Raw genomic sequence first — 57,671 nt, forward strand, 5'->3', positions numbered from 1 at the left:
GAGGGTGGCGCCGGCGACGCGGGTGTGCGGATCTGGCTCACCCACGTCAGCGGCCTCGAACCCGACGTCGCGCAGCACTGGCGCGAGCGGCTCGCCGACTACGGCATCACGCCGCTGTTCGACCAGCTCGACGCGGCCACCCCGCGCGTGGAGGCGTCGGCGACCGAGATCACCGACCGTCAGGGCTGGGTGATGACGGTCGGCGCGCTCAAGACCCGCGCCGCTCGTCACGGCTACCGGCCGGCGGCCGCCGAGGACGGCGGCTGGGTCGGCAGCGTGGTCAAGGACGTCGGGGCGTGGCAGGTCGCCGTCGAGATCACGGGGACCTACCCGGGCCAGGAGGTGGGGGAGAGCCTGGCGATCACGCGGCTCGTCCTCACCCGCGGCGGGCGCGACGAGGCCCTCCGCGACGTTCCGCCGGTGCTGCTCGCCGTCGCGTACAACGACTACCTCGCGATCGCCGACGGCGGCGCGTTCGACCCCGAGTGGGCCAAGCGGACGGGATTCTGACGATGACGACACAGCCTCCGGCGGGTGCGCAGCCTCCGGCGACGGTCCGGCAGTCGGCCGAGGAGCGGTGGGCCGACGAGCTCGTCGCCCTCGACGCCTGGGACGCCGCGCGCGGGAACGCCGTCCCGCCCGGCTGGCGGCGCTCACCGCGGGCGGTGCGCGCGTTCGTCGTCGGGGCGCCCGATCTCGGGGTGAGCCGGAAGTACCTCGGCAACGACCCGCTCGTCGACCGCGCGATCGTCACGCTGCTGGGCCGCCAGGGCCTCATGCTCGTCGGTGATCCCGGGACGGCGAAGTCGATGCTCTCCGAGCTGCTCGCCGCCGCGATCAGCGGGACGTCGAACCTCACGATCCAGGGCACGGCCGGCACCACCGAGGACCACATCCGCTACTCGTGGAACTACTCGCTGCTGCTGGCCGAGGGTCCGACGGCACGGGCTCTCGTCCCCTCCCCGATCCACTCCGGGCTCGCCACCGGCCGGGTGGTCCGGTTCGAGGAGCTCACGCGGTGCGCGCCGGAGATCCAGGACGTGCTCGTCTCGGTCCTGTCGGAGAAGGCGCTGATGGTGCCCGAGATGGGCGCCGACGTCCGGGTCTCCGCGGCCCCCGGCTTCAACCTCATCGCGACCGCGAACCTGCGCGACCGCGGCGTGAACGAGATGTCGGCGGCCCTCAAGCGACGGTTCAACTTCGAGACGGTCCACCCGATCGCCGACCGGCAGCAGGAGATCGAGGTCATCGAGCGGCAGGTCGCCGTCGAGATCGGCGAGGCGGCCCCGCCGCCCTCGCGCGACGTGATCGACCTGCTCGTCACCGCCTTCCGCGAGCTCCGCACCGGCCGCACGGAGCAGGGCGTCGCGATCGTCGCGCCCGAGACCGTGATGTCGACGGCGGAGGCCGTGAACGTCGCCGTCTCCAGCGTCATGGAGGCGCGGTACTTCGGTGACGGGCGCGTCACGCCGACGCACCTGGCGCGTCAGCTCACCGGCGTCGCGCTCAAGGACTCCGCCGAGGACCGCACGCGGCTGCGCGCCTACCTCGACTCCGTGGTCCGTGACCGGGCCCGTCGATCGCCCGCGTGGCAGGAGTTCCACACCGCGGCGCGCGACATCTGGTGACCGCGTGAGCGACGGTGCCGGTCAGGGCGACGCCGACGCCCGGCTCGACCGCGCCCGCGCGGCCCGGCAGCGGCTGGCCGACGGCGGGATCCACCTCGCCGGGATCCGGCACCACAGCCCGCGGTGCGCCCGGGCGGTCGGGCGGCTCATCGAGGAGGTGCGGCCCGCCGTCGTGCTCATCGAGGGGCCGGACGACCTCGACCCCCTGCTGCCGGCGCTCGCGCACCCGGACACGGTGCCCCCCGTCGCGCTGCTGACGCTGCGGGGCGAGGGTGCGGGCGCCGTCAGCGCGCTCTACCCGCTCGCGTCGTTCTCACCCGAGTGGGTGGCGGTGCGGACGGCGAGCGCCCTGGGCGTGCCGGTGCACCTCGTGGACCTGCCGTGGTCGGGGCGCGCGGGGGAGGCGGACGAGGTCGAGCCGGGTCCCGGGGGCGAGGGAGGCGCGGACGAGGGGCGGCCCGACGACGTCGCGCTCCTGCGCCGCACGCTGCAGTCCGAGCGGTACTTCGCACACAGCCGCACGCTCGCCGAGCTCGCCCGGCGGTTCGGGTGCCGCGACCACGACGAGCTGTGGGAGCACCTGTTCGAGATCGCTCGCGACCCGGGCGGCGAGGCAGCACCCGGGTCGCACGCCGTCGTCCTCGACGACGTGTTCGTCTGGGCGGCGCTCTCGCGCCTGGACTACGAGGTGGAGGTCCTCGCGGCCGAGGGGTCGCTCGCGCGCGAGCACCGCATGCTCGAGCACGTCGAGCGGTGGCGCGGGCAGGTGGACGGTCCGATCGTCGTCGTGACCGGCGCGTTCCACACGCTCGCGCTCGTCGAGGCGCTCGCCGATCTGCCCGGCGGGGAGCTCGTGCGGACGGCGAGAACCGGGACCGCTCGGCCCCGGGCTGCCGGGACCGAGCCCGGGTGGCTCATCCGCTACACGCTCGACCAGCTCGACGGCCTGCGTGGCTACGGCGCGGGCATGCCATCGCCGGGCTTCCACCAGCGGGTGTGGGACGCGGCGGACCCGGGCGTCGTCGCGCGCGACGTGCTGCTTGACCTCGCGGCGGATGCCAACGCGTCGGGGCAGCTCGACCGCATCGGCACCGCGTCCCTGACGCAGGCGGTGCTGCAGGCCGAGCGGCTGGCGGACCTGCGCGAGCACGCCTGGCCGGGGCGGACGGACGTGCTCGACGCCGTCGTCTCGTGCCTGACGCAAGGAGAGGTGCCGCCCGCGCTGCGCGAGTCGCTCGGGCGGGTGCTCGGCGGGACGAGGCTCGGCGAGCTGCCGTCGGACCTGCCGCAGCCGCCGCTCGTCGCGGCGGCGCGACGGCGTGCGGAGCAGCTGCGGTTCGTCGTCGCCGACGCACAGCCCCGCACCACGAGTCTCGACGTCTACCGGCAGCCCGGGGCGCGGTCGCGGTCGCGCTACCTCGCGCTGATGACGCTGCTCGGGACCGGGTTCGCGCGGCTGCTGTCCGGGCCGCGGTACGCGAGCGGGACCGACGTGCACCTGCTGCGGGAGACGTGGGAGTACGCGTGGACGCCGGGCGTCGAGACCCGGCTGGTCGGCCTGATCGAGCTGGGTTCGACCCCGGAGGAGGCGGCGACGGCGCTGCTCGCCCGCCGGGCCGACGCGCTCACCGCGGCGGACTCCCCGCCGTCGCCCCGCGAGCTCGCCGCACTGGTGACCGACGCCGCGCAGGCCGGGCTCGCCGCGCTCGTCCCGCCGCTGCTGGCCCGGGTGCGCGAGGCGATGGAGACGACGGCGGACCTCGGGGCGCTCGCGGACGCGGGGGCCGTGCTGCTGCGGGCGTGGAGCGCGCGCGAGCACCTCGACCTCGGGGACTCGGCCGGCGCGCTGCTCGGCGTGATCGACGAGGCGCTGCTCGGGTCCGGTCACCGGCTCGCGCTGCTCGGCTCGTGCGCGCCGGAGGAGGAGGCGGCGGCGATCGGGGCCGTCGTCGGGGTCCGGCGCCTCGTGCTGGAGCGGGGTCGGGCCGACGGGTCGACGCGTGCGGCCGAGGCGGTGCTGCCGACGCTGACGCGGATGCGCGACGACGTCGACACCGCGGCCGGGGTGCGCGGTGCGCTGCTCGCCCTGGCCGTCACGGACGGTGAGCTGCCCGACGCCGAGCTGGCCTCCGCCGTCGGGACGGCCCTCGCCCCGGGGGCGGATCCGGGGGTCGGCGTGCGGCTGCTCGAGGGCGTGATGACGGTGGCGCCCGAGCTCGTGGTGCGCGACCGCGGGCTGCTCGGGGTGCTCGACCGGCGGCTCGGCAGCCTCGAGGACGAGCAGTTCCTCACGCTGCTGCCCGACCTGCGGCGCTCGTTCGCACGCCTGCGCCCGATCGACACCGACCGGCTCGCGCGGCACGTCGCCGAGGCGACCGGGGTGCGCGTCGAAGAGCTGGCGGCGCGCCTGGAGACGAGCGAGGCCGACCTCGCGCTGGGGACGGCCGTGGACGCCGAGGTGCGCGCGAGCCTCGTCGACGACGCGCTGCTCGCGTGGGCCGGGGGTGAGGGGCGTGGCTGAGATCCCCGACGGCGACGGGCTGACCGACCTCGAGCGCGCGCGGCGGTGGCGGCTCGTGCTCGGCCGCTACTCGCGCGAGCAGCTCGGCGGGGCCGGGCTGAGCGGGAGCGAGACGCAGGTCGACCAGCTGCTGGGGCGCCTCTACGACGACACGTACGACCGCCGGGGTCACCGCGGCGGACAGGGGCGGGCGCGCGGGCGCAGCGGCAGCGGTGGGAGTGACGACCCGGCGTCGCTGACCGCGGTGACGTGGCTCGCCCGCTCGCGCGAGCTGTTCCCGGCCGCCACCTTCGATCGGCTGCAGGCGCGCGCCGTCGGGGCGTTCGGGCTGGACGAGATGCTCAAGGATCCCGCGACGGCGTCCTCGCTCACCCCGAGCGCCGAGCTCGGCGCGGCCCTGCTGACGATGCGCGGCACGCTCTCGCGCGACCTCGAGGGGCAGCTGCGCGAGGTGATCGGGCGCGTGGTCGAGGACATCCTCAGCCGGATCCGGTTCGCCTTCGCCCAGGCCGTGCGGGGGAGGCGGGACCGGTTCTCCGCCTCGCCGATCGCCGTCGCGAGCAACTTCGACTGGCGCCGCACCATCGCCGCCAACCTCCGCAACGTCGACCCCGAGACCGGACGGATGACGATCGACCGGCCGCGGTTCCACTCCGCGACCCGGCGCACGTGGGAGTGGGACGTCATCATCTGCATCGACCAGAGCGGGTCGATGGCGTCCTCGGTGCTGCACAGCGCGGTGTGCGCGAGCATCCTCGCGTCGCTGCCCGGCGTGAGCGTGAAGATCGTGCTGTTCTCGACGTCGGTGGTCGACGTCAGCCACCTCGCCTCCGACCCCGTCGAGCTGCTGATGACGGCGCAGCTCGGCGGTGGGACGGACATCGCCAGGGCCCTGGCCTACTGCGAGTCGCTCGTGACGCGGCCCCGGCACACCGTCGTCGCGCTGCTGTCCGACTTCGAGGAGGGCGGATCGGTGACGCACCTGCTCGGGACCGTCGCGAGGCTGCACGCCTCGGGGGTCACGCTGCTCGGGATGGCGGCGCTCGACGAGGCGGCGGAGGGTGTCTACGACACGGCGATGGCGCGGCGGCTGGCCGACCGGGGGATGGACGTCGCGGCGTTCACGCCGGAGCAGTTCGGGCAGTGGCTCGGGGAGGTGCTGGGGTGAGCGGGGCTGGGGGCGTGGGGTTGCCGGCGTGGGCGGGGACCTATCGCGGGTACGACGACGTCGCGCTCACCGCGGCGGCCAGCGCCGGCCTCGTGAAGCGCGCACGGGGGCTGCTGGTGTCGGCGCCGCCCGCCTGGGTGTCGGCAGGCGAGCGCGACGGCGTCGTGCTCGCCCACAAGCAGGAGGTGCGGCTCGACGCCTCGGGTCCGGCGGCAGCGCGGTGCGCGTGTCCCGCGGCGGGGGTGTGCGTGCACATCGTGCTGGCGTGCCTGTTCGTGCACGAGGGGGTCGCGGGTGGCGCGGGTGGCATGGAGGTGGGCGCGGAGGTGCGCGCCGAGGTGGGGGCGGAGGTGGGCGCCGAGGTGTGCGAGGGGCCCGCGGCGGCCGAGCCCGTCCCCGAACCTGTCTCGGGTCCGTCCGCGCTCGACGACCTCGCCACCCTCGTCCCCGACCACGCGATCCGGCGGTCGGGCGTCGTGGCGGGCCGCGCCGTCGCGAACCGGCTCGCCCGGATCTCGGGGGCGAGCGCCGGCGCCGAGACCGTGGTCGAGGCGCACCGGATCGTCGTGACCTGGGACGGGACCGCCGTCGTGATCGTCGCCGGCGCCGGGTGGGACGGGATCCTGGTGCCGTCCGGCGTCGCCCACCAGCGGGCCGCGGAGCTGCGGCTCGAGGGGGTCGTGCGGGCCCGGCGGGCGCTCGGGCTCGGGTGGGAGTGGCCGGAGGGCCTGCTCCGGCCCGACGGCACCGGAGCGCTGACCGATGACGAGCGTGCGTTCCTCGAGTCCGTCCGGTCGGTCCTGACGGGGGCGCTGGTGACCGGCGTCGCGCGGTTGGACGCCACCGTGCCGCTGCGCGTCGAGGCGACGGTGACGGCGGCGCGGGCGCACCACCTGCCGGAGCTGGCGCGGGCGCTCGCACGGGTGAGCGAGGCGATGAGGCAGGTCGTGGCCGGGTCCGACGCCGTGACGGACGCCGACGTGGTCGGTGCCGTCGCGCGAGCGTGGGCCTTCACGCGGGCCCTCGAGGCGGCCGACGGCGAGGGGCTGGCGGGACTGCGCGGGCGGGCGCGAGAGGTCGACGACGCCGACGACGTGCGCATCCAGCCCGTCGGCGCGTGGACGTGGCAGGCCGCGAGCGGGGCGCGCGGGGCGACGGTGGCGTTCCTGACGTCGTCGGGCGGCGAGGCCGTGCACCAGTCGGTGGCGGGTCGCGCGCGGAGCCAGGACCCGACGTTCCGGGTGGAGTCGGCGGCGATCTGGGGGGTCGCGGTGACGAACCTGCTCGACCGGACCTGGACGCTGCAGGGTGCGCGGTTCGGTCAGGGGGCGGAGGTCAGCTCGAGCGATCGGACGCAGGCGGTGCCGGGTGGCGCGCCCGATGCGGCGTGGCTCGCCGACGCGGGAGTCGATCGGTGGGCGGAGCTGCCGCCGCGGCGGGCGCCCCGGCTGCTGGACGAGGGTGGCGGTCTCTCGCTGCTGCGCCCGACGTCGGTGGGGCGGCTGCGGCTCGACGAGGTTGACCAGGAGCTGGTGTGGCCGCTCGTGGACGCCGACGGCGCCGAGCTCGAGGTACGACTCGGGGTGCTCGGCGGGGGCTGGGCCGCGGCCGACAACCTGACCCGGCTGGCCGAGTCGGTGGGGTCGGCAGGGCTTCGCCTGACCCACGTGCTGGTGCGGCGGGGTGCCGGGGCGCCCGTGCCGCTGAGCGTTGTCGTCGTGCGATCGAGCGGGGATGTCGAGGTGCGATCCTTCACGCTCGGGTGGCCGCAGCCGCGGGTGGCCCGGGGGCTGCTGGGTGGATTCGGGGGACTCCGAAAGGCGCTCGAGGCGTTGCGAGCCCGGGTCGAGCGGCGGCCGGAGGAGGTCCGCGAGGCCACCGTTCCGCCCGTGGCGCTGCTGTGCGAGCGGGTCCGGGAGGCATGCGTCGACGTCGCGGTGTCGGGGCGGCAGGTGCTGGGCGAGGCTGAGGGGGAGCGTGCACGGCTCCTGGCGCGGCGGTGCGGCGACGTCGGACTCACCGCGCTGGCCGGGGCGCTCGCCCGATGGGCTGATGCAGGGACGAGTGCTGCCGAACCCGAGGCGCTGCTGCGGGTGCTGCTGCTGGCGGAGCGCGCGAGCGTGGTGGCCGCCGGGGAGGCGTGAGCGGGAGGCGTGACCGGGAGGCGTGACCGGGAGTGGCGGGCTCCGTCGTGCGTCACACGGCTCAGGTCAGCCGATGGTGCGAGGTCCGTCGAGAGATCGGCGCCGCGGGGTGTCGATGAGGTGGGTGTCGCCTGCTGGGGGTCGGTGGTAGGTGTGGCCGGTGGGGGTGGTCCAGATGGTGGAGCCGTCGGGGGTGATGCGGTAGCTGTGGCCGTGGTGGGTCTTGAGTCGGTGGTGGTGGCGGCAGAGGGGGCGGAGGTTGGGTGCGTCGGTAGGTCCGGTGGGCCATTCGACGGCGTGGTCGTTGTCGCAGGCGGTTGAGGCGACGGTGCAGGCGGGGGCGATGCAGGTGGGGTGGAGCGCGCGGACGAGGCGGTCGAGCTCGGCGCCGGGGCGGTAGTTGGGTGTGGCGAGGTGGGGTGCGGGGTTGAAGGAGGGTGGCCAGTAGCGCGACGTGTCCTCGCCGGGTGCCGAGGCGGTGGTCGTCGTGGTCGGCGTGGCGTCGTCGTCGGGCTCGGTGTTCGTGGTGTCGACGGGGTGGTGGGTCGCGCGGGTCATGCCGCCTCCGCGCTCGCGCTGGGTCTCGCGTTCGCGGTCTGCTTGTTGGGTGATGTCGGCGAGGGCGGTGGTGATGGTGAGCCAGCGGGGTGGGTTGGTGGCGAGGAGTCGGGCGGTGGTGGGGTCCAGGGGGGCGAAGCCGAGGAGTTCGGGGACGTCGATGCCGGTGCGGCAGGTTTCGGGGGCTTCGTAGGTTTCGAACCGCCACCCCGACTCGTTCGTGGTGAGGGCGAGGTCGTCCTGCCACGGGTGGACGGGGTCGATGTGGTCGGCGTCGGGCTCGGTGAGGTGCTCGGGGGCCAGGGCGAGCGTCAGCCCGGAGGTAGTACCGGAGAACGGCACGAATGGCCGGAACCGTTCGCTGGGGTCGGCCAGGCCGTTGCCGGGGTCAAGGTCTTGGGTGCCGTCGGGCTGGGTGGGCGCGTTGGCGCTCTCGGCGTCCCGGTGCAGGAGGGCGTCGGCGATCGAGGCTGGACCCTGACTGCCGGCGCCCGTGCCGGTGCTGGTGCTGGTGGGTGGGTGTCCGAGGCGTTGTCTGGTGCGGGCGCTGACGGCCTCGATTGCGGCGTCGAGGGTGCGGCGGACCTGGCCGAGCGGGCTGGGGTCGTTCTCGGCTGCGTGGTGCTCGCGCTTGGCCAGCTCGATGAGGTCGTCGAAGGACGCCACGGGGCCCGTGCCCGGCCCTGATCGGATCGTGGCGTCGCCAACGCCAACGCCGACGATCGCGGTGCCGCTGCCGGTCCTCGCACCGATGCCCGCACCGGTGCCGGCGCTGGTGCTGGTGGCTGTGGTGTCGTCGGTGGTGAGGAGGGTGTGGCAGCCGGGGACGGATGTGAGGGTGCCGTTGTTGAGGGCGGTGGTGGCCAGGGTGGTGAGGGCGTCGGCGCGGAGCTGGTCCAGGGTGCGGGGGTCGCCGGCGGCGCGGGCTGCTTTGGCTGCTGCCTCAGCTGCGGTGTAGATGGCGGCGATGTCCAGGGCGGGGGCGATGACGCGCAGGCAGGCTTGGCCGTCGGGCAGCAGTCGGGGGTGCTCGACCCGTCGGCGGGTGGCGGCCTGGAGGGCGCGGTGGTGGGCGGTGGTGGGGTCGGTCTGGATCAGGGCGGCCTGGATCCGCTTCTTCAGGGCGTGGTGGGGAAGTCCCGGTGCTGCGGGGAGGACCTGGTCGGTGACGGCGAAGCAGACGGCTGGTTCCTGGGTGGCGAGCAGGTCGGTGAAGATCGCGGCCTTGCCGGCGTCGATGTGTCCGGCGGCCAGGGCGGTCCCGACGGGGTGGAGGGTGCTCTCCAGCAGGTGTCCTTCCCCGACCAGTCGGGCGGCTCGTTGCCGGCTGAGGCCGAGTCGCATGGCGAGCTCGTCGGCGGCGGGGCCACCTCGCTCGACCCGTGCGGGGGCGCCGGGCACGTCAGCGGCGAGTCGGTTGGCGTCCAGGATGCCGTGGCGGGTGTGGAGCCGGGTGGCGGTGGCGCGGAGTCCGGCTTCGGCCCAGCCGGCGATGGCGGCGAACGCGGCTGCTGTTTCCAGGAGCTCGCCGGGGTCCAGGGTCATGAGGTGGGTGAAGTCCGACAGCTGCAGCAGACGCTCGATCAGTTCTGTCGGGGGGCCTCCGTCGTCGGGCTGGGTGAGTCCGAGGCGGTCACGGATGGTGTCGGGGTCCTCGGTGGGCGTGAATCCGAGACCCCACACGGTGGTGGTGGGGGTTGCTCCGGATCCGTTCTCGAACATGCGTACAGTTTACGCTGTCTGGGTGCGATGGGAAAGGGTTTGGCGCGATCTGTGGATACAGGTTCCGGCGGTGGGTAACCCTGTGGATCTCGGCGGCAGCAACTCGTCCCCTCCGTCCGACTCGCGGGACAGCTTCTGGGTGCACGTAGGGGGATCGGTAGCGCGTAGTTGTTGAACGAGGGGCGTTGGAGCCTCTCGCGAGCGGTGCGCCAACCTCTCGCCGGCAGTGCGTAAGCCCCTCGCAGGTGGTGCGTAAGCCCCTCGCGGGTGGTGCGTAAGCCCCTCGTCGGTGGTGCAGAAGGCCCTCGCCGATGACGGGGGAGGGGGCCAGCGGGCCAAGGGGCCAAGGGGTAGAGGCGGGGAGACGAAACGGGCGGGGGCGGGTTTGCGCCGCCCCGCGCCCGCCCCCGTCCGTCCTGCCGCCGGAGGCGGACTTCTCAGGCCTCGCGGACCACGGCGAAGCCGCCGGGCTCGAGGGTCAGCGCCTCGGCGACGTCGACCCCGGCAACGAGGTCGTGGCCGCTCGTCGGGAGCGTCACGGCCTCGCGCGTGTGGTTGAGGACGAAGAGCCAGGACCGGCCGGTGCCGTCGGCACGGCGCGTGACCTCGACGCCGTCGGGCAGGTCCGCCAGCACCGGCGCGACGCGGGACTCGGCGATCACGGCGTCGACCACCTTCTGGAGGCCGTCGGCGTCCGGCTGCACCGAGAGGTACCAGGCCGAGCCAGCACCAGCACCAGCACCAGCACCACCGCCCAGCACCCGCCGCGTCAGCGCCGGCACCCCGTCGAGGTCCCCGCCGACGATCGTCCGCACCACCTCGGTCCCCTCGAGCGCCCGCACCTTCTCGGCCCACAGGGAGGCGGACCCGCCGTCGTCGAGCGCGATGGTCTGACCCGGCTGCAGCGCCCAGAACTCCTCGCTGCGCACGCCGAGCAGGTCGCGGAACGCGCCGGGGTAGCCGCCGAGACGCACGTGGTCGTTCTCGTCGACGATGCCGGAGTAGAAGGTCACGAGCACGGTCGCCCCGCGCTCGGCCGCGGCGACGACCGCCGCGGCGTCGTCGTCGGAGATCAGGTACAGCGCCGGCACGACGATCAGGTCGTAGCCGGACAGATCCGCGGACGGCTCCACGACGTCGGCCGACACCCCGCGGCGACCGAGCGCCGCGTGGACGTCGACGGCGAGGCCGCGCACGTCGAGGTCCTGGTTGGGCTGCGAGCCGGTGTGCGTGGCCCAGCGGGACGCGTAGTCGTAGAGGACGGCGGCGCGCGACTGCACGCGCGACCCGCGGATCTCGCCCACGCGCCTGAGGACGTCGCCGAGCCGCACCGTGGTGCGCCACACGTCGGAGTCGCGGCCCGCGTGCGGGTACATCGCCGAGTGGTACTTCTCGGCGCCGGCCCGCGACTGCCGCCACTGGAAGAACAGCAGCGCGTCGGCGCCGTGCGCGAGGTGCGACAGCGAGTTGCGCAGCGACTCGTGCGGCGCGCGCGAGCGGTTGGTCGGCTGCCAGTTCACGGCCGAGGTGGAGTGCTCCATGAGGATCCACGGCGCGTTCCCGGCCATCGAGCGGACCATGTCCGCCGAGAACGCGATCTCGCGCTCGGGGTTCGGGTCGGAGCCCCACAGGTAGTGGTCGTTGGAGACGATGTCCATCTCCGGGGCCCAGGAGTAGTAGTCCATCGGGTTCGGACCGTTCATCACCATGAAGTTGGTGGTGCACGGGATCCCGGGCGTGACCTCGGCCAGCACCGCGCGCAGGTCGAGGTAGTAGGACAGGAGCTCGTCGGAGGAGTAGCGCGCGAAGTCGAGCTGGTGCGTCGGGTTGATCTGCGCGGTCGCGGCGCGCGGCGGCAGGATCTCCTCGAACGAGCTGTACAGCTGCGACCAGAACGCGGTGCCCCACGCGTGGTTCAGGGCGTCGATCGTGCCGTAGCGGGCCTCGAGCCAGCGGCGGAAGGCGGCGGCGCCGTCGTCGGAGAACTCGTGCGGGGCGTGGCAGCCGATCTCGTTGTCGATGTGCCACATCGCGAGCCCCGGGTGGTCGGCGTAGCGCTCGGCCACGAGCCGCGTCATCTCGACGGCGTAGCGGCGGAAGACCGGCGACGCGATCCGGTAGTGCTGGCGCGAGCCGGGGGACAGGACGGTGCCGTCCACCGTCACCGGCAGGATCTCGGGGTGCTTGTGGGACAGCCACGGCGGCGGGCTCGCGGTCGCGGTGGCGAGGTCGACGCGGATCCCGGCCGCGTGCAGCCGGTCCATCGTGACGTCGAGCCACTCCCAGTCGAAGGTGCCCTCGGTCGGCTGGATCCGGGCCCAGGAGAAGATCGCGAGGCTGACGAGGTTCACGCCGGCCTCGAGCATGAGCTCGACGTCCTCGACGCGGATCTCGTCCGGCCACTGCTCGGGGTTGTAGTCGCCCCCGTAGCCCAGCGCGTCGAGGCCGATCGGCCACGACGGCGTGGAGGTGGAGGGGGGAGTGGTGGGAGTCACGTCAGCGGTGGCGCTCATTGCGCCAGCATAGATGGTGACGTCACCACCGCGGGGCGGGGGCGTCCGGCCGTCGGACCACCCCTGCCGTGGGAGAAGGGTGCGGCGTAAACTCGAACCACGTGTCCGACGTGTCGTCGGGGAGGTCGGCAGCCCGTTCCGTTCGAGGGGCTGGAGCTGTCGATCCGGGCTGGAAACCTCTCGGACCCACCTCGCAAAGGCACTCATGACCTCCTCGCGCGCCCACGAGCCCGCCCCCGCCCCCACCCTCGCCCCGACGTCCACGAGCGACGCCCCGGCCGGCGACGCCCCCGTCGCCGACGCCCCCGTCGTCGATCACGCGGACGCCTCCCCGCGCCGCTGGTGGATCCTGATCATCCTGGCGCTCACGCAGCTCGTCATCGTCCTCGACGGAACGATCGTCAACATCGCCCTGCCGCAGGCGCAGATCGAGCTCGGCCTCACGGACGTCCAGCGCCAGTGGGTCGTGACGGCCTACGCCCTCGCGTTCGGCGCGCTCCTCCTCCTCGGCGGCCGCATCGCCGACTACTGGGGCCGCAAGCGGACCTTCCTCGTCGGCATGGTCGGCTTCGGCGCCGCCTCCGCGATCGCCGGGTTCGCGCCGTCGGCGGAGATCCTCATCGCCGGCCGCGGCCTGCAGGGCGTGTTCGCCGCGCTGATGGCTCCCGCCGCGCTCGCGCTCCTCACCGTCACGTTCCCGAGCGGCCGCGAGCGCAACACCGCGTTCGCGATCTTCGGCACCGTCGCGGGGGTCGGCGCCGCCGTCGGGCTGCTGCTCGGCGGTGTCCTCACCGAGTTCGCCGACTGGCGCTGGTGCCTCTGGGTCAACGTCCCGGTCGCCGTCGTCGCGCTGATCGCGGGCCAGATGGTCATGACCGAGAGCCGGGCCGACGGCGAGAACCGCTACGACGTCCTCGGTGCGATCACGGTCGTGCTCGGTCTGGGTGCCCTCGTCTACGGCTTCACGCTCGCCGAGGAGGGCTGGGGCCACGTCGAGACCTGGGCGTTCCTGATCGCCGGCGTGCTGCTGCTCGCCCTCTTCGTGCGCATCGAGTCGCGCGTCGCGCAGCCGCTGCTCCCGCTGCGGATCGTCACGGACCGCGTCCGCGGCGGCGTCTTCCTGCTGCAGGGCCTCACCGGCTCCGTGATGATCGGCGCGATGCTCTACCTCACGCTGCACCTGCAGATCGTGCTCGGCTTCGGTCCGCTCGAGGCCGGCCTCGCGTCGCTCCCGATGACGGCGACGATCATGATGGTCGTCCCGCTCGCCACCAACCTCCTCCTGCCGCGCGTCGGCCCGCGCCCGCTGATGATCGCCGGTCCGCTGGTGTCCGCCGTCGCGCTGGTGTGGCTGAGCCGGATCACGGCCGGCGGCTCGTACGCCGTCGAGATCCTCCCCGGGCTGATCGTGCTCGGCATCGGCATGGCGATGCTGTTCGTGACGATGCAGAACGTCGCCCTCGTCGGCGTCGCCCCGCACGACGCCGGAGCCGCCAGCGCGACCGTCAACGCCGCGATGCAGATCGGCGGCTCGATCGGGCTGGCGCTGTTCACGTCGTTCTACGCGAGCGCCGTCCGCGCCACCGCGGTCGCGAGCGAGGCCGACCAGCTCGGCGCGTTCGTGAACGGCTACTCGGCCGTGTTCATCGCCTCCGGCGTCGGCATGGTGATCGCCGCGGCCATCGCGTTCGTCATGGTGCGCGGCACCAAGGAGCAGCTCCTCCCGACCGACGCCCCCGCCGTCGCCCACGTGGGCTGACGCCGGCGGACACGGCGAGGCACCCCCGAGGCACCCCCGCAGCTACCCGCGCCGCCCCCGCAGCGGCGCGAGCGCGTTCGGCGACACGTCGAACCGCCCGTCGTGGAACACCCACACGATGAAGGCGACCGGGCTGAGCGCGCCCGCGACGTCGCGGACCTCCTGCGGCAGGTAGCGGTCCATCTCGCCCAGCGCGGCCTGCCACGCGAGCGTCGAGCTCCGCCGTCGCCCCTCGTCCCGCGGGAGGCGTGCCAGTCGGTGCGCCTCCCGCAGCGCGTCCTCGGCGAGCTTCACCTCGAGGTTCGCCGGCGCGTGGGGCACGGTCGGGTGGGCGCCGCGGCGATGGTCGCGGCTCGAGCGTCGACCGAGCACGACGGCGGCCGCGAACGTCGTGGCGAGCGCCGCGCCCACGATCGCGGTCGCCCACCCGGGCGCCCCTGAGGCGGCGGACGACGTCGCGGCGACGATGCCGGTGGCGGTCACAGCGAAGACGAGGACGCCGAACGCCTGGTCGACCGACGGCAGGTCCGCCGTCGCGACGCGTCGCGGGAGGACCAGATCGAGTCCGGCGGCGACGGCGAGCACGGCGCACGCGGTCGCGGCCACCACCCACCAGACCGACTCGTCGACGCTCGCGACCAGCAGCAGGCTGGCGAGCAGGGTCCCGGCCGCCAGCACGACGACGAGCAGCCACCACAGACGTCGGGCGGTCACGCCCGCCGCCCCCGCCGGATCGGGCACGGACTCGTGCATCGCGCGCGTGGGGTCGAGAGTCCACAGGCGCCTGCGCCAGCCGTTCATCACCGCGACGCGCCGGACGACGTCGTCGGGCAGGCCGCCCGCGTCAGCGGCGATGCGGACCGCGGCCCGCACGGCCGCGCGGATCTGCGGGTCGGTGCCCACGATCCACACGGGCGTGCGCGCCCCGGACCGACGCCGTCGTGCCACCACCGCCGACCTCCGCGGCCGCGCTCAGACGTGCCCGGCGTTGCCGTAGCTGGCGAAGACGGTGTCGCTCGGCACGATCTGGCGACCGAGCGGGGTGAGCGTGATCGGGATGATCTTGATCTCGGCGATCGCCAGCGGGATGCCGATGATCGTGACGGCGAGCGCGGCCGCACTCGCGATGTGGCCGATGACGAGCCAGATGCCCGCGACCAGGATCCAGATGACGTTCCCGACGGCGGAGCCCAGCCCCGCGGTCGGCCGCTGCACCACGGTGCGGCCGAACGGCCAGAGCACGTAGCTGGCGATGCGGAACGAGGCGATGCCCCAGGGGATCGTCACGATCAGGATGCAGCAGATGACGCCCGCGAGCAGGTAGGCCAGGGCCAGCGGCAGGCCGGCGAGGATCAGCCAGATGACGTTGAGGACGAAGCGAAGGAGACCGCGCATGCGTCCATCATCCGTCCTCGGGCCAGTGCGGCGCCCCGAACACGGGGCGATCGTGAACGTCATCAACCGGTAGCACCCTGGAAACGCCTGGTAATGGGGAGGTAACAACCGCTTCCTAGCGTGAGAGCGCGGTCACCTGACCGGCCGCACCCCCTCCCCATCCACGCCCCAGGAGCTGCCGTGAAGGCATCCGGTTCAGCGCGCCTCCGTGCGCTCGCCGTCGTCCCCCTGCTCGCCACCCTCGTCGTCCCGCTCGCCGCTGCCTCGGCGACCGCGACCCCGACCGATCCCGCCACGACCACCGAGTCGTCGGCCCCCGCCGACCTCCCGATCGACGCCACCGTCATCGAGGTCGCCGACTACTCCGACCTGCCCGACCCGACCGATCGCGGCACGTACACGCCCGCCACGATCCAGGAGACGAAGCTCGGTCTCGTCGACCTGCAGGAGCCCAACTCCGCCGGGCAGGCGCCGACCGCGGCCGCTGCGCAGCGGCCCGAGTCCATGCAGATCCGCGGCGCCCTGTACTACCCGGCCGACCGCGACGAGCCGTCGCCGGTCATCGTGCTGGTGCACGGCAACCACGGCTCGTGCGACAGCGGCCAGAACGCGGCGGCCATGAGCTGCGCCGAGTTCAAGCGGAACGAGGCGGGCTACGCCTACCTCGGCGAGAACCTCGCGACCTGGGGCTACACGGTCTTCTCGGTCTCGCAGGACCAGCTGATGATGCGTCAGGACAACGCCAAGGGGAAGGGCATGCACCAGCGCCGCCTCATGATCGCGGGCGCCCTCGACGCGCTCACGGCGGCCAACGCTCCCGGCGGGCTCCCGCTCGACGTCAACACGACGATCGGCGACACGCTCTCGGGCAGGCTCGACATGACGCGCATCGGCCTCATGGGGCACTCCCGCGGCGGCGACGCCGTCACGAGCTTCATCGACTACAACCGGATCCGCACGGACGGACCCCGCTACCCCCTGCGCGGCGTCATCTCGCTCGCCCCGGTCGACTACGAGCGGAAGGCGCCCTACGGGACGCCGTACCTGTCGATCCTCCCGTGGTGCGACGGCGACGTCTCCAACCTCCAGGGCGCGCGCTTCTTCGAGCGTGGTCAGTACGTCAACGGCGAGGACCCGTTCCCGCTGATCCAGTCCTCCCAGCTCGGCGCGAACCACAACTGGTACAACACGGTCTGGTTCGCCGACGGCCAGGACGGCGGCAACGTCCAGGACGCTGCGTGCGGCAACTCGGCGCCGTCGAGCGCTAACAACGTCCAGCCGAACAACCTCCGCCTCAGCGGCGCCGCGAGCCTCGACCCGTGGTCGTACGTGATCGACAACTCCGACACGTTCAACCCGCTGGTCAACACCAAGATCTCCGGCGACCCCGACCGGATGGGCGACCAGGAGACCATCGGTCTCGCCTCGATGGCCGCGTTCTTCCGCCGCTACGTCGGTGGTGAGGGTGCCTTCGAGCCGTACATGACGGGCGAGCTGTCCACCACGGACTCTCACCTGCAGATCCCGGAGTCGGCCTGCCCGACCAGCGAGTCCGGCGCCCGGATCGGGTGCGAGGAGCGCGTCTCGACGTCGTACTTCCCGCCCGCGGACGAGCGTGTGGACGTCATCCGGCCCGAGATCGACAACCCGCTCTCGCTCAACGCCCTCGGCGGCGAGCTCACCGGAAGCGGCTTCGTGTACCCGTACCTCGACAACGGCGGCGTCACGCTGCCCGCGGCGACCACGCAGGGCTTCGACTGGTGCAACCCCGAGCCCGACCACTTCGCACCCGGCCAGCTCGGCCTGAGCAGCCAGCCGACCGCCGCCAAGGCCTGCCCGCTCCCGGGCAAGGCCGAGCTCGGTGGCCAGAACGCCATGCGCGAGAACTCCCCGGTCAACCACTCCTACGGCCGCCAGCTCGCGGTCGCCTGGGAGGCCTCCTCGCCCGCCGTCATGACGGCGGCCGTCCCCGCGGCGTCGCAGGACGTCAGCGGTCTCAAGGCGCTGGCGCTGGGCGCCGACGTCAACTACTTCGACACCCGCAACCCGGGCGCGACCCGGTTCGACGAGAGCGGCGCACCGCTCCCCGTCACCTACGACCCGGCCGCGACCACCCAGGACTTCGTCATCTCCCTGGTGGACACGGACGGCAACGAGGGCACCGTCAAGGCGGGCGACGAGCGCTGGGGCAACGCCCTGCACATGTCGACCGGCACGCAGACCTCGCGGATGCACATCGTCCTCGACCAGATCCGCGTCCCGCTGACGGAGTTCGCCGCGCAGGGCGTGGACCTGACCTCGATCGACCGTCTCGAGCTGCGCTTCGGCGTGGACGGGACGCCCGCGTCGGGCTCCATCCAGCTCGCCGACGTCCGGTTCCAGGAGGCCGCGGTCGCCGAGCCGCTCATCCTGTCCGACGGCGTGGAGCCGGACGCGGGCGCCGGCTACGGTCCGCCGGCCACCGGTCCGGACCCGGCCGACCTGCTCGAGGCCTACGACAACACCCCCGGCAACGTGACGCTCGTCGACACGGTCGGGAACCCGGCGTCGAACACGTCCTGGGTCGTGGACGACGACCGGGTGCAGTGCCCGAACGCGTCGTTCACCTCGATCCAGGCTGCGGTCGACCACGCGTCGCCGTGGGACACGATCGTCGTGTGCGAGGGCACCTACGCCGAGCGCTCGACGCCGGTCAACGGCCAGGGCAACCCCGTCGCCGCCGGCTCGCTCAACGGCCTGACGATCACGAAGCCGCTGCGCATCAAGGGCGCCGGGGCCGACAAGGTCACGATCATGCCCGACCAGTCGCTCACCACCCTCGCGGGCGGTACGCCCTACCTGCGCGACGGCGGCGGCAACGTCATCACGATCTCCCGCCAGTCGCTGGGGTCCACGGACACCAACGAGATGTTCGTCGACATCTCCGGTGTCACCGTGACGTCGGGGAACGTCTTCGCCGAGGCCGGCATCGCCTACTTCGGCGCGGCGGGCCGGGTCTCCGAGAGCGTCGTCGGCCCGCTGCGGACCGCCACCACGCCCGAGGAGCTCGCGGCCAACCCGCACGGCTGGGGCATCGTCAAGACCGGTGTGATCCAGGGCTCCGGCCGGGGCACGGTCGAGACGGAGCTGACGGTGAAGGACTCCCAGGTGCTGGGCTACCAGTCCGGCGGCATCCTCGTCGACGGCGGCTGGGGCACCGACGCGGCCGCGACCACGAACCAGCGCTCGGGCATCCGCAACCACGGGTACGTCTCGGGCACGGTCGTCACCGGCACGCTCAACGCCTCGTTCCCGCAGACGGGCGTCGCCTTCACCGGCGGCTCCGACGGGTTCGTGGAGAACAGCCGCATCACCGGGAACTACTTCCAGTCGGCGCCGGAGCGGTCCTTCGGACTCCTCCTCAAGGACGCCGGCAACGGGTCCCTCGTCGCCCGCGGCAGCGTCTTCAGCGGCAACGGGTTCTCCGTCTACAACGCCAACCCGGACGCCTCGGGCGTCAGGGAGCAGGCGCCGTTCACGGTCGAGGGCAGCTTCCTCGGCACCGGCGCCCTGGTCGTCGGCGGTCCCGCGGTGCCCGCCTCGAACCGTGAGGCGATCTCGGGGACCGACGCCGCGGGCGCCCAGACGGTGCTCGTGCGTCAGCGCGTGACCACGCCGCCCGCGGGGGTCCCGACGACGGCCGGCTCGCCGGTCGACGCCGCCCCGGTGGCGTCCGTGGTCGACCCGCTCGACGGCGTCGTGGTCGAGGCGGGCGACGTCGTCGCCCCGCTCGTCCGGGCGTCCGACGACCACGCGGTGGCCTCGGCCACGCTGCTGGTCGACGGCGAGCCGCACGCGACGGCGACCATCTCGCCGTACCGCTTCTCGTGGACGGCGGAGGAGTCCCGCAAGGGCACCGACGTCGAGCTGCGCGCCCTCGTCGTCGACTCGGCCGGCCAGGAGACCCTGTCCGACCCGATCACGGTGACGGTGGCGGCGGACGAGCCCGTGGTGACGGCGTTCGTCGACGTCCCGCTGGGGTCGATGTTCTACACCGAGATCGCGTGGCTTGCCGAGGCCGGCATCTCCACCGGGTGGGAGCTGCCCGACGGCACGCGGGAGTTCCGTCCCGTGACGCCGATCGCCCGTGACGCGATGGCGGCCTTCCTGTTCCGGATGAAGGCCCCGGCCGGCTACGTCGCCCCCGACGTCTCGCCGTTCGTCGACGTGCCGACGACCAGCCAGTTCTACACCGAGATCGCGTGGCTGGCGGAGGAGGGGATCTCCACGGGGTGGGAGCGCCCCGACGGCACCCGCGAGTACCGTCCGCTCGACAACGTGGCGCGCGACGCCATGGCGGCGTTCCTCTACCGGATCGCCGGGTCGCCGAGCTACGAGATCCCGACCGTGACGCCGTTCTGGGACGTCCCCACGACGAACGCGTTCTACACCGAGATCGCGTGGGCGGCCTCGACCGGGGTCTCCACCGGCTGGCAGGGCAACGACGGGACGGCGGAGTACAAGCCGCTGAACCCGATCAACCGTGACGCGATGGCGGCGTTCCTGTCCCGGTTCTCGAAGCTGGGCTAGCCGCACGGCGGTAGACCAGCGGTCCAGCACCGCGACGGGGCCGGGCTCCCGGGGAGAGATCCTCGAGGGTCCGGCCCCGTCGTCTCCCGTGGTGGACGCCCCGACCGCCGCGGGTACGTTGGCCGGATGAGGTTCGACCGCCCCACCGCCCTGACCGCCGCGATCGCGGGCGGTTCGCTGCTCCTCGGCTTCGCCGCCGCCCAGCTGACCGGCCTGCGGTGGGCGGGCGCCGTCGTCGTCCTCGCGGGGGCTGCGTGGGGCGTGCTGCGCGAGCGGCGCACGACGGCGTGGTGGCGGCTGGCCGTCGTGGTCGCGGCGGGGGCGGGCTGCTTCGTCCTGGCGCACGTGCTCAGCGACCCGCTGGGGCCGTGGGTCGCCGTCGTGCTCGCCGCGCTGGTGCTGGCGGCGGTGACGGCGGCGCTGGTGCGACGGGGGACGACGAAGCCCCGGGCCTCGAGGCCCGGGGCTGCGTCGACGGTTCGCTAGCCGACCGTCGGAGGTCGACCGGTCAGAGCTCGACGGTCTCGTTCCGCCCGACCTCGGGCTCCTTGTGCTGCACGCGTGCGGCCACCGTCTTGACGAGGGTGACGACGGCGCCGGGCCCGTCCCAGAACTCGGCGCTCTCGCCGATGACGTTGATCGCGACGACGCCGGGGGTGTCGATCCCCTCGGGGAACCACGCCTCGGCCGACGGCGTCCAGATGCGCTCGAGCACGGCGCGGTCGCGGGAGACGATCCCGGTGCCCGTGACCGAGAGCCAGGACCCCTTGCCGGCGAGGGCGGCGTTGACCCGCGGGTCGGCGGCGATCTCGGAGACGATGTCGCTGTCGCCGGAGGCGACGTACCAGAGGTCGCCGTCCTCGGTCGCCTCCTGGAGGGACATCGGGCGCGAGCGCAGCGAGCCGTCGGGCGCGTGCGTCGTGAGCATGGTGATGTCGATGTCGGCGGCGATCTCGCGGACCGTCGCCCGGGCGTCAGTGCTGTCGTGGGTGCTCATGCTCCATTGAAGGCACGCGTCCTCGGCGATGGCCAGGATCGTGTAGGCACCGGAGCGGCAAGCCGCCCTCGACGGGCTCAGACGACGCCGTACAGCCGGTCGCCGGCGTCTCCGAGGCCGGGCACGATGTACCCCTTCTCGTTCAGCTTCTCGTCGATGGAGGCGGTGACGATCGTGACGTCGGCGCGGTCGCCGATGGCCTGCTCCACGGCCTCGAGGCCCTCGGGTGCGCACAGCAGCGTGATGCAGGTGACGTGGCGCGCGCCGCGCTCGAACAGGTACTCGATGGCCGCGACCAGGGTGCCGCCGGTGGCGAGCATCGGGTCGAGCACGTAGCACTGGCGGCCGGAGAGGTCGTCGGGCAGGCGGTTGGCGTACGTGACGGCCTCGAACGTCTCCTCGTTGCGCTGCAGGCCGAGGAAGCCGACCTCCGCCGTCGGGAGCAGACGGGTCATGCCCTCGAGCATGCCCAGCCCGGCGCGCAGGATCGGCACCACGAGCGGGTTGGGCGAGGTCAGGTGGGTGCCGACGGTGGTGGCCACCGGCGTCGTGATCTCCATCGGCTCGACCGCGATCTCGCGGGTCGCCTCGTAGGCGAGGAGCGTCACGAGCTCCTCGGTGAGCTGACGGAACGTCGGCGACGGGGTGCTGGTCTGCCGCAGGACCGTGAGCTTGTGGGCGACGAGCGGGTGATTGGCCACGTGGACGCGCATGGAGCCAGGCTAGTGGGTCGAGGTGTCCGGTCCACCCGCGCCCGGGTGGGCGACGCCGTCCGAACCCGGCCCCAGGACGGTCAGCGGACCCTCCTCGGACGTCGGCGGCTCGAAGGCTGCGAGGTGCGCCGCGATCTGCTCGGGGGTGAGGACGACGTCGTCGGCCTCCGCGTCGCGACGCCCGGTGAGGCGGCGCACGAGCTCGTCGCGCGGCACGTCGAGGTAGATCGTCTCGGGCACGACGCCGAGCGGCGTCACGAGCGCGCGCCACTCGTCCCGGATCGCGCGACCGGCGAACGTGAGGTCGAGGACGACGTCGCGACCCTCGCGCACGAGGCGCACCAGACGGGCCTTGAGGTCGGCGTCGACCTCGAGCAGCCGCTCCCGGGTCGCCGTGAGCGGCCGCTCGCCGGTGCGCCACAGCTCCACGTCGAACGACAGCCGTTCCATGCCGGCGGCCTCGAGCTCGCGCGCGAGCGTCGTCTTGCCGGAGCCCGAGGGTCCGCACATCAGCACGACGCGGGCGGGGGAGGTCATGCCCCCATCCTGGCCCGGGACAATGGGGGCGTGGAGCACACGGAGATGATCGGCCTCGCGCTGGACGAGGCCCGCGCGGCGCTGGCGACGCAGGACGTGCCGGTGGGCGCGGTCGTGCTCGACGCCGAGGGTCGCGTCATCGGCCGGGGCCGCAACCGTCGGGAGGCCGACGGCGACCCGACGGCGCACGCCGAGGTGCTCGCGATCCGCGAGGCCGCCGCCGTGCTCGGGCAGTGGCGACTGGAGGGCTGCACGCTCGCCGTCACGCTCGAGCCGTGCACGATGTGCGCCGGCGCGATGGTGCTCGCGCGGCTGCCGCTGCTGGTGTTCGGCGCGTTCGACCCCAAGGCCGGCGCGGCGGGGTCGGTCACCGACGTCGTGCGCGACTCGCGGCTCAACCATCGAGTCGAGGTCGTCGGCGGGGTGCGGGAGGCGGAGTGCGGCGACGAGCTGCGGGCGTTCTTCCGGGCCCGACGCGTGAAGTCCCCGCGCCCCGCCCCCGACCCGCTCGGCTAGCGGGACCCCAGCCAGAGTCCGACGGCGCACGCCGCCACGGCCGCGACCGGCACCACGATCGCGCGGCGCATCCCGACGGCGCGGCCGTCCTGCTCGGTGCGCTCGACGACGTCGAGGCTCGCGGCGGAGAAGGTGGTGAACCCGCCGAGGAAGCCGGTCGCGAGGACGGTGCGCAGGTCGCCGTCGACGATCCCGCGGGTGGCGAGGGCCGCGACCAGGCCGATGAGGAACGAGCCGAGGACGTTGATGAGCGCGGTCGACCGGCCGGGTCGACCCGGGCCGAGCCCGAGGTCGACGGCGTGGCGCGCCATGGCGCCGAGCGCGCCCCCCAGGGCGACGAGGGCGATCACGCCGGGCTCCGTCGTCGGGAACCGGGGGCGCGGGCGCCGGCCCGCAGGCCGAGCCGGGCGAGCGCGACGCCGGCCGCGACGCTCACGACGACGTAGCCCACCGCGAGGAGGGCCGCCGGGCCGGAGCCGGCCTCCGCCGTCGTCACGGTCTCGAGCGCGAGCGCCGAGTAGGTGGTGAAGCCGCCGAGCGCGCCCGTGCCGAGCAGGAGGCGAAGCCGGGCGGCGCGCGCGGGGCTCGCGGAACCGCGGGCGGTCAGCGCGCCGAGGCGGCCGACCAGCAGGCCGAGCAGGAACGAGCCGAGCAGGTTGATCACCAGGGTGACGGCGAGCTGGGGCTGGACCGCGCCGTCGACGGTCGGGGCGAGCAGGCCGGCCGTGTACCGCAGGGTCGTGCCGACGGCGCCGCCGAGCCCGACGAGCGCGAAGGCCGTCGGGGTCGGCACGAGGCGGGCGGTCACGGGCTCAGCGTGGCACGGCCGGGCGGTCGAGGGGCGCGGGCGGCTCAGCCGAGGCGGTGCACGAGGTGCTCGAGCGCGGGCGAGGTCCCGGCGTTGAGGCGGAGCGTGGCGAACTCGTCGCCGCGGGTCACGCCGCGGTTGACGATGACGACGGGCTTGCCGTCCCTGGCGGCGCGCTTGACCAGGCGCAGCCCGGACTGGACGGCGAGCGAGGTGCCGGCGGCGAGGAGCGCGTCGGCGTCGTCGACCATCGCGTAGGCGCGGGCGACCCGTTCCTTGGGGACGTTCTCCCCGAAGTAGACGATGTTCGGCTTGAGCACGCCGCCGCAGCGCTCGCAGGACGCGGTGCGGAACTGCCTGGTCTGCTCGATGACGGCGTCGGCGTCGGGGGCGATCTCGACGTCGCCGAGCTCGGTGATCTCCTCGAGGAAGGTGGGGTTGAGCTCCAGGAGGCGGGCGTCGAGCGCGGCGCGGGGGATGACGTGGCCGCAGCCGAGGCAGATGACCTCGTTGTAGTGGCCGTGCAGGTCGATCACGTGCCGGGAGCCGGCGACGGTGTGCAGCCGGTCGACGTTCTGCGTGATGACACCGCTGACGACGCCCGCGCGCTCCAGCGCCGCGAGGGCCCGGTGGCCGGCGTTCGGGGCGGTGGCGTTCATGTGGTGCCAGCCGATGTGGTTGCGCGCCCAGTAGTGGCGGCGGAAGCCGGGGTCGCCGACGAACTGCTGGAAGGTCATGGGGGAGCGCGGCTGCGCGTCGGGGCCGCGGTAGTCCGGGATGCCCGAGTCGGTGGAGATGCCGGCGCCGGTCAGCGCGACCACGCGGTGGCCCGCGAGGAGCTCGGCCGCGGCGTCGAGATCGGCCTCGGTCGCGGGAGGACGGCGGTCCCCGTAGCTCGGCGCCCACGTCGAGTGCAGCGTGCGGGGCGAGGCGAGGCCGGCGACGGCGGAGGTCGGGTCCGACGTCGGGGCGGGGGTGGCGGAGGGCGGGGTGGTGGTCATCTCCCCGTGGTCAACGCGCCTGCGGGCCGCGACATTCCGCGGCTGGAGGAGAGGTGACGAGGCCCACGGAGCGAGCCTGGTTCGGAGCACTCCCGGGCCATGGGTAGACTCGTCCGGCCAGGTAGCGTGTCCGAGCGGCCTAAGGAGCACGCCTCGAAAGCGTGTGTGGGTGAAAGTCCACCGTGGGTTCAAATCCCACCGCTACCGCCCATGGATGTCTCAGGACATCGCGATGGCCCGGACCCACGGATGTGGGTTCGGGCCATCGCTCATTTTGGGTGTTGGGGCTGGTAGTTGCGGGTGAGATCGACATTGAGCTCCCGCAGGATCTCGTGGGTGATCCGTGGCGGGGGTGGTGGGTGTCAGCGTGCCGGGCCGTTCCGGTGGCGCAGTGGCGGCCGAGCCATCAGGTCCGTGCTCGCGTCGGACACCGAGAGCGACGCGCTGGCCGTCAGGTCGTCGACGTCGACCGAGGCGGTCGACCAGCGGGGGTGAAGCCCGAGCCGGGAGGCCTCGGAGTTCACGGCCGCCTCGAGGACCGCCCGCTTCTCGCTCCCCGTCAGGGAGCGGGCCCTGGCCCGGGTGGTCCAGACCGCCTCGGCGGTACGCATCGCGGCGTCGGACATCGGTCCTTCCCACACCACGCTCGACCCGTCGCTGAGCGTGAGGGTCCCGTCGGCCGGCCAGGCTCCGACGCCGGAGTCGCCGAACTCCAGCCTCGCGCCCAGGGTGGAGACGTCGTTCACGGCGATCGGCCCGCTGGTCATGGAGCCATGATGCCCCCGAGCCGATGGTCGAGCGGGGGCGAGCGAGGACCGGGCGCCACGGGCGACCTGGCCCCCGGACGGGCGCGGGGTCCTCTCCTTCGCGCCGGCCGCGAGCAGGCCGGTTCCGAGGGTGAGCCCGGCGAGGGACCAGAGCAGCGCGTTCTCGCTCTGGTGGGTGCCCGCGGTGTGCAGGAGCGCGCCGAGGACGAGTCCGAGGCAGCTCGCCGCGATGACGGTGAGGGCGAGCCGCCGTGGCGTGGTTGGTGGCATGTCGATCCCTCAGCGGGTGCGGGTCGCGAGGACGCGAGCGAAGAGCAGGACGAGGAGGCCGGCGACCGGCACGATGATCAGTCCGAGGCGGAGCGAGGAGGCGTCAGCGACGGCGCCGACGAGGGGCGGGGAGATCAGGAAGCCGAGGCGGAGGAGCCAGCCGACGATCGTCAGGCCCGTTCCGGGGCGGAATCCGGGCAGCTCGTCGGCGTTCTGCATGGCCGCGGGAATGAGCGTCGCCACGCCGAAGCCCGCGATGCCGAAGCCCACGATCGTGCCGACGAGGCTCGGGAACGCCAGCGCTGCCCCCATCCCGACGAGGACGAGGAGGCCACCGGTCCGGGCGACCGCTCGCTGACCGTAGTGATCGGTCATCCGGTCGCCGAGGAGGCGGCCGATGAACTGCATGCCCTGCAGCGCGATGAAACCGAGGCCGGCCACGAACGCCGAGGCGCCCAGGTCGCCTGCGAGGTAGATGGCCGACCACGAGCTGCCGGCGTCCTCCACGATGGCACCGCCGGACGCGATGATGACGAGCGCGAGCAGCGTGCCGTAGCGCGCGACGGGTCCGCCGACGATCAGGGGCCGGGCGGGGGTGGCTGCGTCCTCGCGGTCCGCCCCCGCCACGGGGGAGCTCACGGCGTCGCTCTCCTGGGCCGAGCTCGGATCGGGCTCCGGCCCGGCGAGGAGCCAGCGGTAGCCCAGCAGCGCCATCGCTCCGAAGATGATCGCGGAGATCGCCAGGTGCAGGAGCAGCGGGACCCCGAGCTGAGCTGCGAGGGCTCCCATCGCCCCGCCCGTGACCGCGCCGATCGACCAGATCGCGTGGAAGGAGTTGATGATGGAGCGGCGGTACAGCCGCTGCACGCGCAGGCCGTGGGAGTTCTGCGCGACGTCGGTGACGGCGTCCATCGCTCCGGCCAGGAAGAGCGCCAGGGCGAGGACGATCCAGCCGGCCGCCACCCCGACGAGCAGGAGCCCGACGGCCGTCACGAGCGTGGCGGCGACGGCGACCCGGGAGGACCGGAATCGGCGGATGAGCAGTCCGGCGCTCAGCCCGGCCACCAGCGCACCCAGCGGGTAGGCGGCGACCGCTGCGCCGAAGGCGGCGTTCGTCAGGCCGAGATCGATCTTCACCTCGGGGTAGCGGGGGAGCAGGTTGGCGATGAGGGCGCCGTTGGTGAAGAACAGCACGCCGACCGCGACGCGAGCGCGCTGGGCCGTGCGGGGCGCGGCGGGAGCCGCGTGCGTGAGGGGCGAGGAAGTCATGGGATCCGTTCAGAGGTCGCAGGTCCGTGAACGTTCACGGCGGGGGCAGGGTCGGTGCCCGTGAACGTTCACGGTTGAGGAACCTACCAGTACGGTGGGGGCGTGACAACGACACGGGGCGCGGCGACGATCCTCGACGTCGCCGCTCTCGCCGGCGTGTCCCGGCAGACGGTGACGCGGGCGATCAACGACATGGCCGACGTCAGCCCGACGACCAGGGCGCGCGTGCTGGCGGCAGCTGCGGACCTGAACTACCGGCCCAACCGCGCTGCTCAGAGCATGGTCCAGGGCCGTTCCACCACGATCGGACTCGTGCTGGACGACCTGAGCAACCCCTACTTCGCCGAGCTCGCCTCCGCCTTCACCCGGGTCGCGGCCGACCGGGAGTGGAGCGTCATGCTCTGCGACCTCGGTGCCGATCCCGAGAGGGCCCGCAAGCAGCTCGCGTCGATCGTCTCCCGAGTCGACGCGCTGGCCATGACGGGCTGCCGCTCCGGCACCATGGCGCTGCTCCCCGACTCCCTCGCGAAGCAGAACGGCTTCGGACTGCCGGTGATCATGCTCGACGGGCCTGCGGACCCACGGCTGAGCGCGAGGGTCCTGATCGATGCCACCGCCGGCGTGACCGCTGCGCTCGACCATCTGGTCCGGGGCGGACGTCGGAGGATCGCGTTCATCGACTCCGATCTTGGAACCGACCACCGGCGCGGCATCTACCTCGACTACCTGCAGCAGCGCGACCTCGGGTGGAACGAGAACCCCGTCGTCTCGGCGGATGAGTCCCTCGAGGGTGGTATCCAGGCGGCCGAGCTCCTCGTGGGGCGGATGCCCGACGCCGACGCGATCCTCGTCTACAACGACATCATGGCGATCGGGGTGCTCAAGACGCTGGTGCGCCTGGGGGTCGCGGTGCCGGAGGACGTGGCCGTGATCGGGATGGACGGCCTCGAGATCGGACGGCACGTCACCCCGGAGCTCACCTCGGTGTCGATCGACAAGGTGGCCGTGGCCGAGGCGACCGTGGAGCTGCTGGAGCGGGTGCTGTCCGGATCAGGAGCGATGCCGCCGGACGATGCGGTCATCCATCCCGAGCTGCTCGTCCGCGGCTCCTCCTAGGACCCGGGACGGGCAGCGGTCCGAGCCGGGGTGGCCTCGTCGGGGCGTCACCCCGGGGTCGACGGCGGAGGGCCTCGCCCGGCGGCGCGTCAGGTCGCGCGACGAGACGTCCCGGGCTCGCCCGTCTCGGTGGGGGTCGCCGCGTCGGTGACGTCCTCGACGGCGACGGTCTCGTGGTCATCCTCGTCGTCGTGCTCCTTCTCGTCGCCGTGGTGGCCCACGTGGACGCGCTCCTCACGCTTCTGCCGCGCGAACCTCGCGGGCGTCGACGGCCCGTCCCACACCGTGATGGCGCCCCAGATCGCCGCGGCGATCGGCACGGCGAGCACGGCGCCAGTGATGCCCGCGGTCACGGTGCCCGCCGTCAGCGCGACGAGGATGACCAGCGGGTGCAGGCGCAGCGACCGCGCCATGATGACGGGCTGGAGGAGGTTGCCCTCGAGCTGGTTCACGCCGACGACGATGATGATGACGATGATCGCCGACCCGAGGCCGTCGGTCACCAGTGCGACGAGTGCCGCGAGCGTGCCGGCCAGCGTGGCGCCGACCAGCGGGATGAACGCCAGCAGGAAGGTCAGCACCGCCAGCGGGAGTGCGAGCGGCACGCCGAGGATCGCGAGACCGATGCCGATGCCGACCGCATCGACGGCGGCGACGATCGCCGTCCCGCGCACGTACCCGCCGAGCGTCTGGACCGTCTTGCCGCCGACGCGGCGACCGCGTTCGTAGGACTCGCCCTCGAACGGGCGCAGCAGGAACTCCCAGATGCGGGGTCCGTCCTTGAGGAAGAAGAACAGCACGACGATCACGAGCACGAGGCCGGTGACGAAGTTCGCGGTGGCGGAGACACCCGCCATCACGCCCGAGGAGAATCCGTCGGAGGACAGCAGGCCCGTCAGCGTGGACTGGATCTCGTCGATCTGCGCGTCGCTGATCTCGAACGGCAGGCCCGTGAGCTGGTCCTGGAGAGCCGCGATGCCGTCGACGGCGGAGTCCACGAGATCGCTCCACTGCCGCGCCACGGTCTCCACGACGCCCCACACGATGGCCGACAGCAGCGCGAGGAGCCCCAGCAACGAGGTCCAGGTGGCCAGCATCGAGGGCCACCCCTTCTCGCGCAGCCACCGCACGAGCGGCGAGATCGCCGAGGCGAGCACCAGTGCGATGAGCACCGGGATGACCACCAGGGTCAGCTGCGTGACCAGGAGGCCGAAGCCCGCGACCAGCGCGAGGATCGCCAGCCACTGCACGGCACGCGTGCCGACCGTGCCCACGCCGTCGGACCACAGCCGGCCGACGCCGGAGCGCGACCCGTCCGCGGTGGTGGGGCGGCGACGAGCAGGGGTGGTCACGATCAGTACCTCCGTCAGGGCGTCGCCCGGACGGCGACGACAGGGGACGTGCGCGATCGCGCGACGTCCCGAGGGTCCATTGAACGCCATGGGACGGCCGGGACGCTGATCTCGCACCACCGGGCGCAGGGCGGAACGCCGGACCGAGACGCTGTCGGCAGTCGCGGGGGCCGACGTTTCGTCGGCGTCACATCTTCGTGACGTCTGGGCGGAACCCCTTGTTGTGCAACCGTTTGCATGCAAGCGTCCCGTGCACTCGCCCCACAGAGAGGTGCACAGCACATGGGTGTTCTGGACTGGGCCGTCGTCGGCCTCTACATGCTCGTCATGGTCGGAATCGGGATCTGGTCGAAAAAGAAGATCACCGACGCCTCGGACTTCTACGTCGCCGGCGGCAAGCTGCCGGCCTGGCTGGTGGGGATCTCCCACCACATGTCCGGCTACTCCGCGGCCGTCTTCGTCGGCTATGCGGCGCTCGCCTACACCACCGGATTCGCGGTCTACGTCTGGTGGGCCCTGAGCATCACCGTCGCCTGCGCGGTCGGCGCCTGGCTGTTCGCCCCGCGCTGGCCGCGGCTGCGGCAGCGGCTCGGCATCATCTCCCCGCTGGAGTACCTCGCCACACGCTTCGACGTCCCCACCGAGCAGCTGCTGGCGTGGTCGGGCGCCGCCCTGAAGATCTTCGACGTGGCCGCCAAGTGGGTGGCAAGTGCGATCCTGCTGCAGGTCTTCACCGGCCTCCCGATGATCTGGGGGATCCTCGTGGTCGGGGGCGTGACGATGATCTACTGCACGATCGGTGGCATCTGGGCGGACGTCATGACCGACCTCGGCCAGTTCCTCATCCAGCTCGTCGCGGCGGTGGCCATGTTCGGCATCGTCATCGTCCAGCTGGACGGCGTGAGCTCCCTCTGGACGATGTGGGACCAGCTGCCCGCCGGTCACGCGTCGCCGTTCAACAACGACCTCACCGTCGGCTTCTTCCTGGCCTACTGCCTCATCTCGACGCTCTCGTACAACGGCGGCACCTGGAACCTGGCGATGCGGATGATCGCGACGAAGAGCGGCCGGGAGGCTCGCCGCTCGATGCTCTACTCGGGCGCGCTCTACCTCGTCTGGCCGCTCGTGCTCTTCGTGCCGATGTGGGCCGCACCGATCTTCTTCCCCAACCTCGCCAACCCCGAGGAGTCCTACGCGTTGATGGCGCAGGAGTTCCTGCCGCCGGGTCTCGTCGGGCTCGTTCTCGCCGGGATGTTCGCGCACACGATGTCGATGACGGGGTCGGACGCCAACGCGATCTCCTCCGTGGTCGTCCGGGACATCATCCCGACCCTGCGGCGGGACAGGTCGTTCCTGCCGCAGCGCCGGGAGCTCTTCATGGCGCGGCTGACGACGTTCCTGTTCATCGTGCTGTCCATGGGCATCGCCCTGGCCTCGGACAGCTTCGGAGGGGTGCTCGGACTCCTGATCCTGTGGTTCGGCGCCCTGGTCGGCCCGATCGCCGTGCCGATGCTGCTCGGTCTGCTCCCGGCCTTCCGACGGTCCGGATCGGCCGCCGCGATCACGTCGTGGGCCGTCGGGCTCGTGGTGTTCGCGGTCAACCGCTACGTGCTGACCGATCAGATCGCCGGGCTCGGCTCGGCGAACGCCCAGGTGGTCTCCGTGGCTGCGCCCGTCACCGCCTCGATCATCGTGTTCGTGCTGTACGGCGTCATCCGGCCCGATGTGCGCCCCGAGGTCGACGAGCTCGTCGAGGCGCTCGGTCGCGAGGACGGACACGATGAGGCGCGCGCCGCAGCGACGAACCGTCGTGACGACCCGACCACCACGGCCGGCGCCGTCCGCGGCGAGGCGGCGCCGTGAGCACGACGGTCAGGGAGCACCTGCAGCACGACGTGCTCGCCTGGTGGGAGCGCCACGGCGTCGACGACGACCGCGGCGGGGTTCGCACCTGCCTCGCCGGAGACGGCCGGGTGCTGACCGAGGACCGCTACACCTGGTCCCAGGGTCGGTGGGCGTGGCTCGCGGCCCTGGTCGCCGACGAGATCGACGCCGGCCGGCTGACCGGTGACGCCGAGCGGTGGCGGGAGCGGTCACGCGCCACGGCGGACGTGCTCGTGTCGCGGGCCCTGCTCGCCACCGGCACGACGGCGTTCCAGCTCACGGTCGACGCCGTTCCCGTGCCGCAGGCCGGGGGGCGGATCGACTCCAGCGTGTTCGCCGACCTGTTCGCGGTGCTCGGCCTCGCCGGTGCCGTGCGAGCGGGGGCGACGCAGCACCTGGCGGTCGCCGAGCGGGTGCTGCTCGAGGCCGAGGCCGCGATCGGCGCGCGCACGGCTCCGACCGAGCCCTATCCGGTGCCGACCGGCTACCGCGACCTCGCCGGACCGATGACGCTGCTGCACACCGCCGCGGAGCTCCGGCGCGCCGGCGGGGGAGACGCGGTCCGCGGTGTCCTGCTGCGGGCCGCGGCGGACCTCGTCGGCCCGCACGGACTCCTCGGCGTCGGACGCTGGTGGGAGATGCGGCCGGACGACCGTGGCGACGACGACGACGGTGGCGACACCGACACCCTGATCGCCCGGCACGTCACACCGGGGCACCTCCTCGAGTGCCTGTGGATGCTCGAGCACGCCGCACGGGAGGAGCCCGCGATCGCCGCCGAGGCCTCGCTGCTCGAGCACCTCGCGCTGCGCGCGCTCGAGACGGGCTGGGACGCCGAGAACGGCGGCTTGCTGCGCTACACCGACCGCGATGGCGGACCGCCCCGGGGTCGCAGCCTCGGCGAGGACCGCTACGAACGTCTCGTCACCGACACGTGGGACACCAAGCTGTGGTGGGTGCACGCGGAGGCGATGTACACCACCGCCCTGCTGGCGCGGCGGTGCGACTCGCCCGTGCTCGCCGACTGGTACGACCGCGTGGCCGACTGGAGCCTGCGCACGTTCCCGGCGCCGGACGGCCAGGAGTGGACGCAGATCCGCGACCGCTCCGGTGACCCGCTCGACGCCGTCGTGGCCCTGCCGGTCAAGGACCCGCTGCACGTCGCACGGTCGCTGATCCTCCTGGGCCACGTCCGCCCCGACGCGGTGATGCCCACCGCCCCGCCCGGCGTCACCCCCGACGCCACCCCCACCCCGAGCCATCGCGAGGTCTCCGCATGATCCTGACGCAGCACCCGCTCCACGTCCGCACGCTCCCCGACGCCGCCACCCTCGGCGAGGCCGCGGCCGCGGTCGCCGCCGACCGGCTGCGAACGGCTGTCTCGGAACGGGGCGGCGCACGCGTGATGCTCGCCGCCGCCCCGAGCCAGGCGGCCACGCTGCGAGCCCTCGCCCAGGGGTACGACATCGCCTGGGATCGCGTCGAGGCGTTCCACATGGACGACTACGTCGGCCTCGCCCCCGATGCCCCCCAGGGGTTCGGCGCCTGGTTGCAACGGCACCTCCTCGACGCCGTCCCGATCGGCCGCTTCCACCGCATCGACGTGTCCGCGCCACCGGAGGAGGCGGCGGCGGCCTACCGTGGAGCGATGGGAACCGCGCCCTTCGACGTCGTGCTGTGCGGCCTCGGGGTGAACGGCCACCTGGCGTTCAACGATCCGCCGGCCGATCTCGCCGACCCCCTCACCGCGCGGGTGGTCGAGCTCGATCGGACCTCGCGGCAGCAGCAGGTCGACGAGGGTCACTTCCCCGATCTCTCAGCGGTCCCTCCGCAGGCCGTCACCGTCACGATCCCGAGACTGCTGAACGCTCGCACGCTCGTGGTCTCCGTTCCGACGGCGGCCAAGCGCCAGGCCGTGCGCGACACGCTCGAGGAGCCGATCTCCGGCGACCACCCCGGGACGGCGCTGCGCACGCACCCGGACGCCCACCTGTTCCTGGACCCCGAGGCGGACCCGCGGTGACGGCCGGCGCGCGCTACCTCGCGGCCGTCACGGCGCTGCTGGACCGGATCCTGCGCGAGGAGGCGGACGCCGTGACCCGGGCGTCGCACCTGTTGCGGGACCAGGTGGCGGCCGACCGGCTCGTGCACGTCTACGGACCCGGCGGCCACTCCAACCTCGCCGCGCAGGAGGTCTTCTTCCGTGCGGGAGGTCTCATGCACGTCTCGGCGATCCTCGACGAGGGGACCCTGCTCTCGTCCGGCGCGCTGCGGTCGATGGCGATGGAGCGGACTCCCGGGTACGGACGGCTGGTGGTGGACGACAACCAGCTCGGGGAGGGCGACGTGCTCGTCCTCGTCAACGCGTACGGCATCAACGCCGCCCTCGTCGACGCCGCCCTGACGGCCCGCGAGCGCGGCGTCCGGCTCGTCGGGGTCTCGAGCCGCGAGCACGCCGAGGCCACCGCCGCCGACCACCCGGCACGGCACCCGAGCGGGCGCAACCTGCACGATCTCGTCGACGTCCACGTGGACACCAAGGTTCCCGTCGGTGACGCCGTCCTCGAGGTCGACGGCGCGGCGGAGCGCACGGGCGCGGTCTCGACGTTCGCGAACGCGTTCACCCTCAACTGGCTCATGGTGGAGACGGTCGAGGCGCTCGTCGCTGCCGGTGTCGACCCCCCGCTGTGGCGGTCGGGCAACGCACCGGGTGGGGACGAGGCCAACGCCCGGTTCCTCGAGCAGTTCCGTCGCCGGGTGAGGTGGCTGTGACCGGGAGGGGCCGGCCCGGGGCTCGACCACGACCGTCACGGGCCGCTGCCCGCGCACGGGGGACACGCTGCGCGTCACGGTCGACGATCGGGTGCGCGAGGTCGAGCGGCGACCGGCCGACGGCTCGGTCGAGCTGCCCCTGCTCGCGCCGGGAATGGTCGATCTGCAGGTCAACGGGTTCGCCGGCCACGACGTCAACGGCGACGACCCACGCGGAGCCGTCCACGAGATCACGGCGGCCCTCGCGCGGATCGGGGTGACCTCCTGGGTGCCCACCGTCATCACGGCACCCGAGGAGCGCATCGTCGCGGCCGTGCGTGCCGTCGCGACGGCGCGCGAGGAGTCGCCCGAGGTCGCGGCCGCCGTGCCGTTCGTGCACGTCGAGGGTCCGTTCCTGTCCGTCCAGGACGGGGCCCGTGGCGTGCACGACCCGGCGCACGTGCGCGATCTCGACGCGGACGAGGTCGCGCGGTGGTGCGCCGCCGGGCCGGTCGGGATCGTGACCGTCTCGCCCCACACCCCCGACGCCGCCGCGCACGTCGCGCGCGTCGTCGCGCTCGGGGTCCAGGTCGCGATCGGCCACACGCACGCCACCCCCGCGCAGGTCCGCGACGCCGTGCGGGCCGGGGCGAACCTGTCCACGCACCTCGGCAACGGAGTCGCCACCACGCTCCCACGGCACCCGAACGTGCTCTGGGCCCAGCTGGCCGAGGACGCGCTGACCTGCGGCCTCATCGCGGACGGGCACCACCTGCCGGCGGACACGCTGCAGGCCATGCTGCGGGCCAAGGGCCCGGGCCGCGCGTTCCTCGTCTCGGACGCGACCGCGCTCGCCGGTCTGCCGCCGGGCCGCTACGCGACACCGGTCGGTGGCGAGGTGGAGCTGACGGCCGAGGGACGGCTCTCGCCCGTGGGCTCCGACCTGCTCGCCGGGGCCGCGCGCTCGCTCGCCGACGGGCTCCGCCACGTGCTCGCGGAGACCTCGACGACCCTCGCCGAGGCCGTCGATCTCGTGTCGTTCGTCCCGGCGCGGATCGCGAGGCTCGCGCTGCCGCTCGCGATCGGGTCACCCGCCGACCTGCTCCTGCTGGGGCCCGACGGCAGCGTTCACGAGGTCCGGCGCGGCGGGCGGCTGATCCCGTGATCGAGGTCGGCGCGGCGGTGTGCGCGCTGCCCCTGCCGGTCGGGAGCCCGATGGCGGGGTTCGCCGCCCGCTCGGGGCCGAGCGTCGGGGTGCTCGACCAGCTGACCGTGCGCGCCGTGGTGCTGGCCGAGGTCGTGATCGTCGCCGTCGACGTCTGCGGGCTCGACCGGTCGACGTGCGAGGCGGTGCAGCGCGCCGTCCGGCCCGACTCGCCGCACACCGTCCTGGTGCACGCGACGCACACGCACGCCGCCCCCGGCGCGATGCCGGGCGCGCTCGGCGGTGCCGCGCCCGACGCGGTCGCGACTCTCGTGACGGCGGCCGTCACGGCCGCGGCGGCGGCGACGGAGGCCCGGGAGCCCTGCACCGTGGAGCACGCTGCCGCCCCGGTGACCGGGGTGGCGCACGACCGGCGCCACGACGGCCGCCGTCTCTCACCACCGGCGCTCTCGCTCGTGGCCCGCACCGCCGACGGCCGCGTCCACGCCCGGATCGTGACGTTCCCGTGCCACCCCGTCGTCCTCGACGCCGCGAACCGGCTCCACTCGGCCGACTACGTCGGTCACGTCCGGCGGGCGCTCGAGAGGTACGACGGCGGAGCACCCTGCGTGTTCCTCACCGGCTGCGCGGGAGACGTGAACACCGGTCATGCCGCCGCCGCGTCGTTCTCCGACGAACCCGCACCCGACCGGACGCCGCAGCGAGCCGAACGCGTGGGGGCGCGGGTGGCCGACGCCCTCGTCCGCGGCCGGACGCGCCGGGTGGCCTGCGACGCCGTCGCCGTCTCGCGGCACGACGTCGACCTCCCGCTGACGCCCGTGGATCCGGGGGAGGTGGCGCGCGAGGCCGCGCGCTGGCGAGCCGAGATCCAGGAGGCGCAACCCGGACGGCGGCGGCTCCTCGAGGCGTGGCTCGTGTGGTCCGATGCGATGACCGCGGAGGACGCCGAGGAGGTTCCGTCGTCGTGGCGAGGTTCCGTGACCGTGGTGCGGTGGGGCGACGTCGCCCTCGTCGCGCTGCCGGGCGAGCCGTTCCTCGTCACCGCGGAGGCGGTGGCACGGGGTGTGCGCGAACGGACGCGCGGCGCCGTGCGGGACGTGCTCGTCGTCGGCTACACCGACGGGTGTCCCGGCTACGTGCCGCCCGCCGAGGCGTACGAGGAGGGCGGGTACGAGGTCGTGGACGCGCACCGGTACTACGGCATGCCCGCCCCGTTCGCGCGCGGCGCCGCCGAGATCCTCCAGCGCGAGGCGGTGATGGCGTGTCCGATGCGCGCATGAGGCGCCCCCCGACGATCACCGAGGTCGCTCGCGAGCTGGGCGTCTCGGCCTCCACGGTGTCGCGCGCGTTCACGGCGCCCCGTCTCCTGCGCCCCGAGACCGTCGAGCGCGTGACGCGGACCGCGGCCGCCATGGGCTACGTGCCGAACGCGCACGCCCGCGCGCTCAGCACGGGGCTCCAGCACACGCTCGGGGTGGTCGTGCCTGACATCGCCAACCCGTTCTTCCCGCCGCTGCTGCGCAGCGCCCAGCGCACCGCGGAGGACCTCGGCTACGCCGTGATCGCCGCGGACAGCGACGGCGATCCCGAACGGGAGCTCCGGCTGGTCCAACGGCTGGCGCCGCAGGTCCAGGGTCTCGTGGTCGTCGGACCGCGCGCGTCCGCCTCGGACGTGGCGGCGATCGCGCAGCGCCAGCGGATCGTCTACGTCAACCGCGACGTCGACGGGACCTCGCGCGTGCTGGCCAGCGCGGAACGCGCGCTCACCGCCGGCATCGAGCACCTGCTCGGGCTCGGTCACCGCCGGTTCGCCTACGTCGGTGGACCACGGCTGGCGTGGGCGCACCAGGAGCGGCTGGCGTGCGTGAGCGCGACCCTGCGGGAGCGCGCCGAGCACGTCGCGGTGGTGGAGACGGCCACCGGCACCTACGCCGAGGCGTTCGGCACCGGCGAGGCGCTGATCGCCGAGTCGGTCACCGCCGTCGTCGCCTTCGACGACGTGATCGCCCACGGCGTCGTCGACTCCCTGGTCGCGCGTGGACGTGGCGTTCCGCAGGACGTGAGCGTGCTCGGGTGCGACGACACCATCGCGGTCACCACGCACCCGCCGCTCTCGAGCATCGCGCTCCGGGTGACCGAGGCGGGACGGCTCGCCGTCGAGACGCTCGTGGGGAGCCCCGCCCGGATGCTGCTGCCCCCCGGGCGCTCGGTGCTCGACGGGGAGCTCGTGCTCCGGGCGACCACCGGGCCACCGCCCGGCTGAGACGCGCGTCCCGTGCGGTCGTTCGTCCCGAGATGCTCGTCCGCGCCCCTTCCTACGACCCGAAGCGGGCGACGAGCCGGTCCAGCGCGGCGTCGAGCTCGGGATCGACCACGCGGCGGCGCTCGTCGGCGTCGCGCCAGGCCATGACCTCCGCGGCGCCCTGCCAGTACCGGGTGGTGGCGGTGAACTCGGGCACCAGCGCCTTGACCTTCCTGTTGTCGAAGACCACCGAGTGCACCTTGTCCCCGATCAGCCCGTCGAGCTCGTCGGGCAGCTCGCGCCCGATCTCGCGTCCCGTGACGGGGACGAGCTCCGGCTCGCCGGCGCCGGCGGCGCGGGCGAGGATGCGCGTGATCTGGGCCCAGGTGAGCACCTCGTCCGAGGTGATGTGGAAGGTGTCGCCGACCGCGCGACGGTCGCCGAGCAGCCCGACGAGGGCGACGGCGAAGTCGCGCGTGTGCGTCAGCGTCCACAGCGAGGTGCCGTCGCCGATCACCGGCACCGGCAGCCCGCGTCGCATCCGGTCGATCGCCGTCCAGCGGCCCGGGATCGGGATGCTGCGCTCGTCGTAGGTGTGGCTGGGGCGGACGATCGTGGCCGGGAAGTCGCGGTCGCGCCAGGCCCGCACGAGCAGGTCCTCGCTCGCGATCTTGTCCCGCGAGTACTGCCAGAACGGGTTCTTCAGCGGCGTCGACTCGGTGATCGGCAGGTGCTCCACGGGCTTGGCGTACGCCGAGGCGGAGGAGATGTAGACGTACTGGCCGACAGCGCCGTCGAAGATCTCGACGTCGGCCGCGGCCTGCGCGGGGGTGAACGACCGGAAGTTCACCACGACGTCCCACTCCTTGCCCGCGACGGCGGAGCGGAGGGAGTCCGGGTCACCGGCGTCGCCGATCAGCGAGCGGGCGCCCTCGATCGCCGGTCGTGCGTCGGGAGCGTCCGAGCCCGCCGAGACGCCCCGGTTGAGCAGGGTGAGGTCGTGGCCCCGCTCGATCGCCAGACGGCTCGAGGCCGCGCTGATCGTGCCGTTACCGCCGATGAAGAGGACTCGCAGCGCAGTCATACGGCCACCCTAACGAGCCTGCGCGGGCGGCCACCTCCTGAGTCGTCCTCGCCTCACGCGTAGCGGCGCGGCACCGTCCAGCGGCTCCCGAACTCGGCGTCGAACCGGGCCGGGTGGAACGGGCTGTGGCCGCCGGCGGGGTAGCTCGTCAGCTCCCCGAAGACGATCCGGTCGGGCAGCAGGTAGAGGTCGACCCGCACGAAGTCGGTGCCGACGGCGAGCCGCTCGGCGATCGTGACCATCTCGCCCAGCCGGGCCGGGGTGCGCCGGGGCGGATCGGCCCACGGCGGGCCGCCGCTGAGGGGGAGGTGGGTGAAGTCGCGGTCGTAGAAGTCCTGCGTCCGACCCTCGAAGCGCGCCGCGTCCACCTGGACGTAGTGGCAGACGCCGTGGAAGACGAAGAACTTGTAGTCGTCGGGGATGCCGCCGTCCGCGCCGACGAGCACCTCCTCCACGATGATCCGCGGGCGGACCCGGCTGTACGCCCACTCCTCGTTCGGGCCCCGGCCGTACAGCTTCTCGGTCCAGCCCGCCGCGATGTCCCGGATCACCGCGCGGTCGGCGGCGGCCGGGCGCACGTGGGCGTAGACCCAGCCCCACTCCGGTCGCGGGAGCACCGCCTCGGCGGGGGCACGGCGGGAGACCACGATCGCCGCGCCGCTCCCGTGCGTCGGCTTCACGACGTGCTCAGGCGGCAGGTCGAGCGCGAGGAGGTCGTCCGCGTCCTCGAGCACGGCGTGGACGCGGGGCAGCAGGTCCTCCCCGACCAGCGCGGCGACGTGGTCGCGCACCGCGGCCTTGTCGGCGAACGTCACCAGCAGCTCGCGGTGGTCCCGCAGCATCTTGTAGCGGACCTTCTCCGTGAACAGGCGCGGGTTCCGCGTCCGCCAGAGCCGGATGAGGCGCACGAGGCGGGACCGGCCGCGCCAGCGGGCGCGGGGGAGCGAGGAGACGGTCAACGTCAGGGCTGGTGGAGGGTGGCGAGAGGCATCTCGCCAGTGTGCGCTCGCGCAGCCTCGCGGGGAAGGACGGCGTCCCCGTCCGACGGCGGGGCCTCGCTCCCGGAGGACCGGTGCTCCATCACCAGCAGCGCCCGGCCGCGACGCTCGGCGTCCTCGTGGAGGTCGCCCAGCAGGGCGGCCGCGGTCGCGGGGTCGAGGCCGGCGGTCGGCTCGTCGAGCACGAGGACCTCCGGGTCGCGCAGCAGGGCGCGCGCGAGCACGAGCCGCCGTCGCTCGCCGCCGGAGAGCTGCTCGGCCGTGATCCACGTGTCGAGGCCGTCCTCCAGGCCCGCCCACCACGGCCCGAGGTGCGCCGCGAGCAGCGCGGCGACCAGCTCGCCGTCGTCCGCCTCCGGGCGCGCGAGCCTCAGGTTCTCCCGGACGGTGGTCGCGAACACGTGGTCGGCGTCGCCGGCCAGCGCGACCAGGCCCTGCTCGCGCGCGACCTCGGGCCTCAGCCCGGCCACCCGCACGGAGCCCGCGATCGGGGGCCGCAGGCCGAGCACGACGTTCGCGAGCGTGGACTTTCCGGTACCGGAGGCCCAGCGGATGGCGTGGGTCCGACCGGCCTCGAGCTGGAACGAGACGTGCTCGACGGCGGGGTGTCCGTCCCAGCCGACGCTCACGTCCCGCAGGTCGAGCGGCGCCGTCGCGTCTCCCGTCGTCGCGGCCTCGGGCTCGATTGCGTCCTCGGCGGGGGTGGCTGAGCGCACGGCCGCCGACTCCGCCGCCAGGGCGTGCAGCCGCGCCCGCGCGTCGCGTCCGCGCTGCAGCGCGAGCGACGCCGGGGCGAGCCCGACGAGCACCTCGCCGAGCACCAGCGCACCCAGCACGAGGATGCCGACGGTCTCGGGGCTCACGGCCCCGGACCCACCCGCGGCCGTGAGGGCCGCCACCGCCGCGATCCCGACGGCGGCGACGGTCGCCCCGAGCTCGGCGAGCGCGCGTCCGGCGCCCTCGGTCCGGGCGGCCCCGACCTCCTCGCGCTCCGACGCCGCGGCGCGGGCCTCGATCTCGGCCAGCAGCGTGCCGTCGAGCACGTCGACGTTCTCGGCGCCGCCGACGACCGCGTCCCGCAGGTCGTCGTGCGCGGCCCAGCGCCGCAGCGCGTCGCGGCGCTCGGCCCGTCCCAGGTATCGCGGCGCGACGACGGCGCAGAGCAGCACCGCGACCAGGTACGGCACGAGGGCGGCCGGCAGCAGCCAGAGCAGGCCGAGCCCGACGACGCCGAGCGCCGCCAGCCCGGACGCCAGCGGCACGGCTCCGCGCACGACACCGTCCAGGCGCAGGTCGACGTCGTCGACCACGCGTGCGAGCAGGGCGCCGCGGCGGGCGGTGAGCCGGCCGGGCACGAGGGGGATGAGCGCTGCCACGACGTCGCCGCGCCACCGCGCGAGCAGCCCGAGCCCGGCGTCGTGCGAGGCCATCCGCTCGAGGTAGCGCCACAGCGGCCGGGCGATCGCGAACGCGCGCACCGCGACCACGCTGAGCGACAGCGTGAGGATGGGCGGCTGGCTGTCGGCGCGCACGATCATCCAGCTGGCGGCGACGGTGAGGCCGACGCCGGACAGCAGCGCGGCCGCGCCGGCGGCGGCGGCGAGCGCGAACCGGGGGCGGGCGGCGAGGCGGTCCCAGCGGCGACGCAGGCCGGACAGGAGGCCGTCGGCGCGTGCGTCGTCGTCGTCATCGCCGTCGGGATCGGGGTCGGCGCCGCTCGACGCGACCGGGGCCGCCGGGGCTGCCGGCGTCACCGGCACGACCTCGTGGGCCTCCACGGCGGTGTCCACGTACACGACGCGGGACGCGGCCCCGGCGACGGCGGGTCGGTGCGTCGCCACGAGCACCGCGGCGCCGTCGTGCGCCAGGTCGGTCAGCAGCGTCACGACGCTGCGCTCGGAGGTGGCGTCCAGGTGCGCCGTCGGCTCGTCGAGCAGCAGCGTGAAGCTCTCGCCCGCGGCGAGGGCGAGGCGGGTGCGCAGCGCCGCGGCGGCGAGCGCGACGCGGTGGCGCTGGCCCTGGGAGAGCCCGGTGCCGTCGTCGCCGAGCAGGCCGTCCAGCGAGACGGCGGCCAGCCCGACGCCGTCGAGGACGGCGCGGGCCTCGGCCTCGGGGGCCTCGCCGCCGACGAGGGCCAGGGCCTCACGAACGGTGCGCGCGAGCGGCAGCGACGGGCGCTGCGGCACGAGCAGGGCTCCGTCGGCGTCGGCCGAACCGGTCAGCGGCGCCTGGCGTCCCGCGAGCACGCGCAGCAGGGTCGTCTTGCCCGAGCCGGACGGCCCGAGCAGCGCGACGACCTCGCCGGGGGCGACCGTGACGTCGGGCAGCCGGAGGGCGTGCCGCCGGCCGCGGAAGTGCACGACGACGTCGCTCGCCCGAGCGCCTGAGCCGGCGTCCGTAGCGGCGCGCGTGCCGGCGACCGCGGCGGCCGGGGGAGCGGTCGCGCCGTCGTCGCCGCCCAGCAGCGCCTCCAGCCGGTCCATCACGGCGCCCGCCTGCGCGGACGCGTGGAACTGGGCCCCGGCCTCGCGCAGCGGGCGGTAGGCCTCGGGGGCCAGCAGGATCGCCACGAGCGCGGTCCAGAGCCCGAGCTCGCCCCCGGCCAGCCGGACTCCGGCCCCGACGGCGACCAGGCCGACCGAGACGGTGGCCACCAGGTCCAGCGCCGTGGAGGAGAGGAACGCCAGGCCGAGCACCTTGGTCGTGGCGCGCGCGTAGCGACGGCTGGTGCGCCTGACCTCGACCACCTGGCGCTCGGCGCGGTCGAACAGCCGCAGCGTGACGAGTCCGCGCACGACGTCGAGGAAGTGGCCGGCGAGCCGGCCGCCGCGCTCGTACTGCGCGTCCGCGCGGCGCTGCGTCGCCCAGCCGATGAGTGCCGCGAAGATCGGCACGAGGGGCAGCGTCAGCAGCACGGTGGTGGCCGAGGGCCAGTCGACGACGGCGAGCAGCAGCACCGCGGCGGCGGGCAGCACCGCGGCCACGACGAGCGAGGGCAGGTAGGAGGCGAACCAGGGCCGCAGCGGCTCGAGACCGGTGGTGAGCAGGACGGCGACGTCCGGCGTCGGGCCGCCCGCCGGCGATGCCGACGCAGGGCGCCCACCCCGCCGGGCCAGCGCGCGCAGACCGTCGCGCCGGGCGCCCGCGATCACGGTGGCCGAGACGCGTTCCGCGGCGCGCGGGAGCAGCCCGGCGGCGACGGTGCGGACGAGCACCGAGGCCGCCAGGACCGCGAGCCACGTCGGCCAGGGTCCGTCGTCGAGGACGGCGACGACGAGCCCGCCCGCGCCGAGCGCGAGGCCGAGCGCCGTCGCGGCCTGCAGCACCGAGAGCAGGACGAGGACGACGAGCGAGGCGCCGGCCGGCCGGGCCAGCCGCAGCAGACGGACGTCGACCGGGCCGCGCGGCCGCGTCGGCGTGCTCACGTGGGGACCGGGTCGCTGGAGACCCGACGCCGGAAGACCCAGTACGCCAGCGCCTGGTAGACCAGCACGCCCGGCAGGATGAACAGCGCGGCCCAGCTGATCGTGGTGAGCGCGGTGTCGCTCGCGGCGGCGCTCGCGATCGTGATCGACCAGGCCGGGTCGAGCGTGCTCGCCAGGAGCACCGGCGCCCCGCGCACGAACAGCGCGACCACCACGAGCGCCTGCAGCACGACGACGACCGCGAACGCCCAGCCCTCGCGCCCGCGCCGGCTGGCCAGGACCCCCGCACCGAGGAGCGCGACGGCGACGGCGCCGAGCCACCAGGGGAGCCCGCTGGTGGCGACGGCGAGCATCGCGGCCAGGGCCAGCGCACCGGCGGCGGGGGCGACCCACGAGCGGGCGCGCTCACGCACCGGTCCGGTGGTCCGCAGGGAGAGGTACGTCGCGCCCAGCAGCAGGGCGGACGTCACACCCACCGCGGCGCCGATCAGCGCGGCCGGGGTGACGAGCACGCCGAGGGTGCGGGCCAGCGCGCCGCCGGTCGCGGCGACCTCGCCGTCGGCCCCGATCGCGAGCCCGCCCGCCAGGACGCCGAGCACGGCGCCGAGGATCGCGGCGACGGCGGCCGAGCTGAAGGCGAGGGCGAGGTCGCAGCGGGTGCGCCACGCGTCGTCGTCCTTCTTGCCCCGGAACTCCAGCGCCACGCCGCGCACCGCGAGGCCGAGCAGCAGCGCGACCATCGGGAGGTAGAGCCCGGACAGCATCGAGGCGTACCAGTCGGGGAAGGCGGCGAACGTGACCCCGACGGCGGCCACGAGCCAGACCTCGTTGCCGTCCCAGACCGGCGCGATCGTGCGCAGGGCGGCCCCGCGCTGCGGGGCGTCGCGGCCGAGCACGGGCGCGAGCATGCCGACGCCGAAGTCGAAGCCCTCCAGCACCAGGAACAGCACCCAGCACAGCACGACGAGGCCGAACCAGAGCACGGCGAGATCCACGGGAGTCCTCCAGGGGTGGAACGAGGGTGGAACGAGGGTGGAGCGAGCGGTCAGTAGGCGGGGGCGTCGGAGCGAGGGCGGCGGGCGGCCCGCGCGTCGTCGTCGTCCCCGTCGTTCTCGGACGGGGCCGACGGCGGGGCGCTCAGCTCGCGGCCGGCGATGTGGCGCGCCACGCGGTACCAGACGACGGCGAGCACGCCGTAGACGATCCCGAACCCGATGAGCGAGGCGAGCACCTCGGCGGACGTGAGGCCGGTCGAGACGCCGTCCTCGGTCTTGAACAGCCCGAAGACGAGCCACGGCTGCCGCGCCGTCTCGGTGAAGATCCAGCCGAAGGTGTTCGCCAGCACCGGGAGGGCGGGCAGGAGCGGCAGCGAGAGCATCACGAGGCGCGAGGCCGGGCGGCGCAGCTGGGCGAGCGGGCCGCGGGCCGGGGCGACGCCGTCGACCTCGCCCGCGAACGGACCCACGAGGCCGCGGCCGCGACGGGTGAGGACGAGGAACACGGCGCCCACGAGGGCCGCGAGCATCCCGGTGCCGATCATGAGGCGGAAGGTCCAGTACGCCACGGGCACCCACGGGATGTAGTTCCCGGCGCCGTACTGCTCGACGTAGGTGGCCTGCAGGTCGTCCAGCCCCTCGACGACGGCGGTCGGGTCGCCCTTGGCCAGGATCGAGAGCAGGTAGGGCACGTCGATGCTGAAGAACGGTTCGCCCTCGCCGGGCCGGCCGATCGCGACGATCGAGAACGGCGCGCCGGCCTGGCTGCGGTAGAGGCCCTCGGCCGCGGCCATCTTCATGGGCTGGACCGTCGTGATGATCTTGCCGAGCAGGTCGCCCGTGATCGCGACGGCGACGCCGCTGAGCGCCGTCACCCAGCCGCCGAGGCGCGCCAGCGTCCGCCACGCGTGGTGGTCGCGGTGCAGCAGGGCGCCGGGACGGCCCCACGCGCGGCGCGCACCGATCGCGAGCAGGAGGGCGCCGCCGGTCATCGCGGCGCCGGCGATCGTGTGCGGGAAGGCGGCGAGGTTGACCTCGTTGACCATCAGCTCGCCGAAGCTCTCCAGACGCGCCCGGCCGGTCTCGGGGTCGATCTCGTAGGCGATCGGGTTCTGCATGAACGAGTTCGCGGCGAGGATGACGTACGCGGAGATGAGCGTGCCGACGGCGACGATCCAGATGGTCGCGAGGTGGATCCGGCGCGGCAGGCGGTCCCAGCCGAAGAACCACAGGCCGAGGAACGTCGCCTCGAGGAAGAACGCAAGCATGCCCTCGATCGCGAGGGTGGGGCCGAACACGTCGCCGTAGAACCGGGCGAAGTCGCTCCACGCGAGCCCGAACTGGAACTCCTGCACCAGGCCGGTCACGATCCCGACGGCGAACGTCACCATCAGCAGCTTGCCCACGAGCATCGTCAGGTCGCGGTAGTGCTGCTTCCCCGTGCGGTGCCAGGCGGTCTGCAGGCCGGCGGTGAGCGCGGCGAGCGAGATCGAGAGCGGGACGAAGAAGTAGTGGTAGATCGTCACGACAGCGAACTGCAGCCGTGACAGGTCGAGCGTGTCCATGCTGCCTCCGTGGCCGGACGGGGTTCTACGACGCTGGGTAGTAGTGCTCCACAAGTATGACACGACGTAGTACTCACCGCGTCGTACGACAAGGTCCGGAGGTCCCGCTATGCTGACGGGATGGCGATGGGTGAGCTCGAGAGCGCGGTGATGGCGCAGCTGTGGTCCGCGGCGGGTCCGTGCACCGTGCGCGAGGTCCACGAGGCGCTCGCGGCGGACCGCTCCCTCGCCTACACGACCGTGATGACCGTGATGGACCGGCTCGCCAAGAAGGGCGTGGTGACGCAGGCGCGCGACGGTCGCGCCTTCCGCTACTCGCCCGTCAGCACGCGCGAGCAGATGACCGCCGAGCTCATGCTCGACGCCCTCGGCGCGACGGCGGACCCCGCCGCGCGCGTGGCCGCGCTGCAGCACTTCGTCGGCCAGGTCAGCCCGGCCGAGGCCGAGGCCCTGCGCGTCGCGCTCGCGCCGTCGTCCGCGCCCTGACGCCCCACCCTTCCCCCGGCAGCCCGACGTGACCGCCCTCGCCCTCGCCGCGCTGGCCCTCGCGCTGTCGCTCGTGGCGCCCGTCGTCCTGGTGCGGCTGCCCTTCCTCCGCGACGTCCCCCGGGCCGCCGTCACCCTCTGGCAGGCCTGCGCCCTCGCCGCCGTCCTGGCCGCGGTCGGGGCGGCCCTGGCCGCGCCGGAGGAGGTGCTGCGGGCGCTCCAGGGCGACGACCTCGCGCACGATGCCTGGCTGCTGGCCGCGGCGTCCACCGCCGCGCTGCTCGCCGGCTGGATCGTGTTCCGCCTCGTGTCCACGACGATCCGGCTCGGCGTCGGGCTGCGCCGCCGCCGTCGTCGTCAGCACGAGGTGCTCGAGCTGCTGGCGACCACCTCGCCGTCCGACGCCCGACTGAACGTGCTGGGCGGGAGCGTCGCGCTGGCCTACTGCGTGCCCGGTCGGCCGTCGCGGGTCGTGGTGACCGAGGCCGTCGTCGATCTCCTCACGCTCCCGCAGGTCGAGGCCGTGGTCGAGCACGAGCGGGGCCACCTGCGGGCCCGCCACGACCTGGTGCTCGAGGGTTTCACCGCGCTGCACGCCTCCTTCCCCCGGTTCGTGCGCAGCCGGCTGGCGCTGGAGGAGGTGCGGCTGCTCCTGGAGATGCTGGCCGACGACGCGGCGACCCGCCGCACCGGGGCCGCGCCGCTCGAAGCGGCCCTCGTGCTCCTCGAGCCGACGACGGAGGGGGACCAGGTGCGGGTGCGGCGCGAACGCGTCGCGCGGCTCGCCGGGCGCGACGGCGAGGGCGCCGCCTCCCGCCGACGGCTCGTCTCCGGGCTGGCGTACGTCCTCGCCGTCGGGGTCATCGCCGTCCCGACCGTGACGATCGTGACGCCGTGGCTGCAGGCGGCGACGGCGGCGCTGGGCTGGTAGCCGGGCGGGCGGACGGGCGGGCCGGGCTACTCGCCCCAGTTCTCCTGGACCATCCGCGGCGAGGCGTGGATGCACATGATGCGCAGCGTGCCCGTCCCGGTGTTGGTGAAGGCGTGCCACGTGTCCGGGCCGACGACGGCGGTGTCCCCGGCCGTGGCGACGACGCTGCGTTCGCCCGTCCGGATCGTCGCCTCGCCCTCGAGCACCGTCCACGTCTCGCTGTAGGGGTGGCGGTGCAGACCGGGACCCTGGCCGGGGTCGTTGGTGACGAGGAAGAAGCTGACGCCGGAGCCGTGGTCGACGCCCTCGAAGCGGAGGGTGCGGCTGCCGGTGACCCGCAGCGCCTCGGCAGGGATGACGGCGTCGGGCTCGCCCGTGGTGGTCATGGGTCCGGCTCCTGTCCTCGGGTCACGGCACGCGGGGATTCTGGCACGAGGACGCGCCCGCACGCCCGCGTGTCGCGGAACATCGGGCCGGGCGGAGCGGTTGACGAGGGTGAGGAAAGGAAGTGCCCATGAGTGTCACCACCACGACCCTGGCCGCGATCACCGTCTGGACCGATCCCCGCGAGGAGATCGAGTACAACGTGCTGCGGGCCAACGGCCGGCTCGCCGGTCGCCGCTTCGCCTCACGCGCCGAGGCCGAGGCCTGGGCGCGTCCCGAGGAGGGCGAGCAGGTCGTCGAGATGAACGCGGTGTGCGACTGCACCATGTGAGGCGGCGTGCCGCGCGGACGCTCGCGCCGGTCAGACGCCGTCGATCGCGCCCGTGAGCTCGGCCAGCGAGATCCTCTCGTCCTCGCTCGGCACCTCGAAGGTCGTCCCCACGCCCCAGTTCGACAGGGTGAAAGAGTTCGACCTGATGCCGTCGACGAGCTCGCCGGAGACCTTGCGCACGTGGTCGTCGCCGTCGAACCAGACCTCGTAGTCGATCTCGCCCACGGCGCTCGGGTCGGACCCGTAGTGAACGGGCTGCAGTCTCGCCAGGTCGAGGGTCACCTCGTACCGGTCGAGCCGCTCGCCGTTGATCGCGTCGGTTCCGGCGCGCTCGGCGCTGACGAGGGCACCGGGGAAGGCGCGCAGCTCGACGAGGGGATCGATTCCAAGCGTGAGCAGCGCGGGGTCGCCGGTGATCGCCGTCGTCTCCTCGGACGCCAGCAGGAAGCGGTCCTGCGACGTCTCCGCGAGGTTGACCCACACCTCCCCGTCGACCACGCGGATCTCGACCTCCGTGATCGTGTCGTCCTCCGTGACGGACGCCGAGACCGAGACCTGGTGCGGAGAGGTGGAGGGGTCCACGTGCCCGAAGGTCGTCAGGGTGTAGCCCGGCATGTCGAACGCCGACATCACCATCACCGGACCGGGATGCTCCAGGGCGCGCTCGAGGCGAGGCGCGAAGTCGGAGGCCAGGGGTGCCGCCACGGTCAGACCGCGGATCGGCAGCGAGGTGCACCCCGCGAGGATCGTGGCGACGGCAAGGACGGCGGTCGCGGCCGCAGCGCTGCGGCGGTGGAGGTGCCCCATGCTCGGGACGCTACCCGCGCTGCGCCGACCCCGCCAGGCGGGGCGACCGTCTCAGTAGCTGCGGAACGACAGGACGAGCGTCACCCAGAGGACGACGAGGATGGCGCCGAGCGCGAGCAGCCCGTAGCCCACGGCGAGCGCGGCGATCGCCATGCCCCGGCCCGTCTGCTGCGGGTTCTGGCGGAGCTGCGAGAGCGCGATGTGACCGCAGACGATCCCGGCGATCACGGAGACGCCCGTCACCAGCCCGGCGAGCGAGCAGATGAGCGCGATCAGCGACATCTGGTTCTGCGGCTGAACCTGGTAGCCGGCGTACGGTCCGCTCGCGTAGGGCGAGGGGGCGTAGGGCGACGGCGGTGCGTAGGGCTGGTGCGCGGGCGCCGAGCCGTAGGGGTTGTCCTGCGCGTACCCCGCAGGGGCGTCGGAGGTCACGGCGTCGTTGACGTACGACGGCTGCGCGGGGGTGGAGTACCCGGGGCGCCGTAGGAGGCGGACGGGTCCTCGTCGGGGCGGTAGGGGTTCGGTGTCGTCACGGGTCCTCGCTCAGGCTGCGTCGGTGGTGTCGCTCGGGAGCTGGCAACCCTCGAGGCCGACCAGCGGGAGGGCGGGGTCCAGCGTGGAGACCGCGGGGTCGTTCATGGCGACGTACTGGTCGCCGACCACCAGGTCGATGACAGCGTCGGCGCGAGCGGCGTCGAACTGGATCTCCGCGCCCGGGAACAGCGCGGCGAGCGTGTACGCGGCCGGGACGCCCTGCTCGCCGGCGACGATCAGCGTCGCGCCGGGGTAGGCGCCGGCGGCGTAGTTCGCCGTGGTGCCGATGACGACGCCGACGCCCGAGATCGCCTCGCTCGTGGAGCCCGCGAGGCCGGACTGGTCCGTGCCGTTGAAGACGTTCGCCGTGATCGTCTCGTAGGGCACCGGGAGCGCGCCCGGTGCGGGGCACGGGGTGAACAGCGACGCCTCCTGCTGCGCCTCCAGGTCGGTGAACTCCGAGCTGAAGGGAGCGGGCAGGATGCGGAGGAAGACGCCGAGCGCCGCGAGGGCGAACGCGACCAGGATGACCGTGAGGGTGCCGAAGATGATCGTCTGGCGCTGCAGCAGGTGTCGTCGGCGCTGCGACTTGCCGCTCGGGGCGACGTCTGGCGTGGTGGTCACGAGGCAACCGTATCCGAGGCGCGGTCGAGGGTCGCGGCGCTCGGCGCCGCCGTGATCGAGGTCATGTCAGCCGAGCTCCAGGACGCGGGCGTGGATCATGGTGCGCTGCTGGAGCGCCGAACGGAGTGCTCGCTGGAGCCCGTCCTCCAGGTACAGCTCGCCCCGCCAGCCCACGACGTGGGCGAACAGGTCGCCGTAGAACGTCGAGTCCTCGGTGAGCAGGCCGCGCAGGTCGAGCTGGGTGCGGACCGTGGTGAGCTGGTCGAGACGGATCTGCCGAGGAGGCAGGTGGGCCCAGTCGCGGGTGGTCACGAGGCCGTGGTCGGGGTACGGCTTGTGGTCACCGATGGCCTTGAAGATCACCCGAGCACCCTACCGAGCCGGTCGGCGCGCCGGGGGCCCGGGGTGCCCGGAGCCGCGTGGAGGTTTCGCGGAGAGGTGGCGCGCATCCGGGCCGACGGCGCGACGTCAGTCGCCGAGGTCCCCGCGGAAGGTCTCGACGCGCTCGCGGCGCGGGCCTGCGCCGCCGCCCCCGTCGGGGTCCTCGGTGGCCTCGTCGTCGCGCGAGCCGTTCCAGCCGGGCACGTGCACGAAGCGCGAGATCGCCGTCCCGAGCAGCAGCAGGAGGAACGGGTACACGGACAGGTAGACGCGGAACGTCGTGGCCGGGTCCTCGCCCGGGTCGTTGCCGTTGCGGTAGCCGAAGAACACGGTGAGCGAGGCGAGCGCGCCGGCCACGATGAGCCCGTTGAGCCGGCCGAGCACGCCGAAGGCCGACAGGAAGATGCCCTCGCGGTGGACACCGTGCCGGCGGGCGTCGTCGTCGAGCACGCGGGCCATGATGAGGTCGTTCGTCGCGAGGACGCCGGAGTACCCGACGGCGATGCACAGGCCGGCCAGCACGGCCGTCAGCAGGGAGTCGGCGAAGTAGATCGGGATGAACGCGACGGCGGCGATCGGCAGCGCCGTCTTCCACACGCGCTCCGCGCCCCAGCGCCGCACCGCGCGCGCCCACAGCGCGAGCATGCCGATCGCGCCGAGAACGACGGCGACCTGCAGCACGGTCGCCTCGAGCCCCCCGCCCCCGAGCGTGTAGCGCACGTAGAGCTGGAGCCCGTTGAGCACGATCGCCATCGCCGAGCCGTAGCAGGCGTTGACGACGCCGATCGTCCAGAAGTACCTGTTCGTGACGATCTGCTTGATCGAGGCGAAGAACGGCGGCCGCTCCTCGCTGTCGATCGCGGGGTTCTCCCTGACGCCGAACGCCATGTAGAGGATGACGCCGACGCCGAGGACGCCGAAGATCACCGCCAGGCGCGAGTAGCCGATCGTCGGGTCGGCGCACTCGGTCGCGGTGACGGAGCAGCCCAGCACGTTCTGCGCCAGGATCGGCGTCAGCCCCAGCGCCAGGATCATCGCCACCAGCTGCGCCCCCTGACGCACGCCGTTCGCCGTCGCTCGCTTCTTCTCGGCCGGGAACAGCTCGGGCAGCAGGGCGCCGTAGTTGGCGTTGATGAGGGAGTCGGCCATCTCGCTGAGGATCGCGAAGACGGCGAACCAGATCACCAGCGACGTCGCCGAGGCGGCCACGCTCCCGGGCACGCTGAACAGCGCGATCATCGCGCCGAGGAGCACGAGCGAGCCGACGACGAGGTACGGCTTGCGGCGTCCCCAGCGGGTGCGGGTGCGGTCGGAGAGGTAGCCGAAGATCGGGTTGTCTATCGCGTCGAGGATGCCGTAGACGGCGTAGACGGCGGCGTAGATCGCGGCGTCCATGCCGAGCAGGTCGACGTAGAAGTAGAGCATCGACCCCTTGATCAGGTTGATCGGGATCGACGTGCCGAACATCCCGACGCCGTAGCGCCAGGGCGTGGTGGGCCGCACCGGCGCGGGGGCCGGGGCGTCGTGGTGGGCGGTCGGCGGGACCGGGGTGCTGGCCGTCATCAGCGGTCGCTGCTTCCTGGCACGAGGGTGGGCGGGAGGACGAGGTTCTCGCCGACGTCCTCGCCCGAGCCGAGGCGGGCGAGGAGGCGGCGGGTGGCGGCGTCGACCATCTCGACCAGCGGGTTGTCGACGGTCGTGAGGCGCGGGGTCATCGCCGTCGCGGCCCCGAGGTTGTCGAAGCCGACCAGGGCCACGTCCTCGGGGACGCGGAGGCCGCGGTCGGCGAGGGCGATCCGCACCCCGACCGCCATCGAGTCGGACGCGACGAAGAGGGCGTCGAGGTCGGGACGGCGGTCGAGCAGGCGGTGCGTGGCGGCCTCGGCGCCGGCGGCGGTGAAGTCGCCGCTCTCGACGGCGTCGGTCGGCAGGTCCACCGCCCCGAGGGCGTCGGTGAACCCCTGGAGGCGGTCGAGGCCGGCCGTCATGTCCGTGGGGCCGGAGATGGTGCCGATCCGGGTCCGGCCGGCGTCGAGCAGCGTGCGGGTCGCGAGCCGGCCGCCCTCCACGTTGTCGACGTCGACGTAGGCGATGCCCTCGGAGCGGAACGGGCGGCCGATGAACACCACGTTGCGCATCCCGCGGAGGTCGTCCTCGAGGTGGTCGCCGGCGTGCGGGGAGGTGATGATCGCGCCGTCGACGTGGCCGGCGCGCAGGTAGCGCGACATCTGGCCCTCGGGCTGGTTCGCGTGGTTGATGAGCAGCACGAGCTGTGTCTCGGTGCCGGACAGCGCCCCGCTCACGCCGCGGAGGACGCCGAGGAGGAACGGGTCCGAGAGGAACTTGTCGTCGGGCTCGGGGATCACCAGCGCGATCGAGCCGGTCTGGGACGTCGCGAGGGCGCGGGCCGCACGGTTGGGGACGAAGCCGAGGTGGGCGATCGCCGCGTCGACGGCGGCCTGGGCGGCGGGCGAGACCCGGTTGCCGCCGTTGATGGCTCGCGAGGCGGTGGAGCGCGAGACCCCGGCCTCACGGGCGACCTCGTCCAGCGTGGGGGCGTGGTGGGCCACGTGAGCCTCCGATCCCGGGTGCGGACACGGTCGCGACGGACCTCGCCCCGACCAGACGCATCGTACCGGCGCGGGCCCGTCCCGCCCGGGTTGGCGCCGGCCGTCCCTGCCCCGACGCGAACGAGCGGGTCCGTCCCCCGGACGAACCCGCTCGTTCCTCGTCGATCCGCCGTCAGCGGTGGATCGCCGTCCCCGTCGCCCGCCCTCCGGTGGGCTCCATCCGTCGGAGCGAACCGCGCGGGGTGAGACGTGCGCCGGTCCTCGATCTCATCGCCCCCCTGCGGCCATGGGATCGGGACACCAGCGCGGTGCTGGGTGGTGCTGGTGGTGCTGATCCTGCTCGCCCGACGGCGGCCGGCCCGCTGCCCCCCTGCGGCAGCCGGCCCGCACCGGTGACGGGCGGGTGTCGGTCCCCGGAAGAAGCCCGACACCTACACGACGGGCGAGGGCGGCAGATGTGACGCGAGCCCCGCTGTGACCTGTGTCACAGCGGGGCTCGGGTGCGTGGTGGGGCGGGCGTCAGGGGGTCGCGATGAAGATCGGTTCGATGTCGAACTTGTCTGAGATGAAGCGGTCGAATCCGGGTGCCGTGATCTCGATGATGACGTTGTCGTGTGTGGCACCGCCGATGTCGGTGCGGATCGGGATGGTGAACCTGCCACCAGCCTGCACCTCCACGAAGCCGGTGCCGTTGCCGGCGCCTCCGACGCCGTTCCTCGGGGAGCCGAAGTAGCCGCAGGTCGGGTTCTGTTCCCTGAGCTCGTCGTAGTCATCGCCGTGGAAGGCCGTGTACGAGACAACGGTTCCTGGTGCGATGCCGGTGAGAACCCCAGTCACGTCGGTCGTGAAGGTTCCGTTGTCGAGCATCATCGCGGGGTCGGGCACGGGGATCTCGAGCTCGACCGTGTGCGTGTACTGGGTCCGGTTCTCCGCCGTAACGGTCACCGTGAGCGAACCGCCCGCGGCGAGCAGTCGGGCGGGGATGACGGTGGATCGCACGGAACCGGCCTCGATCGTCTCGAAGCTGCAGTCCGCGGCGGTCAGGTCCTCGAGGGTGCAGTCCGCCTCCATGTCGCCCGCTTCCGCGTCGAGCGCCGAGCGTGCCCCGACGGCGAACGGGTCGACGTCATCCGCACCGGCCAGCTCGGCCGTCACGACGACGCCCGTCAGGGCCTCGTCGATCGCGGCCACGGTCACCCTCACGGGCTCGCCCGCGACGGGAGCCTCGGTCACGACGACCTCGTCCGCGGTGAACGCGGGCTTCGCGGGCGGGTCGACAGGCGGGTCGACGGGGTCGACGGGCGGATCCACGGGATCCACGGGGGGATCGACCGGCGGGTCCACGGGCGTCGTCGACGGACCGTCGACGGCCGGGGAGTGGTGACCGGGGGCGGCGTCGGCGCGACGGGCGGGGTCACGGGTGCCTCGGCCTCGGGCGGGGTCGTCGCGGCCGGCGGCGGCGTGGCCGACGCGGTGGCCGGGCGGAAGGGCAGGGCCGCGGGAGCCGCGGGGCGAGCGGGGGTCCGCGTCGTCGTCACCGGCGCCGCCGTCACGGGCACGTCCACCTCGACCGGCTCGGAGGTGGGCAGGTCGGAGGGCGCGGTGGTCGGGGCGGCCGGCGGGACGGGCGGGCTGGTCGAGCCGGCGCCGGTCCCCGGTGCGGTCGTGGTCAGCGCGACGGCGCCGCCGTCGGGGCCGACCCCGGTGCGGTTGACCAGGGTGAAGGCACCCGCGGCGACGGCGACAGCCACGACCGCGGCCGCGACGCCCACGGCACCGGCGCCGACGCCACCCGACGAGCTGCTGCTCCCACCCTTGCCGAGACCCAGGAACGCGAACGCTCCGCCCGACGTCGCGGCGGCCAGCGCGCCGGGGAGCAGTGCCGACGCGGCGGCGCTGCGGGCGCTGAGCAGGAAGGCGTACTGCGACTCGCAGTCGTCGCACTGGCGGCGGTGGTTGCGCACCGTCACCTCGTGCTCGGAGTCGGGCGACAGCGTGGTGTCGACCATCAGGGCGCGCACGGCGGCGCACCGCTCGTCCGCCGTCGGGAGCACGTGCGAACGCACGTAGCGGTCGCGGAACGTCCGGCGGGCGCGGTAGAGCATCGCCGAGCAGGCGTTCGAGCTGATGCCGAGCTCGCCGGAGATCTCCGAGAGCGTGCGGCCCTCGATGTGGCTCTTGACCAGGATGCTGCGCGCCGAGGCGGGCAGCTCGGCCAGCACCTGCCGCACCAGCATCCGCTGCTCGTGCTTCTCCGAGCGCGTCTGCTCGGGCAGGTCCTCGGGCTCGGGGAGCTCGGTCTCGCGACCGCGCTTGCGCAGGAGGTCGATGCACAGGTGTCGCACGGTGGAGTCGAAGTAGGACTCGTAGCGCCGGGGCGATCCCTCACCCTCGGCGGAGACGCGGAGCATCCGCACCAGCGCGTCCTGCACGACGTCCTCGACGTCGGCCTCGTTGAGGCGGAACGAGCGCGCGATGGTCGTGCCGCGCCGGCGGAGGTTGCGGTAGCGGTCCAGGTCCACAGCAGGCGCGTCCGAGCGCACGCTCGACGTGCGTGTGTGCGACATGGTCATGCGGAACCGTCACCCCTAGTAGGTCCGACAGAGATTCGTGGCAGCGTAACGGCTCGATAGCGCAACCGCACGCGGATGTGCAACACACCACGCCGTCCCGGACCCCCGGGACGAGATCACGTCAGGCGGCCCCACAGGAACGTGTACGCCAGCGCCGCCATGTGCGCGGCCTGCGCGTTCGTCGCGGCACCGCCGTGACCGCCCTCGATGTTCTCGTAGGACGTCACGTCCTTGCCCGCCTCGAGCATCCGCGCCGCGAGCTTGCGAGCGTGGCCGGGGTGGACTCGGTCGTCCTTGGTCGACGTCGTGAACAGCACCGGCGGGTACGTGCGCCCGGCGTCGAACAGGTGGTACGGCGAGAACCGCAGCAGCTGCTCGAGCTCGGCGGGGTCCTCGGGGTCGCCGTACTCGGCGACCCAGGACGCTCCCGCGAGCAGCAGGTGGTACCGCTCCATGTCGAGCAGCGGGACCTGGACCACGACGGCGCCGAACAGCTCCGGGTACTGCGTCAGCATGTTGCCGGTCAGCAGGCCCCCGTTCGACCCGCCCTGCACGCCGAGGTGCTGCGGCGAGGTGATCCCGCGGGCGACGAGGTCGCGCGCGACGGCCGCGAAGTCCTCGTAGGCCCGGTGGCGGTTGCCCTTGAGGGCGGCCTGGTGCCAGGCGGGTCCGTACTCGCCGCCGCCGCGGATGTTCGCGACGACGTAGACGCCGCCGCGGCTGAGCCACGCGCGCCCCAACCCGCCCGAGTAGCCGGGCGTCAGGGAGATCTCGAAGCCGCCGTAGCCGTACAGCAGCGTCGGCGCCGTGCCGTCGAGCGCGAGGTCCTCGCGACGCACGACGAAGTACGGCACGCGCGTGCCGTCGTCGGACGTCGCAAAGTGCTGCTCGGCGACCAGACCCTCGGCGTCGAAGAAGGCCGGCGCGGCCTTGAGGGGCTCGACGGCGAGCAGCTCGCCGTCCCCGTCCAGCCGCACGAGCGAGAGCGTCGTGGGGGTGAGGTAGTCGGTCGAGGTCATCCAGAGCGCGTCGGCCAGGTCGCCCTCGCCGTCGCGGTCCACGCCGCCGACGCCGACCGTCCCCAGCGCGGGGCGGCGGTGAACGGGCGACGGGCCCAGTCCTCCGTCGAGCCGGTGGTGCCGGTGTCGCCGACGCCCCCGACGGCCGGGGGAGTGAGCACCTCGAGGCGGTTCTTCACGTCCTCGAGCACGTTGAGCACGAGGTGGTGGCGCGTCCACGCGGCGCCGACGAGCGCGGTCGAGGCGGTCGGCGCGAACAGGGTGGTGAACTCGCGCGAGCCGGCGCGGAACGCCTCGAACTCGATGACGAGCAGGGCGCCGGCGGGGTGGGTCGTGCCGCCGACCTCCCAGTCGTCGCGCAGCTCCACGAGCAGCCACTCGCGGTGCACCCCGGCCTCCGCGGAGGTGGGCACGTCGAGCTTCTCGAGCTCGCCGTCGGGGAGCAGGAGGTACAGCTCGCTGGCGTAGAACGCGAGCGAGCGCGAGACCCAGTCCCGCTCGAAGCCGGGCGTGCGATCGTGGTGCGCGGAGATGTAGAGGTCGCTCACCTCGCCCGCGTAGACGATCTCGGCCTGCTCGAGGGTCTGGCCGCGGCGCAGCCGGCGCGCGCGGCGCGGGTAGCCCGACGCGGTGGGCTCGCCGTCGGCGGCGGACTGCACGAAGACGGTGTCGCCGTCGATCCATCCCATGCCGCCCTTGGCCTCGGCGCGGAAGAAGCCGCCGTCCTCGGGGGCGATGAACGCCTTGGTGGTGAGGTCGAACTCACGCGTCACGTCGGCGTCGCTGCCGCCGTGCGAGAGGTCGACGAGCGCGCGGGTGAACGCGTGCGGGCCGGTGCGCAGCAGCTGCGCGCCGTGCCAGACCCAGTCCTCACCCTCCGCGGCGTTGAGCGCGTCGACGTCGAGCAGCAGCTCCCACTCGGGGGAGTCGGTGCGGTAGCTGTCCAGCGTCGTGCGGCGCCAGAGGCCCTTCTCGTGCTCGGCGTCGACCCAGACGTTGTACAGGTGCTCGCCCGCCAGGCCGACGCCCGGGATCTTGTCCTTCGAGTCCAGGACCTCGAGGATCGCGGCCTTGGTGGAGGTGAACCGACGGGTGCCGGTGAGCGCCTCCTCGGCGTGGGCGTTGCGCTCGCGAACCCAGGTCAGGGCCTGCTCGCCCTCGACGTCCTCGAGCCAGAGATAGGGGTCGGTGGTGGGGGTCGACATCCCCCGACCCTACGTCCCGGGACGTCGAGAGACCGAGGCGTCGCCGCCGGGACCGACCCTCGAGGGATCGGTCCCGGCGGCGACGCCTCGGTCTCGGCGGGTGTCAGTCCAGCGGCAGGGGCGCGCGCTCGTCCGGGACGTGCGGGTGCGCGGGCACGCTCGCCGTGATGAGCGACCCGTCCTCGCGCACGCTGCCCTCGATGTCCTTCAGGCGCGGTCGGCCCTCGCGGACCTCGACCGGCCGGACCGGCACCGAGACCTCCTCGCCGCGCGGGACGACGACCTCGCTGCCCTGGACCTGGACGGTCAGGCTCTCGGCATCACCGGTCTCCAGCGCGAACGAGATCTGCTCGGCCAGCACCGTCACGCGCAGGCGGTTGCCCGCGAGCGTCAT

Annotated in this window: 50 protein-coding genes and 1 tRNA gene (2 of these 51 only partly in view); 21 read left to right on the forward strand and 30 right to left on the reverse strand. The window is 73.7% G+C overall.

Features of this window, described 5'->3' with window-relative positions:
• The 5 genes in view from C8046_RS14155 to C8046_RS14175 are tightly spaced (at most 4 nt apart) and all read left to right on the forward strand, a layout consistent with a single transcriptional unit that may run on beyond the window.
• A protein-coding gene (locus C8046_RS14155; protein ID WP_109229994.1) for a DUF4132 domain-containing protein crosses the window boundary here: on the forward strand, positions 1–510 show its end. It extends 3,123 nt beyond the left edge of the window; only the last 510 of its 3,633 coding nucleotides appear in the window; its start codon lies beyond the left edge, outside the window; its stop codon occupies positions 508–510.
• A gap of 2 nt (positions 511–512) precedes the next feature.
• Positions 513–1,628 (forward strand): ATP-binding protein, encoded by a 1,116-nt coding sequence (locus C8046_RS14160; RefSeq protein ID WP_109229995.1) that lies wholly within the window; start codon positions 513–515, stop codon positions 1,626–1,628.
• 4 nt (positions 1,629–1,632) lie between these two features.
• Positions 1,633–4,149 carry a DUF5682 family protein gene (locus C8046_RS14165; protein ID WP_109229996.1) on the forward strand — a complete coding sequence of 839 codons (2,517 nt, stop codon included), beginning with the start codon at positions 1,633–1,635 and terminating at the stop codon, positions 4,147–4,149.
• Positions 4,142–5,317 carry a VWA domain-containing protein gene (locus tag C8046_RS14170; RefSeq protein ID WP_199224488.1) on the forward strand — a complete coding sequence of 392 codons (1,176 nt, stop codon included), beginning with the start codon at positions 4,142–4,144 and terminating at the stop codon, positions 5,315–5,317. The genes C8046_RS14165 and C8046_RS14170 overlap by 8 nt, the downstream gene beginning before the upstream one ends.
• Entirely contained in the window at positions 5,314–7,461 is a 2,148-nt protein-coding gene (locus C8046_RS14175) for a hypothetical protein (protein ID WP_146197172.1), read from the forward strand. Before C8046_RS14170 ends, C8046_RS14175 begins: the two co-directional genes overlap by 4 nt.
• Positions 7,462–7,527: 66 nt before the next feature.
• On the opposite strand, the gene C8046_RS19820 is transcribed toward C8046_RS14175, so the two are convergent.
• Together C8046_RS19820 and C8046_RS14185 are read right to left on the reverse strand one after the other, a co-directional pair.
• Complete coding sequence (locus C8046_RS19820) at positions 7,528–9,741, reverse strand: HNH endonuclease signature motif containing protein (RefSeq protein WP_109229998.1); 2,214 nt, start codon at positions 9,739–9,741, stop codon at positions 7,528–7,530.
• Positions 9,742–10,178: 437 nt separating this feature from the next.
• Complete coding sequence (locus C8046_RS14185) at positions 10,179–12,254, reverse strand: beta-galactosidase (RefSeq protein ID WP_109229999.1); 2,076 nt, start codon at positions 12,252–12,254, stop codon at positions 10,179–10,181.
• A 205-nt stretch (positions 12,255–12,459) separates the two neighbouring features.
• Between C8046_RS14185 and C8046_RS14190 the strand changes: the two genes are divergently transcribed.
• The gene (locus C8046_RS14190; RefSeq protein WP_109230000.1) at positions 12,460–14,013 is read left to right on the forward strand and encodes an MFS transporter; all 1,554 of its coding nucleotides are present in this window, start codon (positions 12,460–12,462) and stop codon (positions 14,011–14,013) included.
• A 42-nt stretch (positions 14,014–14,055) separates the two neighbouring features.
• On the opposite strand, the gene C8046_RS14195 is transcribed toward C8046_RS14190, so the two are convergent.
• Both C8046_RS14195 and C8046_RS14200 read right to left on the reverse strand, forming a co-directional pair.
• Positions 14,056–14,961 (reverse strand): hypothetical protein, encoded by a 906-nt coding sequence (locus C8046_RS14195; RefSeq protein WP_146197173.1) that lies wholly within the window; start codon positions 14,959–14,961, stop codon positions 14,056–14,058.
• 24 nt (positions 14,962–14,985) lie between these two features.
• Positions 14,986–15,408 carry a YccF domain-containing protein gene (locus C8046_RS14200; protein WP_109230002.1) on the reverse strand — a complete coding sequence of 141 codons (423 nt, stop codon included), beginning with the start codon at positions 15,406–15,408 and terminating at the stop codon, positions 14,986–14,988.
• Between the two features lie 180 nt (positions 15,409–15,588).
• Between C8046_RS14200 and C8046_RS14205 the strand changes: the two genes are divergently transcribed.
• On the forward strand, positions 15,589–19,977 hold the full coding sequence (locus C8046_RS14205; RefSeq protein WP_109230003.1) for an Ig-like domain-containing protein: 4,389 nt from the start codon (positions 15,589–15,591) through the stop codon (positions 19,975–19,977).
• Positions 19,978–20,103: 126 nt separating this feature from the next.
• Complete coding sequence (locus tag C8046_RS14210; RefSeq protein ID WP_109230004.1) at positions 20,104–20,463, forward strand: hypothetical protein; 360 nt, start codon at positions 20,104–20,106, stop codon at positions 20,461–20,463.
• Positions 20,464–20,485: 22 nt separating this feature from the next.
• On the opposite strand, the gene C8046_RS14215 is transcribed toward C8046_RS14210, so the two are convergent.
• The 3 genes from C8046_RS14215 to C8046_RS14225 form a co-directional block, all read right to left on the reverse strand.
• On the reverse strand, positions 20,486–20,974 hold the full coding sequence (locus C8046_RS14215) for a pyridoxamine 5'-phosphate oxidase family protein (protein WP_109230005.1): 489 nt from the start codon (positions 20,972–20,974) through the stop codon (positions 20,486–20,488).
• A gap of 77 nt (positions 20,975–21,051) precedes the next feature.
• Positions 21,052–21,687 (reverse strand): uracil phosphoribosyltransferase, encoded by a 636-nt coding sequence (gene upp, locus C8046_RS14220; protein ID WP_109230006.1) that lies wholly within the window; start codon positions 21,685–21,687, stop codon positions 21,052–21,054.
• A 9-nt stretch (positions 21,688–21,696) separates the two neighbouring features.
• A complete protein-coding gene (locus tag C8046_RS14225; RefSeq protein WP_199224489.1) occupies positions 21,697–22,224 on the reverse strand; it encodes an AAA family ATPase in 528 nt (175 codons plus the stop codon).
• Positions 22,225–22,269: 45 nt separating this feature from the next.
• Here C8046_RS14225 and tadA point away from each other — a divergent pair, with 45 nt between their 5' ends.
• Positions 22,270–22,740: a tRNA adenosine(34) deaminase TadA gene (gene tadA / locus C8046_RS14230; protein WP_109230954.1), complete on the forward strand. Its 471-nt coding sequence runs from the start codon at positions 22,270–22,272 to the stop codon at positions 22,738–22,740.
• Here the strand turns inward: tadA and C8046_RS14235 are convergent.
• The 3 genes from C8046_RS14235 to C8046_RS14245 are packed head-to-tail and all read right to left on the reverse strand — an operon-like array spanning position 22,737 to position 24,549.
• On the reverse strand, positions 22,737–23,090 hold the full coding sequence (locus C8046_RS14235; protein WP_199224490.1) for a fluoride efflux transporter FluC: 354 nt from the start codon (positions 23,088–23,090) through the stop codon (positions 22,737–22,739). The two genes, tadA and C8046_RS14235, sit on opposite strands and share 4 nt — an antisense overlap.
• Positions 23,087–23,548 (reverse strand): CrcB family protein, encoded by a 462-nt coding sequence (locus C8046_RS14240; protein ID WP_235866337.1) that lies wholly within the window; start codon positions 23,546–23,548, stop codon positions 23,087–23,089. The genes C8046_RS14235 and C8046_RS14240 overlap by 4 nt, the downstream gene beginning before the upstream one ends.
• Positions 23,549–23,592: 44 nt before the next feature.
• Positions 23,593–24,549, reverse strand: coding sequence for a Sir2 family NAD-dependent protein deacetylase (locus C8046_RS14245; RefSeq protein ID WP_109230007.1), 957 nt, complete (start codon positions 24,547–24,549; stop codon positions 23,593–23,595).
• A gap of 120 nt (positions 24,550–24,669) precedes the next feature.
• Here C8046_RS14245 and C8046_RS14250 point away from each other — a divergent pair.
• A tRNA-Ser gene (locus tag C8046_RS14250) sits at positions 24,670–24,756 on the forward strand.
• Positions 24,757–24,911: 155 nt separating this feature from the next.
• Here C8046_RS14250 and C8046_RS14255 read toward each other — a convergent pair.
• Positions 24,912–25,586, reverse strand: coding sequence for a hypothetical protein (locus C8046_RS14255; RefSeq protein WP_109230008.1), 675 nt, complete (start codon positions 25,584–25,586; stop codon positions 24,912–24,914).
• 9 nt (positions 25,587–25,595) lie between these two features.
• Positions 25,596–26,855 (reverse strand): MFS transporter, encoded by a 1,260-nt coding sequence (locus tag C8046_RS14260; RefSeq protein WP_109230009.1) that lies wholly within the window; start codon positions 26,853–26,855, stop codon positions 25,596–25,598.
• Between the two features lie 102 nt (positions 26,856–26,957).
• Here C8046_RS14260 and C8046_RS14265 point away from each other — a divergent pair, with 102 nt between their 5' ends.
• Complete coding sequence (locus C8046_RS14265) at positions 26,958–27,971, forward strand: LacI family DNA-binding transcriptional regulator (protein WP_109230010.1); 1,014 nt, start codon at positions 26,958–26,960, stop codon at positions 27,969–27,971.
• Positions 27,972–28,060: 89 nt separating this feature from the next.
• Here the strand turns inward: C8046_RS14265 and C8046_RS14270 are convergent, their stop codons facing one another.
• Positions 28,061–29,323, reverse strand: coding sequence for an AI-2E family transporter (locus C8046_RS14270; protein ID WP_235866338.1), 1,263 nt, complete (start codon positions 29,321–29,323; stop codon positions 28,061–28,063).
• Positions 29,324–29,605: 282 nt separating this feature from the next.
• On the opposite strand from C8046_RS14270, the gene C8046_RS14275 reads away from it, so the two are divergent.
• From C8046_RS14275 to C8046_RS14305, 7 genes are all read left to right on the forward strand, one after another.
• Positions 29,606–31,186, forward strand: coding sequence for a sodium:solute symporter family protein (locus C8046_RS14275; RefSeq protein WP_109230012.1), 1,581 nt, complete (start codon positions 29,606–29,608; stop codon positions 31,184–31,186).
• A complete protein-coding gene (locus C8046_RS14280; RefSeq protein WP_109230013.1) occupies positions 31,183–32,487 on the forward strand; it encodes an AGE family epimerase/isomerase in 1,305 nt (434 codons plus the stop codon). Before C8046_RS14275 ends, C8046_RS14280 begins: the two co-directional genes overlap by 4 nt.
• Positions 32,484–33,230: a 6-phosphogluconolactonase gene (locus C8046_RS14285; RefSeq protein WP_109230014.1), complete on the forward strand. Its 747-nt coding sequence runs from the start codon at positions 32,484–32,486 to the stop codon at positions 33,228–33,230. Before C8046_RS14280 ends, C8046_RS14285 begins: the two co-directional genes overlap by 4 nt.
• Positions 33,227–33,979 carry a sugar isomerase domain-containing protein gene (locus tag C8046_RS14290; protein ID WP_109230015.1) on the forward strand — a complete coding sequence of 251 codons (753 nt, stop codon included), beginning with the start codon at positions 33,227–33,229 and terminating at the stop codon, positions 33,977–33,979. The genes C8046_RS14285 and C8046_RS14290 overlap by 4 nt, the downstream gene beginning before the upstream one ends.
• A gap of 91 nt (positions 33,980–34,070) precedes the next feature.
• Entirely contained in the window at positions 34,071–35,123 is a 1,053-nt protein-coding gene (locus tag C8046_RS14295; RefSeq protein WP_199224491.1) for an N-acetylglucosamine-6-phosphate deacetylase, read from the forward strand.
• The gene (locus C8046_RS14300; RefSeq protein ID WP_109230016.1) at positions 35,120–36,403 is read left to right on the forward strand and encodes an alkaline ceramidase; all 1,284 of its coding nucleotides are present in this window, start codon (positions 35,120–35,122) and stop codon (positions 36,401–36,403) included. The genes C8046_RS14295 and C8046_RS14300 overlap by 4 nt, the downstream gene beginning before the upstream one ends.
• Positions 36,400–37,386 carry a LacI family DNA-binding transcriptional regulator gene (locus tag C8046_RS14305; RefSeq protein ID WP_109230017.1) on the forward strand — a complete coding sequence of 329 codons (987 nt, stop codon included), beginning with the start codon at positions 36,400–36,402 and terminating at the stop codon, positions 37,384–37,386. The genes C8046_RS14300 and C8046_RS14305 overlap by 4 nt, the downstream gene beginning before the upstream one ends.
• A gap of 52 nt (positions 37,387–37,438) precedes the next feature.
• On the opposite strand, the gene C8046_RS14310 is transcribed toward C8046_RS14305, so the two are convergent.
• The 5 genes from C8046_RS14310 to C8046_RS14330 are packed head-to-tail and all read right to left on the reverse strand — an operon-like array spanning position 37,439 to position 45,432.
• Entirely contained in the window at positions 37,439–38,449 is a 1,011-nt protein-coding gene (locus C8046_RS14310) for an NAD-dependent epimerase/dehydratase family protein (protein WP_109230018.1), read from the reverse strand.
• Between the two features lie 53 nt (positions 38,450–38,502).
• Positions 38,503–39,408, reverse strand: coding sequence for an ATP-grasp fold amidoligase family protein (locus C8046_RS14315; RefSeq protein ID WP_109230019.1), 906 nt, complete (start codon positions 39,406–39,408; stop codon positions 38,503–38,505).
• Positions 39,409–39,410: 2 nt separating this feature from the next.
• Positions 39,411–42,872: a thiol reductant ABC exporter subunit CydC gene (gene cydC, locus C8046_RS14320; RefSeq protein ID WP_158277231.1), complete on the reverse strand. Its 3,462-nt coding sequence runs from the start codon at positions 42,870–42,872 to the stop codon at positions 39,411–39,413.
• The gene (cydB, locus tag C8046_RS14325) at positions 42,869–43,867 is read right to left on the reverse strand and encodes a cytochrome d ubiquinol oxidase subunit II (protein ID WP_109230021.1); all 999 of its coding nucleotides are present in this window, start codon (positions 43,865–43,867) and stop codon (positions 42,869–42,871) included. Before cydB ends, cydC begins: the two co-directional genes overlap by 4 nt.
• A gap of 50 nt (positions 43,868–43,917) precedes the next feature.
• Positions 43,918–45,432 carry a cytochrome ubiquinol oxidase subunit I gene (locus C8046_RS14330; protein ID WP_109230022.1) on the reverse strand — a complete coding sequence of 505 codons (1,515 nt, stop codon included), beginning with the start codon at positions 45,430–45,432 and terminating at the stop codon, positions 43,918–43,920.
• 120 nt (positions 45,433–45,552) lie between these two features.
• On the opposite strand from C8046_RS14330, the gene C8046_RS14335 reads away from it, so the two are divergent.
• Together C8046_RS14335 and C8046_RS14340 are read left to right on the forward strand one after the other, a co-directional pair.
• Positions 45,553–45,918 (forward strand): BlaI/MecI/CopY family transcriptional regulator, encoded by a 366-nt coding sequence (locus C8046_RS14335; RefSeq protein WP_109230023.1) that lies wholly within the window; start codon positions 45,553–45,555, stop codon positions 45,916–45,918.
• Positions 45,919–45,946: 28 nt separating this feature from the next.
• The gene (locus tag C8046_RS14340) at positions 45,947–46,849 is read left to right on the forward strand and encodes a M56 family metallopeptidase (protein WP_109230024.1); all 903 of its coding nucleotides are present in this window, start codon (positions 45,947–45,949) and stop codon (positions 46,847–46,849) included.
• A 26-nt stretch (positions 46,850–46,875) separates the two neighbouring features.
• Here C8046_RS14340 and C8046_RS14345 read toward each other — a convergent pair whose 3' ends face one another.
• Positions 46,876–47,235 (reverse strand): cupin domain-containing protein, encoded by a 360-nt coding sequence (locus C8046_RS14345; RefSeq protein WP_109230025.1) that lies wholly within the window; start codon positions 47,233–47,235, stop codon positions 46,876–46,878.
• Between the two features lie 128 nt (positions 47,236–47,363).
• Between C8046_RS14345 and C8046_RS14350 the strand changes: the two genes are divergently transcribed.
• A complete protein-coding gene (locus C8046_RS14350) occupies positions 47,364–47,564 on the forward strand; it encodes a hypothetical protein (RefSeq protein WP_109230026.1) in 201 nt (66 codons plus the stop codon).
• Between the two features lie 30 nt (positions 47,565–47,594).
• On the opposite strand, the gene C8046_RS14355 is transcribed toward C8046_RS14350, so the two are convergent.
• From C8046_RS14355 to C8046_RS14400, 11 genes are all read right to left on the reverse strand, one after another.
• The gene (locus tag C8046_RS14355) at positions 47,595–48,371 is read right to left on the reverse strand and encodes a hypothetical protein (RefSeq protein ID WP_109230027.1); all 777 of its coding nucleotides are present in this window, start codon (positions 48,369–48,371) and stop codon (positions 47,595–47,597) included.
• Positions 48,372–48,422: 51 nt separating this feature from the next.
• Positions 48,423–48,803, reverse strand: coding sequence for a DUF4190 domain-containing protein (locus C8046_RS14360; protein WP_109230028.1), 381 nt, complete (start codon positions 48,801–48,803; stop codon positions 48,423–48,425).
• 111 nt (positions 48,804–48,914) lie between these two features.
• Positions 48,915–49,529 (reverse strand): LytR C-terminal domain-containing protein, encoded by a 615-nt coding sequence (locus tag C8046_RS14365; protein ID WP_109230029.1) that lies wholly within the window; start codon positions 49,527–49,529, stop codon positions 48,915–48,917.
• Positions 49,530–49,595: 66 nt separating this feature from the next.
• Positions 49,596–49,892, reverse strand: a complete 297-nt coding sequence (locus C8046_RS14370) for a type II toxin-antitoxin system VapB family antitoxin (protein WP_109230030.1) — start codon at positions 49,890–49,892, stop codon at positions 49,596–49,598.
• A gap of 105 nt (positions 49,893–49,997) precedes the next feature.
• On the reverse strand, positions 49,998–51,473 hold the full coding sequence (locus tag C8046_RS14375; protein WP_109230031.1) for an MFS transporter: 1,476 nt from the start codon (positions 51,471–51,473) through the stop codon (positions 49,998–50,000).
• Entirely contained in the window at positions 51,473–52,480 is a 1,008-nt protein-coding gene (locus tag C8046_RS14380) for a LacI family DNA-binding transcriptional regulator (RefSeq protein WP_109230032.1), read from the reverse strand. Before C8046_RS14380 ends, C8046_RS14375 begins: the two co-directional genes overlap by 1 nt.
• A 519-nt stretch (positions 52,481–52,999) precedes the next feature.
• The gene (locus C8046_RS18165; protein ID WP_146197174.1) at positions 53,000–53,713 is read right to left on the reverse strand and encodes a hypothetical protein; all 714 of its coding nucleotides are present in this window, start codon (positions 53,711–53,713) and stop codon (positions 53,000–53,002) included.
• Positions 53,710–55,053, reverse strand: coding sequence for a sigma-70 family RNA polymerase sigma factor (locus C8046_RS18170; protein ID WP_146197175.1), 1,344 nt, complete (start codon positions 55,051–55,053; stop codon positions 53,710–53,712). Before C8046_RS18170 ends, C8046_RS18165 begins: the two co-directional genes overlap by 4 nt.
• A 116-nt stretch (positions 55,054–55,169) precedes the next feature.
• The gene (locus tag C8046_RS20015) at positions 55,170–56,072 is read right to left on the reverse strand and encodes a prolyl oligopeptidase family serine peptidase (protein ID WP_328587604.1); all 903 of its coding nucleotides are present in this window, start codon (positions 56,070–56,072) and stop codon (positions 55,170–55,172) included.
• Entirely contained in the window at positions 56,069–57,277 is a 1,209-nt protein-coding gene (locus C8046_RS20020) for a hypothetical protein (RefSeq protein WP_328587605.1), read from the reverse strand. Before C8046_RS20020 ends, C8046_RS20015 begins: the two co-directional genes overlap by 4 nt.
• 103 nt (positions 57,278–57,380) lie before the next feature.
• On the reverse strand, positions 57,381–57,671 hold the end of the coding sequence (locus C8046_RS14400; RefSeq protein WP_109230033.1) for a glycoside hydrolase family 65 protein. Its footprint extends 2,232 nt past the window's final position; the window shows 291 of its 2,523 coding nt (coding positions 2,233–2,523); its start codon lies off the right edge, out of view; it ends in the stop codon at positions 57,381–57,383.

Source organism: Serinibacter arcticus (assembly GCF_003121705.1).
Classification (GTDB): Bacteria; Actinomycetota; Actinomycetes; order Actinomycetales; family Beutenbergiaceae; genus Litorihabitans.

What these genes read in the sequence shown, in the direction of transcription:
- C8046_RS14375 (WP_109230031.1), bottom strand. Translation starts at nt 51,473, where the DNA reads ATGACGGCCAGCACCCCGGTCCCGCCGACCGCCCACCACGACGCCCCG.
- C8046_RS14310 (WP_109230018.1), bottom strand. Translation starts at nt 38,449, where the DNA reads ATGACTGCGCTGCGAGTCCTCTTCATCGGCGGTAACGGCACGATCAGC.
- C8046_RS14285 (WP_109230014.1), top strand. Translation starts at nt 32,484, where the DNA reads ATGATCCTGACGCAGCACCCGCTCCACGTCCGCACGCTCCCCGACGCC.
- C8046_RS18170 (WP_146197175.1), bottom strand. Translation starts at nt 55,053, where the DNA reads ATGACCATGTCGCACACACGCACGTCGAGCGTGCGCTCGGACGCGCCT.
- C8046_RS14215 (WP_109230005.1), bottom strand. Translation starts at nt 20,974, where the DNA reads ATGAGCACCCACGACAGCACTGACGCCCGGGCGACGGTCCGCGAGATC.
- C8046_RS14200 (WP_109230002.1), bottom strand. Translation starts at nt 15,408, where the DNA reads ATGCGCGGTCTCCTTCGCTTCGTCCTCAACGTCATCTGGCTGATCCTC.
- upp (WP_109230006.1), bottom strand. Translation starts at nt 21,687, where the DNA reads ATGCGCGTCCACGTGGCCAATCACCCGCTCGTCGCCCACAAGCTCACG.
- C8046_RS14335 (WP_109230023.1), top strand. Translation starts at nt 45,553, where the DNA reads ATGGCGATGGGTGAGCTCGAGAGCGCGGTGATGGCGCAGCTGTGGTCC.
- C8046_RS14275 (WP_109230012.1), top strand. Translation starts at nt 29,606, where the DNA reads ATGGGTGTTCTGGACTGGGCCGTCGTCGGCCTCTACATGCTCGTCATG.
- C8046_RS14210 (WP_109230004.1), top strand. Translation starts at nt 20,104, where the DNA reads ATGAGGTTCGACCGCCCCACCGCCCTGACCGCCGCGATCGCGGGCGGT.
- C8046_RS14330 (WP_109230022.1), bottom strand. Translation starts at nt 45,432, where the DNA reads ATGGACACGCTCGACCTGTCACGGCTGCAGTTCGCTGTCGTGACGATC.
- C8046_RS14185 (WP_109229999.1), bottom strand. Translation starts at nt 12,254, where the DNA reads ATGAGCGCCACCGCTGACGTGACTCCCACCACTCCCCCCTCCACCTCC.
- tadA (WP_109230954.1), top strand. Translation starts at nt 22,270, where the DNA reads ATGATCGGCCTCGCGCTGGACGAGGCCCGCGCGGCGCTGGCGACGCAG.
- C8046_RS14245 (WP_109230007.1), bottom strand. Translation starts at nt 24,549, where the DNA reads ATGACCACCACCCCGCCCTCCGCCACCCCCGCCCCGACGTCGGACCCG.
- C8046_RS14160 (WP_109229995.1), top strand. Translation starts at nt 513, where the DNA reads ATGACGACACAGCCTCCGGCGGGTGCGCAGCCTCCGGCGACGGTCCGG.
- C8046_RS20015 (WP_328587604.1), bottom strand. Translation starts at nt 56,072, where the DNA reads ATGACCTCGACCGACTACCTCACCCCCACGACGCTCTCGCTCGTGCGG.
- C8046_RS14305 (WP_109230017.1), top strand. Translation starts at nt 36,400, where the DNA reads ATGAGGCGCCCCCCGACGATCACCGAGGTCGCTCGCGAGCTGGGCGTC.
- C8046_RS19820 (WP_109229998.1), bottom strand. Translation starts at nt 9,741, where the DNA reads ATGTTCGAGAACGGATCCGGAGCAACCCCCACCACCACCGTGTGGGGT.
- C8046_RS14260 (WP_109230009.1), bottom strand. Translation starts at nt 26,855, where the DNA reads ATGACTTCCTCGCCCCTCACGCACGCGGCTCCCGCCGCGCCCCGCACG.
- C8046_RS14355 (WP_109230027.1), bottom strand. Translation starts at nt 48,371, where the DNA reads ATGGGGCACCTCCACCGCCGCAGCGCTGCGGCCGCGACCGCCGTCCTT.
- C8046_RS14255 (WP_109230008.1), bottom strand. Translation starts at nt 25,586, where the DNA reads ATGCCACCAACCACGCCACGGCGGCTCGCCCTCACCGTCATCGCGGCG.
- C8046_RS20020 (WP_328587605.1), bottom strand. Translation starts at nt 57,277, where the DNA reads ATGTCGACCCCCACCACCGACCCCTATCTCTGGCTCGAGGACGTCGAG.
- C8046_RS14345 (WP_109230025.1), bottom strand. Translation starts at nt 47,235, where the DNA reads ATGACCACCACGGGCGAGCCCGACGCCGTCATCCCTGCCGAGGCGCTG.
- C8046_RS14190 (WP_109230000.1), top strand. Translation starts at nt 12,460, where the DNA reads ATGACCTCCTCGCGCGCCCACGAGCCCGCCCCCGCCCCCACCCTCGCC.
- C8046_RS14225 (WP_199224489.1), bottom strand. Translation starts at nt 22,224, where the DNA reads ATGACCTCCCCCGCCCGCGTCGTGCTGATGTGCGGACCCTCGGGCTCC.
- C8046_RS14350 (WP_109230026.1), top strand. Translation starts at nt 47,364, where the DNA reads ATGAGTGTCACCACCACGACCCTGGCCGCGATCACCGTCTGGACCGAT.